Annotated in this window: 45 protein-coding genes (1 of these 45 running past the window's edge); 14 read left to right on the forward strand and 31 right to left on the reverse strand. The window is 71.6% G+C overall.

Annotation, left to right across the window (positions count from 1 at the left end):
- Positions 1 to 630 precede the first annotated feature (630 nt).
- Together K336_RS17555 and putP are read left to right on the forward strand one after the other, a co-directional pair.
- Positions 631 to 981 carry a MarR family winged helix-turn-helix transcriptional regulator gene (locus K336_RS17555; protein WP_081660603.1) on the forward strand — a complete coding sequence of 117 codons (351 nt, stop codon included), beginning with the start codon at positions 631 to 633 and terminating at the stop codon, positions 979 to 981.
- A gap of 163 nt (positions 982 to 1,144) precedes the next feature.
- Complete coding sequence (gene putP / locus K336_RS0104895) at positions 1,145 to 2,629, forward strand: sodium/proline symporter PutP (protein WP_028706437.1); 1,485 nt, start codon at positions 1,145 to 1,147, stop codon at positions 2,627 to 2,629.
- Between the two features lie 298 nt (positions 2,630 to 2,927).
- Here putP and K336_RS0104900 read toward each other — a convergent pair whose 3' ends face one another.
- The 6 genes from K336_RS0104900 to K336_RS0104925 all read right to left on the reverse strand — a co-directional run bounded on the left by K336_RS0104900 (position 2,928) and on the right by K336_RS0104925 (position 9,157).
- Entirely contained in the window at positions 2,928 to 3,758 is an 831-nt protein-coding gene (locus K336_RS0104900; protein ID WP_028706438.1) for a hypothetical protein, read from the reverse strand.
- Positions 3,758 to 4,507, reverse strand: a complete 750-nt coding sequence (locus K336_RS0104905) for an ATP-binding cassette domain-containing protein (RefSeq protein WP_028706439.1) — start codon at positions 4,505 to 4,507, stop codon at positions 3,758 to 3,760. The genes K336_RS0104900 and K336_RS0104905 overlap by 1 nt, the downstream gene beginning before the upstream one ends.
- A complete protein-coding gene (locus K336_RS14550) occupies positions 4,497 to 4,916 on the reverse strand; it encodes a GntR family transcriptional regulator (protein ID WP_021798051.1) in 420 nt (139 codons plus the stop codon). Before K336_RS14550 ends, K336_RS0104905 begins: the two co-directional genes overlap by 11 nt.
- Positions 4,917 to 5,045: 129 nt before the next feature.
- Complete coding sequence (locus K336_RS0104915) at positions 5,046 to 6,344, reverse strand: phosphotransferase (protein ID WP_155944991.1); 1,299 nt, start codon at positions 6,342 to 6,344, stop codon at positions 5,046 to 5,048.
- The gene (locus tag K336_RS0104920; protein WP_028706441.1) at positions 6,341 to 7,834 is read right to left on the reverse strand and encodes a hemolysin family protein; all 1,494 of its coding nucleotides are present in this window, start codon (positions 7,832 to 7,834) and stop codon (positions 6,341 to 6,343) included. Before K336_RS0104920 ends, K336_RS0104915 begins: the two co-directional genes overlap by 4 nt.
- Before the next feature lie 108 nt (positions 7,835 to 7,942).
- On the reverse strand, positions 7,943 to 9,157 hold the full coding sequence (locus tag K336_RS0104925) for an NADP-dependent isocitrate dehydrogenase (protein WP_028706442.1): 1,215 nt from the start codon (positions 9,155 to 9,157) through the stop codon (positions 7,943 to 7,945).
- 154 nt (positions 9,158 to 9,311) lie between these two features.
- On the opposite strand from K336_RS0104925, the gene K336_RS0104930 reads away from it, so the two are divergent.
- A complete protein-coding gene (locus tag K336_RS0104930; RefSeq protein WP_028706443.1) occupies positions 9,312 to 10,298 on the forward strand; it encodes a malate dehydrogenase in 987 nt (328 codons plus the stop codon).
- Between the two features lie 179 nt (positions 10,299 to 10,477).
- Here K336_RS0104930 and K336_RS14555 read toward each other — a convergent pair whose 3' ends face one another.
- The 12 genes from K336_RS14555 to K336_RS0104990 all read right to left on the reverse strand — a co-directional run bounded on the left by K336_RS14555 (position 10,478) and on the right by K336_RS0104990 (position 29,082).
- Positions 10,478 to 11,410, reverse strand: a complete 933-nt coding sequence (locus tag K336_RS14555) for an LCP family protein (RefSeq protein WP_081660604.1) — start codon at positions 11,408 to 11,410, stop codon at positions 10,478 to 10,480.
- Positions 11,411 to 11,436: 26 nt separating this feature from the next.
- On the reverse strand, positions 11,437 to 12,330 hold the full coding sequence (locus K336_RS16850) for an LPXTG cell wall anchor domain-containing protein (RefSeq protein WP_028706444.1): 894 nt from the start codon (positions 12,328 to 12,330) through the stop codon (positions 11,437 to 11,439).
- A 339-nt stretch (positions 12,331 to 12,669) separates the two neighbouring features.
- Positions 12,670 to 13,014 carry a DUF3017 domain-containing protein gene (locus K336_RS19680; protein WP_226906024.1) on the reverse strand — a complete coding sequence of 115 codons (345 nt, stop codon included), beginning with the start codon at positions 13,012 to 13,014 and terminating at the stop codon, positions 12,670 to 12,672.
- Positions 13,011 to 13,874, reverse strand: a complete 864-nt coding sequence (locus K336_RS0104950) for a bifunctional methylenetetrahydrofolate dehydrogenase/methenyltetrahydrofolate cyclohydrolase (RefSeq protein WP_028706446.1) — start codon at positions 13,872 to 13,874, stop codon at positions 13,011 to 13,013. The genes K336_RS19680 and K336_RS0104950 overlap by 4 nt, the downstream gene beginning before the upstream one ends.
- A 21-nt stretch (positions 13,875 to 13,895) precedes the next feature.
- Positions 13,896 to 15,452 (reverse strand): bifunctional phosphoribosylaminoimidazolecarboxamide formyltransferase/IMP cyclohydrolase, encoded by a 1,557-nt coding sequence (gene purH / locus K336_RS0104955; protein ID WP_028706447.1) that lies wholly within the window; start codon positions 15,450 to 15,452, stop codon positions 13,896 to 13,898.
- Positions 15,449 to 16,075, reverse strand: coding sequence for a phosphoribosylglycinamide formyltransferase (gene purN / locus K336_RS0104960; RefSeq protein ID WP_021798807.1), 627 nt, complete (start codon positions 16,073 to 16,075; stop codon positions 15,449 to 15,451). The genes purH and purN overlap by 4 nt, the downstream gene beginning before the upstream one ends.
- A 10-nt stretch (positions 16,076 to 16,085) precedes the next feature.
- The gene (locus tag K336_RS19280) at positions 16,086 to 17,363 is read right to left on the reverse strand and encodes a cell division protein PerM (protein ID WP_211223446.1); all 1,278 of its coding nucleotides are present in this window, start codon (positions 17,361 to 17,363) and stop codon (positions 16,086 to 16,088) included.
- 284 nt (positions 17,364 to 17,647) lie between these two features.
- Entirely contained in the window at positions 17,648 to 17,929 is a 282-nt protein-coding gene (locus K336_RS0104970; RefSeq protein WP_021798791.1) for a hypothetical protein, read from the reverse strand.
- A 247-nt stretch (positions 17,930 to 18,176) separates the two neighbouring features.
- Positions 18,177 to 22,496, reverse strand: coding sequence for an FtsK/SpoIIIE domain-containing protein (locus tag K336_RS0104975; protein ID WP_051245423.1), 4,320 nt, complete (start codon positions 22,494 to 22,496; stop codon positions 18,177 to 18,179).
- Between the two features lie 62 nt (positions 22,497 to 22,558).
- The gene (locus tag K336_RS0104980; protein ID WP_028706451.1) at positions 22,559 to 23,836 is read right to left on the reverse strand and encodes a type 1 periplasmic-binding domain-containing protein; all 1,278 of its coding nucleotides are present in this window, start codon (positions 23,834 to 23,836) and stop codon (positions 22,559 to 22,561) included.
- A complete protein-coding gene (locus tag K336_RS0104985) occupies positions 23,833 to 26,811 on the reverse strand; it encodes a hypothetical protein (RefSeq protein ID WP_028706452.1) in 2,979 nt (992 codons plus the stop codon). The genes K336_RS0104980 and K336_RS0104985 overlap by 4 nt, the downstream gene beginning before the upstream one ends.
- A gap of 285 nt (positions 26,812 to 27,096) precedes the next feature.
- Positions 27,097 to 29,082 (reverse strand): serine/threonine-protein kinase, encoded by a 1,986-nt coding sequence (locus tag K336_RS0104990; RefSeq protein ID WP_021798792.1) that lies wholly within the window; start codon positions 29,080 to 29,082, stop codon positions 27,097 to 27,099.
- A 391-nt stretch (positions 29,083 to 29,473) separates the two neighbouring features.
- On the opposite strand from K336_RS0104990, the gene K336_RS0104995 reads away from it, so the two are divergent.
- Positions 29,474 to 30,028: a hypothetical protein gene (locus K336_RS0104995; RefSeq protein ID WP_155944992.1), complete on the forward strand. Its 555-nt coding sequence runs from the start codon at positions 29,474 to 29,476 to the stop codon at positions 30,026 to 30,028.
- Between the two features lie 271 nt (positions 30,029 to 30,299).
- Here K336_RS0104995 and pcrA read toward each other — a convergent pair whose 3' ends face one another.
- The gene (gene pcrA / locus K336_RS0105000) at positions 30,300 to 32,792 is read right to left on the reverse strand and encodes a DNA helicase PcrA (protein WP_028706454.1); all 2,493 of its coding nucleotides are present in this window, start codon (positions 32,790 to 32,792) and stop codon (positions 30,300 to 30,302) included.
- Positions 32,793 to 32,947: 155 nt separating this feature from the next.
- On the opposite strand from pcrA, the gene K336_RS0105005 reads away from it, so the two are divergent.
- Complete coding sequence (locus K336_RS0105005) at positions 32,948 to 34,204, forward strand: phospholipase D-like domain-containing protein (RefSeq protein ID WP_028706455.1); 1,257 nt, start codon at positions 32,948 to 32,950, stop codon at positions 34,202 to 34,204.
- A 39-nt stretch (positions 34,205 to 34,243) separates the two neighbouring features.
- On the opposite strand, the gene K336_RS0105010 is transcribed toward K336_RS0105005, so the two are convergent.
- Positions 34,244 to 34,945: a response regulator gene (locus tag K336_RS0105010; RefSeq protein WP_028706456.1), complete on the reverse strand. Its 702-nt coding sequence runs from the start codon at positions 34,943 to 34,945 to the stop codon at positions 34,244 to 34,246.
- Positions 34,942 to 36,330, reverse strand: coding sequence for an ATP-binding protein (locus K336_RS0105015; RefSeq protein WP_123826279.1), 1,389 nt, complete (start codon positions 36,328 to 36,330; stop codon positions 34,942 to 34,944). The genes K336_RS0105010 and K336_RS0105015 overlap by 4 nt, the downstream gene beginning before the upstream one ends.
- 134 nt (positions 36,331 to 36,464) lie before the next feature.
- Between K336_RS0105015 and K336_RS16855 the strand changes: the two genes are divergently transcribed.
- Genes K336_RS16855 through K336_RS0105030 form a run of 3 tightly spaced genes read left to right on the forward strand, consistent with a single transcriptional unit; the run spans position 36,465 to position 38,190 of the window.
- Positions 36,465 to 37,628: a PspC domain-containing protein gene (locus K336_RS16855; protein ID WP_051245425.1), complete on the forward strand. Its 1,164-nt coding sequence runs from the start codon at positions 36,465 to 36,467 to the stop codon at positions 37,626 to 37,628.
- On the forward strand, positions 37,625 to 37,912 hold the full coding sequence (locus K336_RS0105025) for a hypothetical protein (protein ID WP_028706458.1): 288 nt from the start codon (positions 37,625 to 37,627) through the stop codon (positions 37,910 to 37,912). Before K336_RS16855 ends, K336_RS0105025 begins: the two co-directional genes overlap by 4 nt.
- On the forward strand, positions 37,912 to 38,190 hold the full coding sequence (locus tag K336_RS0105030; protein ID WP_021797027.1) for a PspC domain-containing protein: 279 nt from the start codon (positions 37,912 to 37,914) through the stop codon (positions 38,188 to 38,190). Before K336_RS0105025 ends, K336_RS0105030 begins: the two co-directional genes overlap by 1 nt.
- A 128-nt stretch (positions 38,191 to 38,318) precedes the next feature.
- Here K336_RS0105030 and K336_RS0105035 read toward each other — a convergent pair whose 3' ends face one another.
- From K336_RS0105035 to K336_RS0105070, 7 genes are all read right to left on the reverse strand, one after another.
- Positions 38,319 to 39,029, reverse strand: coding sequence for an LmeA family phospholipid-binding protein (locus K336_RS0105035; protein WP_021797026.1), 711 nt, complete (start codon positions 39,027 to 39,029; stop codon positions 38,319 to 38,321).
- Between the two features lie 7 nt (positions 39,030 to 39,036).
- Positions 39,037 to 39,774 carry a 4-hydroxy-tetrahydrodipicolinate reductase gene (dapB, locus tag K336_RS0105040; protein WP_028706459.1) on the reverse strand — a complete coding sequence of 246 codons (738 nt, stop codon included), beginning with the start codon at positions 39,772 to 39,774 and terminating at the stop codon, positions 39,037 to 39,039.
- Positions 39,775 to 39,926: 152 nt separating this feature from the next.
- Positions 39,927 to 42,137 carry a polyribonucleotide nucleotidyltransferase gene (locus K336_RS0105045; RefSeq protein ID WP_021796990.1) on the reverse strand — a complete coding sequence of 737 codons (2,211 nt, stop codon included), beginning with the start codon at positions 42,135 to 42,137 and terminating at the stop codon, positions 39,927 to 39,929.
- Between the two features lie 316 nt (positions 42,138 to 42,453).
- On the reverse strand, positions 42,454 to 42,717 hold the full coding sequence (rpsO, locus tag K336_RS0105055) for a 30S ribosomal protein S15 (RefSeq protein WP_021796991.1): 264 nt from the start codon (positions 42,715 to 42,717) through the stop codon (positions 42,454 to 42,456).
- A 140-nt stretch (positions 42,718 to 42,857) separates the two neighbouring features.
- Positions 42,858 to 43,793, reverse strand: a complete 936-nt coding sequence (locus K336_RS0105060) for a bifunctional riboflavin kinase/FAD synthetase (RefSeq protein WP_021796989.1) — start codon at positions 43,791 to 43,793, stop codon at positions 42,858 to 42,860.
- Positions 43,794 to 43,960: 167 nt separating this feature from the next.
- Positions 43,961 to 45,487 carry a glycerol kinase GlpK gene (glpK, locus tag K336_RS0105065; protein ID WP_021797488.1) on the reverse strand — a complete coding sequence of 509 codons (1,527 nt, stop codon included), beginning with the start codon at positions 45,485 to 45,487 and terminating at the stop codon, positions 43,961 to 43,963.
- A 120-nt stretch (positions 45,488 to 45,607) separates the two neighbouring features.
- A complete protein-coding gene (locus tag K336_RS0105070; RefSeq protein WP_021797493.1) occupies positions 45,608 to 46,390 on the reverse strand; it encodes an MIP/aquaporin family protein in 783 nt (260 codons plus the stop codon).
- A 569-nt stretch (positions 46,391 to 46,959) separates the two neighbouring features.
- Here K336_RS0105070 and K336_RS18440 point away from each other — a divergent pair.
- From K336_RS18440 to K336_RS14585, 6 genes are all read left to right on the forward strand, one after another.
- Positions 46,960 to 47,487, forward strand: a complete 528-nt coding sequence (locus K336_RS18440) for an NADH-quinone oxidoreductase subunit NuoE family protein (RefSeq protein ID WP_051245426.1) — start codon at positions 46,960 to 46,962, stop codon at positions 47,485 to 47,487.
- On the forward strand, positions 47,480 to 48,748 hold the full coding sequence (locus K336_RS0105080) for a complex I 51 kDa subunit family protein (protein ID WP_021797492.1): 1,269 nt from the start codon (positions 47,480 to 47,482) through the stop codon (positions 48,746 to 48,748). The genes K336_RS18440 and K336_RS0105080 overlap by 8 nt, the downstream gene beginning before the upstream one ends.
- Positions 48,741 to 51,569, forward strand: a complete 2,829-nt coding sequence (fdhF, locus tag K336_RS14575) for a formate dehydrogenase subunit alpha (RefSeq protein WP_211223447.1) — start codon at positions 48,741 to 48,743, stop codon at positions 51,567 to 51,569. The genes K336_RS0105080 and fdhF overlap by 8 nt, the downstream gene beginning before the upstream one ends.
- 20 nt (positions 51,570 to 51,589) lie before the next feature.
- Complete coding sequence (gene fdhD / locus K336_RS0105090; RefSeq protein ID WP_028706460.1) at positions 51,590 to 52,438, forward strand: formate dehydrogenase accessory sulfurtransferase FdhD; 849 nt, start codon at positions 51,590 to 51,592, stop codon at positions 52,436 to 52,438.
- 307 nt (positions 52,439 to 52,745) lie between these two features.
- Positions 52,746 to 55,160: a carbon starvation CstA family protein gene (locus K336_RS14580; RefSeq protein ID WP_051245431.1), complete on the forward strand. Its 2,415-nt coding sequence runs from the start codon at positions 52,746 to 52,748 to the stop codon at positions 55,158 to 55,160.
- Positions 55,157 to 55,399 (forward strand): CstA-like transporter-associated (seleno)protein, encoded by a 243-nt coding sequence (locus K336_RS14585; protein WP_021797490.1) that lies wholly within the window; start codon positions 55,157 to 55,159, stop codon positions 55,397 to 55,399. The genes K336_RS14580 and K336_RS14585 overlap by 4 nt, the downstream gene beginning before the upstream one ends.
- Positions 55,400 to 55,474: 75 nt before the next feature.
- Here K336_RS14585 and truB read toward each other — a convergent pair whose 3' ends face one another.
- The 3 genes in view from truB to infB are tightly spaced (at most 2 nt apart) and all read right to left on the reverse strand, a layout consistent with a single transcriptional unit that may run on beyond the window.
- Positions 55,475 to 56,392, reverse strand: coding sequence for a tRNA pseudouridine(55) synthase TruB (gene truB / locus K336_RS0105110; protein WP_028706461.1), 918 nt, complete (start codon positions 56,390 to 56,392; stop codon positions 55,475 to 55,477).
- Positions 56,389 to 56,811 (reverse strand): 30S ribosome-binding factor RbfA, encoded by a 423-nt coding sequence (rbfA, locus tag K336_RS0105115; protein WP_021797494.1) that lies wholly within the window; start codon positions 56,809 to 56,811, stop codon positions 56,389 to 56,391. Before rbfA ends, truB begins: the two co-directional genes overlap by 4 nt.
- Before the next feature lie 2 nt (positions 56,812 to 56,813).
- Positions 56,814 to 57,671: the 3' portion of a translation initiation factor IF-2 gene (gene infB / locus K336_RS0105120; protein WP_028706462.1), read on the reverse strand. The gene runs 1,968 nt beyond the window's last position; only the last 858 of its 2,826 coding nucleotides appear in the window; its start codon lies beyond the right edge, outside the window; the stop codon is at positions 56,814 to 56,816.

The raw sequence follows: 57,671 nt of genomic DNA on the forward strand, positions 1-57,671 counted from the left end.
CTCAACCATCTTCGCGATGATGCCGATTCCGACTCCTTCAGAGGCGTACAGGATCGCTTCTGCTTTCATCCGCACCAGCACATGATTGTCGGAACGCCTCCTCCACCCGACCAGGACGGCGGTTTCCTCCGGGGCGACCTCAACCTGCATGCTCCAATCATATCCGAAACGGCGCAGGAAATCCATGAAAAATACGGTTTCGTTTCATGTCAGCCATACAACACGATAGACTTTACCTCAAGCTTGGGTTCAACTTACATATGGTGTATATTTATTTTAGATCTTTTACCTCGGTAAGTAAAGGGGGATGCTGAAGTTCATCGGATTTCACAGAAGACTGACAGGTTTTCGTACTAAGAGTTGTCTCGTGCCCGCTGCATCCAAAGGTGGAAAGCCTACGGAGTCTATTAGTGATTGGCCGCCAGAACCACCTGCGTTTGCCTTCGAACTTGAACAGACCGGAAACGCGAGCCCACTCCTACGTTTCCTCTTGACCTCCGCCACTCGGATCGACGACTCCCAAGAGCTTCCGGATGAAGCATTACCCTTCATCGTCACAACGATGATCAGCGCCATCGGAGGACTTCTGCGCCGGCAACGGAAAACCGCCTGACCGAGGAGGCGTGGGGAATGTCTTCGTCACGCGTTGAGCTACTCATGACCGTTGCACGCCTGGGTCGCCCCACCATGAGCGAACTCGCAAGAACTCTCTCCGTCACCCCACGGGCCATCACTCGGCTCGTAGACGGACTCGAGGCAGATGGTCACGTCGTCCGCGAACGTCAGGCTGATGACGGGCGAATAACTCGAGTAAGACTCAGCGATGAGGCCCTCGAGCGTATCGCCACAATGGGCGACAACCACCTTGACCGCATCACCCATCTGAGCGACGGTATCAGCGTGGACGACCTTCGGACGACTCTTCGAGTACTCCACGCACTCAACACTGCCGTTCACGCCGATCTCGACTTGGAGACGTGAGAGCGTCTACATCCATCCTCCACAGCACGAGCGGCCAATCGACGGGCGGACCGCGATGCCACCCACCCCCGCGATGCGCTACTCTGTCCTGGGCTTAAGCAGGTATTCAGTTTTGCTTAACCCCCACCCGTTGAGAACGACCGGCGGAACGGAGCGCACCGGCATGAGCACCTTCGCATGGCAGGTCGTGGCGATGATCGTCTACCTGGGGGCCATGGTCGCCATCGGCTTCTGGGGCAACCACCAGACCGTCGACCTCGACGACTACATGCTCGGCGGGCGACGACTGCCCCCGCTCGTCTCGGCGCTCAGCGCCGGGGCCGCCGACTCGAGCGGCTGGCTGCTCATGGGCCTGCCCGGCGCCGTCTACGCGTCGGGCCTCGTCGAGGCGTGGATCGGCATCGGCCTCACGATCGGCGCCTGGTTCAACTGGCGGATCGTCGCCCCACGGCTGCGCAGCTACACCGAGACGGCGCGCAACGCGATCACGATCCCCAGCTTCTACGGCAACCGCCTCCACGACGAGCGCGGCATCCTGCGCATCATCACGGGCCTCATCATCCTCGTCTACTTCACCTTCTACATCTCCTCCGGCATGGTCTCCGGCGGCACCTTCTTCGAGTCGAGCTTCCACCTGCCCTATCTGTGGGGCATGCTCCTGGTGGCCGGCGTCACCGTGCTCTACACGCTCGTCGGCGGCTTCCTCGCCGTCTCGTGGACCGATGTCATCCAGGGTCTCATGATGGTCCTCGCCCTCGTCGTCCTGCCGATCGTCGGCATCATCCGCCTGGGGGGCCCGGGCGAGGCGCTGGCCGCGATCCGCGGCGTCGACCCCGACCTCACCTCGCTCGTCCACGGCGGCACCCTCATCGGCGTCGTCTCCGCCCTCGCCTGGGGCCTGGGCTACTTCGGCCAGCCGCACATCCTCGTGCGCCTCATGGCGCTGAGCTCGCCCACCGAGGCCCGACGGGCCCGCCGCATCGGCATCGACTGGATGGTCCTGTCGTACCTGGGGGCAGTCGCGACGGCCCTGGTCGGCGTGGCCGTCTACCAGCAAGACGCGGCCCGTCTGGCCAATCCCGAGACGGTCTTCATCACGCTGGCCCAGCTGCTCTTCCACCCGCTCATCGCCGGCTTCCTCCTGGCCGCCATCCTGGCCGCCATCATGTCGACGATCTCCAGCCAGCTCATCGTCACCTCGTCGGCCCTCGTCGAGGACCTCTACCGCGGCGTCACGCGCAGGCCCCTCACCCCCGCCAAGGGCGTCTGGGCCGGCCGCATCGGCGTGCTCGCCGTGGCCGTCGTCGCCATGGCCCTGGCGGTCGGCCGCAGCGACACGATCCTCGGTCTCGTGGCCTTCGCCTGGGCCGGTTTCGGCGCCGGCTTCGGACCGACCACCCTGCTGGCCCTGTGGTGGCGCCGGCTCACGACGGCGGGCGCGGCCTCCGGCATGATCGTCGGCGCGGCGCTCGTGTTCCTCTGGGACCACCTGGGCGACACCCTCGGCGGCGTCTTCACCCTGTACGAGCTGCTGCCCGGCTTCGTCGCGAACCTCGTCGTCGCGATCGTCGTCTCGCTCCTCACCCACCGGCCGAACCCCGCGATCGACGCGGAGTTCTCCCGGGCCATCGAGCTGACGAGGGGCTGAGCCCCCGGCGAACGGCCCGCGCGCCCGGCCGCCGAGGACAGCAGCAGCGCCTCCCCCGAGTCTGACGCCCCGGGACGAGGAGAGCACGACGAGCATCGGCTCGGCGCCCGCGGGCAGGATCGACGCACGCCTGTCCATCGAGGGCCGGGAGAAGTCGACGAAGGCCTCGTCATCCGCATCGTCGTCGAGGTGGACGGCGCCGTCGCCTTCCGTTCCGCGACGATCCCCGCCGAGCGCCAGGGACCTGCTGACCGACAGCGACCGGACGATCTCCGGGCCGCGCACCGCCGGGATCCGCTCAGCGCAGCGAGGTGTGGTGCTCGATCGAGTTCACCGCCCAGATGGCCAGCACGGTCGCCAGCAGCGGCCCCAGGAGGGCGGAGCCGAGCCCCACGGTCGTCGGATCGGTGCCGCCGCGGATCGCGTCGAGCAGGGGTGTCGCCATGTCGCCGACGACGAGCCGCATGCCACCGCCCTCCGGGCCGTCCAGGCGCAGGCCGACGGGGACGACGAGCATGAGCACGAGGGACAGCGCCTGGCTCACCACCTCGAGGAGCACGAGGCCGATGATCGGGGCGCCGATGCCCAGGTGGGCCCAGCGCGAGCGGGCCCCGACGCTCATGACCCCGGCGCACTCGATGACGATGCACAGCGCCGACACGAGCGCGAGGGCGACCATCGCCCACAGGAACCGGGCGTCGATCGCGTCGTAGTACCCGCGGAGGACGTCGACGAGGTCGCCGAGCCGCTTGCCCTCGGGGATCGACAGCAGCCAGACGTGCAGCGCCAGCGCGATGATCATGACCGCCGAGGACATGAGCAGCCAGCACGAGCCGCGGGTGACCTTGGCCCAGAAGACGACCCGCCCGCGCACCGGCAACGAGAAGGTGAAGTAGCCGCGCTGGCCGTACATCGTCTGCCAGTAGACGACGGCCAGGTAGACGAGGACGATGACGGGCAGCGCGCCGAGCACGAGCAGCCCGAGCCTGGCGCACAGTTCGCCGAGGACCGGCACGGGCAGCATCCCCAGCCCCGTGAGGAGGAGCCCGGTGAGCAGGTCGAGACCCGTGATGACGGCGCAGGCGCGTCCGTGGGAGCGGAACTCCTGACCGACGAGGGTTGCGTACATCAGCGGTACTCCTTCCGGAAGATGGCGTCCAGGCTCATGCCGCGGCGCTCGCGCAGGTCGTCCGCGTCGTCGGCGAGGAGGACGCGGCCGTCGCGCATGAGGACGACCGAGTCGACGATCGGTTCGACGTCGGCGATGAGATGGGTGGAGATGAGCATGAGGGCGTCGGGCTCGAAGTCGCGCAGGATGCCGTCGAGGATGACCTCGCGCGCCGCAGGGTCGACGCCCGAGATGGGCTCGTCGAGCAGGTAGACGCGCGCCCGGCGGCTCATGACGAGGGCGATCTGGAGCTTCTCGCCCATGCCCCGCGACATCTCCTTGAGCGGGCGGTCGACGGGCAGCCCGAAGAAGCGCACCGCCTCGCGGGCCCGGTCGGTGTCGAAGTCGGGGAAGAAGCGGGCGTAGAGCTCGATGGCCTGCCCGACCCGCAGCGCGGGGTCGAGGAAGTCCGCGTCGCCGAGGTAGGAGATGATCGCCTTCGTGCCCGGTCCGGGCACCATGCCCGCGATGGCGACCTCACCGGTCCAGTCGGCGAGCAGGCCGGCCAGGACCTTGAGGAGGGTGGTCTTGCCGCAGCCGTTGGCCCCCATGAGGCCGACGATGCGCCCCGCGGGCAGGTCGAGGTCGAGGTCGTCCAGCGCCACGATGCGGCGGTATCGCTTGGTCAGGCCGGCGATGCGGACCAGCGGCGCGGAGCCGTCGGGGGACGGGGGGACGGCCTGCGGCCGTGGTGTCGTGTCAGTGCTCATGGGAATCGTCCTGGTCGTGGTCGTCGTGGGGTCGGTCGGCCGCGGCGGCCCCGGCGCCGTGCCAGCACTCGGTGAGCAGGTCGACGGCCCGACCGAGGTCGAGGCCGACGGCCCTCGCGTCGTCGCGGTAGACCCTGGCGGCCCCCGCGGCGAGCTCCCGGCGGATCGTGTCGATCACCGCGTCATCGGCGGCGACGAAGCGCCCCGAGGTGCGCTCCGTCGCGGTCAGCCCGCTGCGGTCGAGTTCGGCGAGGGCGCGCTGCACGGTGTTCGGGTTGACCCCGGCCCGCTGGGCGAGCTCGCGGACGCTGGGCACGCGCGATCCCGAGGGCCACCGGCCGGTGACGATGCACCGCCGGAACTCCTCGACGAGCTGGACCCAGATCGGCCGGGTGTCATCCACCGTCACTCGTCCCCTCCTGCTCTCGACCGGGAGGAGGACGGACGCCCCGTCCGCCTCGCTGTGTTAATACAGTAACACAGCGAGGCGGACGGCATCATCGCCGGGCTCGGGCCCGGAGGGCGGGGAAGGTCCCGCTCAGAGGGCCCCTGCGGCGTGGATGAGTCCCTGAGCGGCGTCGAGGATGTACCGAGTCTGGCCCTGCCAGTCGACCTCCTGCCCGCGGTAGGGGCCGGTGGCCAGCGAGATGGCGACCCCGGCCGCCCGCAGCCGCAACTGGACCGGGTCGACGCGGCGGTCGAAGACCTCGACGAGACCGTTGCGCAGCACCCCGACCCGGGCGGTCTGCACCGGGTCCATGCGCTGGACGGTCGACAGGTGCGCGACGAGGCAGGCCAGGTCGTCGACCCTGCGCCCCGGCCCGCAGGCGTCGACGTCGAGCAGTCCGACGATCCGTCCGTCGGCGAGGTGGATCTGCCCCTCGTGGAAGTCGCCGTGCGTCGGCTCGGAGCCCGGCGCGGCGCCAGCGGTGCCGGCGCAGATGGCCTCGACCATCGCGTCGAGCCGGTTCCCCTCGCCGGGCAGCTGGTTCGCGACGATGCCGGCGTAGTGGATGGCGGCATCGGCCCAGGCGGCGCGGCGCGGCAGGGCCGCGAGCTCCCCGGGCAGGGCGTCGAGCAGCTCGACCATCCGCTCACCGGCCACCTGCGGCACGGACTCGAAGAGCAGGCCCGCCATGGGCCTGCCGGGCAGGGCCCCGGTGATGAGCAGGTGGTCGGCGGTGACGCCCAGGATGCGCGGCACGGGCAGCCCTGCGCGGGCGAGGATCTCCAGCCTCGAGACGGTCCGGGCCAGCTGCTCGGAGCCCTGTGCCTTGACGTAGAGGCTCGGCCCGCCGAGCACGTCGACACGCACGACGGCCCGGCGCCGGGGCCGGTAACTCACGACGCGGATGGTCAGCCGGGCCGGGTCGGGCTCGCCGGGGACGAGGCCGCGGCGCGCCAGCAGGCCGACGGCCGGGCCGGTCCGGGTGATGCGCGCCAGACCGGGCAGATCGGGGTCGTCCGGGTACAGCCAGGCGGCGACGCGCCGCCCTCCCCTCTCGAAGATCTGCGCTCCGGCGTCCTCCGCGGTGGGACCCCCGGGGCGGGCAGTGAGACCGACGAGCTCGGTGCGTCCCGCTGCTCCGGAGGTCCGGGCCTGATACGTGACGGTGAGCGCGCGGCCCGGCTCGTGGTCGACGTGGTCGAGCCGGGCGCCGGCCATCTCGTGGCCCCGCACGGCGAGCACCGCTGCGACGAGCTCGACGGCCCCGGGCCCGGTGAGTTCGGCCGCCAGCCGGGCGTCCTCGCGCGAGGACCGGGCCGGACCGTCGCGCGGGGCGCGGGCCGACGGCGCGGACGCGCCGGGACCCGGGCCGAGTCCGCCGAGGATCACGGCAGCACGCCCGGGGTCCGCTCGTCGGCGCGCTGGAGCCCGGCGGCGAGGTTCGTGCGCGCCTGGCTGTCGGCGGCCATGACGGCGGCGTTGGAGTCGACGGGGCGCTCGCCCTGCTGCCCGGCCTCGGACCCCGCGGGCCGCCCGGCGCCGGGGGCCCCCGCGTCGAGGGCCTGGACGCTGAGCCAGGCGATGCGGCGCCCGTCCATCTGGGTGACGCCGATGAGGAAGGGGTCCTCCGGCGGGACCTCGTCCTCGCCCTCGTCGGCCTCGGGATCGAGGGGGGCGAGTGCGACGGTGATCGACTCGCCGACCCGCGGGATGGCCCCGTACCGGGCCATGAAGAAGCCCGCCAGGGTGTCGTAGGGGCCCTCGGGCAGCACGTGGCCGGTGAGATCGGCGAAGTCCTCGAGGGTGGTCAGCCCGTCGATGTCGCGCTGGAGGCGGTGACGACGGGTCTCGGGGTCGACGACGTCGTACTCGTCGGTGATGTCGCCGATGAGCTCCTCGACGAGATCCTCGAGCGTGACGATCCCGGCGGTGCCGCCGTACTCGTCGAGGACGACGGCCAGGTGCGAATGGGCGCGTCGCATGTCGGACAGGGCCCTCGGCACGCGCACCGTCTCGGGCAGGCGCAGCACGGGGCGGACGAGACGGCGCAGCCGGATGCCGGCGCCCGCGGCCCGGCCCATGAGGTCGCGCACATGGAGGAAGCCGAGCACCTTGTCGGGCGAGCCGTCGATGACCGGGTAGCGGCTGTGCGGGGAGCTCTGGACGTGGGCGATGGCCTCGTCGACGGTCATCTCCCCGGGCAGGAACTCCACCTCCGTGCGGGGCACCATGACCTCGCGCATCGAGCGCTCCCCGGCGCTGAAGACCTCGTCGACGATGTGCTTCTGGTCGGCGCCCAGCGAGTCGGCGTTCGTGACCATGGTGCGCAGCTCGTCATCGCTGACCGCCTCGCGGTTCGCGTCGGGGTCCATGCCGACCAGGCGCACGAGCAGGTTGGTGCAGAAGCCGAGCGCCCAGATGAGCGGGCGGAAGAGGCGCGCGATGGAGTTGACGACGGGGGCCAGGGCCAGGGCGATCGCCTCGGGCTGCTGCATGGCCAGACGCTTGCTGAACAGCTCGCTGATGACGATCGAGCCGAACGAGATGACCGCCGTGACGACGATGACGGCCAGCACCCTCGCGAGGGACTCCCCCAGACCCCGGCCCATGAGCAGCGGGGCGACCCACCGGCCGGCCAGCGAGTCCGAGCCGAAGGCCGAGGAGAGGAAGCCCGCCAGCGTCACGCCGATCTGCACGGCCGACAGGAAGCGGTTCGGGTTGCTCGTGAGCTGCTCGATCGCCCGACCGCGGCTGCCCCGCCGGGCGAGCGCGGCGATCTGGGACTCGCGCAGCGAGACGAGGGCCATCTCGGCGGCGGAGAAGACGCCCGCGATGAAGAAGAGCAGGAGGATGAGGAGGAGCGAGGCCCACAGCGGCATGTCAGCGGCCCCCCGCACCGGTCGCGACCCCATCCGGGCGGGCGTCGGGGACGTGCACGTGTCTCACGCCTGCCAGGATATCGAGTCGGAGTCCGGTCCGCCCGCCGCTCATCCCAACGCCCGCGCGAGGCCCTCGTCCAGGGCCGCCAGGAACTGCTCGGTGGTCAACCAGGGCTGGTCGCCGCCGACGAGCAGCGCCAGGTCCTTCGTCATCCGGCCCGACTCGACGGTCTCGACGCAGACCCGTTCGAGGGTCCGGGCGAACCCGGTGACCTCGGGGGTGCCGTCGAGCTCGCCGCGGTGCTTCAGGCCGCCGGTCCACGCGAAGATCGAGGCGATCGGGTTCGTGCTCGTGGCCTCGCCGCGCTGGTGGGCGCGGAAGTGGCGGGTGACGGTGCCGTGGGCGGCCTCGGCCTCGACGGTGCGCCCGTCCGGGGTCATGAGGACGGAGGTCATGAGGCCGAGCGAGCCGAAGCCCTGGGCGACGGTGTCGGACTGGACGTCGCCGTCGTAGTTCTTGCAGGCCCACACGTAGCCGCCCTCCCACTTGAGGGCGCTGGCGACCATGTCGTCGATGAGGCGGTGCTCGTAGCCCAGGCCGGCGGCGGCGAAGCGGTCCCTGTACTCCTCGTCGAAGACGCGGGCGAAGACGTCCTTGAACCGGCCGTCGTAGGCCTTGAGGATCGTGTTCTTCGTCGACAGGTACACCGGGTAACCGCGCCGGAGGGCGTAGGCGAAGCAGGCGCGGGCGAAGCCCTCGATGGACTCGTCGAGGTTGTACTGCACCTGGGCGACGCCGGGGCCCGGGTAGCCGTACACGACGTGCTCGATGGGCTCGGAGCCGTCGGCGGGGGTGAAGGCGACGGTGAGCCGGCCGGCGCCGGGCACCCGGAAGTCGGTGGCCTTGTACTGGTCGCCGAAGGCGTGGCGGGCGACGACGATCGGCTTCGTCCAGCCGGGCACCAGGCGCGGGATGTTCGAGATGACGATGGGCTCGCGGAAGATCGTGCCGCCCAGGATGTTGCGGATCGTGCCGTTGGGCGAGGACCACATGCGCTTGAGGCCGAACTCGGCGACGCGGGCCTCGTCGGGGGTGATGGTCGCGCACTTGACGCCGACGCCGTGCCGCTCGATCGCATGGGCGGCGTCGACGGTGACCTGGTCGTCGGTGGCGTCGCGGTTCGTGATGCCCAGGTCGTAGTACTCGAGGTCGACGTCCAGGTACGGCAGGATGAGGCGGTCCTTGATGAACTGCCAGATGACCCGGGTCATCTCGTCGCCGTCGAGCTCCACGACCGTGCCCACGACCTTGATCCTGCTCATTGCTGCACCTTCCGCCTCGACTGAACTCTCGATGTCAAGATATCGGACGGGGCCGCTCCCCGCACCCGGCCCGGAACGGGCGCCCCGACGTCGAGGATGAGCCTCTCACGCGGTAATGTCAGCGGCAACCCACTCAATGGATGAGGAGAAGCTCTTGAGCACTACACCAGTCAAGGTGGCTGTCACCGGTGCCGCCGGTCAGATCTGCTACAGCCTGTTGTTCCGCATCGCCTCCGGTTCGCTCCTCGGCGACACGCCGGTCGAGCTCCGCCTGCTCGAGATCACCCCGGCCCTGCCGCGCCTGGAGGGCGTGGTCATGGAGCTGGACGACTGCGCGTTCCCGAACCTCGCGGGCGTCGAGATCGGCGACGACCCCGAGAAGGTCTTCGACGGCGTCGACCTGGCCATGCTCGTCGGCGCCATGCCCCGCAAGGAGGGCATGGACCGCAGCGATCTGCTGAGCGCCAACGGCAAGATCTTCACCGCCCAGGGCGCAGCCCTCAACAAGGTCGCGGCCTCGGACGTGAAGGTGCTCGTCACCGGCAACCCGGCCAACACCAACGCGCTGATCGCCATGGACAACGCCCCGGACATCCCCAACGAGCGCTTCAGCGCCCTGACCCGCCTCGACCACAACCGCGCCAAGACGCAGCTCGCCAAGAAGCTCGGCGTCAACGTGGGCGAGGTCACCAACATGACCATCTGGGGCAACCACTCCAACACCCAGTACCCCGATCTGTTCAACGCCAAGGTCGGCGGCACGTGCGCCTACGACCTCGTGAACGACCAGGCCTGGTACGAGAACGAGTACATCCCCACCGTCGCCAAGCGCGGCGGCGCCGTGATCAAGGCCCGTGGCGCCTCCTCGGCCGCCTCCGCCGCCAATGCGACCGTCGAGGCCATGCACGACTGGGTGCTCGGCACCCCCGAGGACGACTGGGTCTCCATGTCCGTCGTCTCCGACGGCTCCTACGGCGTCCCCGAGGGCCTCATCTCGTCGTTCCCCGTCACCGTGCGGAACGGCACGTACGAGATCGTCCAGGGCCTGGAGATCAACGACTTCGGCAAGAAGAAGATCGCCGAGACCGTCGCCGAACTGCAGACCGAGCAGGGCGCCGTGCGCGAGCTCGGCCTCATCTGACCGACAGCAACCGCTGGAACGGCGGGTCGTCCCTCGTGGACGGCCCGCCGTTGCGCGTCCCGGGCGAGGGGCCCCGACGGGCGGTGGGGGCGTGCGGTCGGGGCGTCGAGGGCCGTGGGCGGGCCGGAGGGAGGGCGGAGGCGCCCGAGGGGGAGGACGACGAACGACCCTCGGCCGCGTCACAGGCGGCAGGTCCGCGTGTACCCGATCCCCTCGGTGTACGCGCGGGTCCGCTCGTCAACCTCGGAGTAGAAGCCGTCGGGGCTCTGCGTGAGGGGCAGCTCCTGCACGTCGGCGCCGGACGCGCCGGCCAGGAGAGCCAGCTCCCACAGATGGGTCCGCGTGTCGAGCCGGATGTCGGGCGCGATCCGCCAGGCGGCGCCGAACCAGTCGCCGGGGCGGGACCTGAGCCGTGCGACGACGGCGCCGAAGACCTCGCCGGCGCGGCGGGCGCGACCGTCCTGGCCCTCGGGATCGTCCACCCAGGCGCCGTCGATGAGCACCCGGCCCTGACGGCTGCGCACGTACGCGAGGGCGGTGCGGCCGTCGACGTGGTGGGGACCGGCCGTGATGTCGAGGGCGGCCCGCTCGTCGCGCATGTCGTGCTGGACGGTGATGTCGATGCCGCCGAGGGCGTCCACGAGGTCGACGAAGGCCCGCAGGGTGACCGCCACGACGTGGTCCGCCGGGATGTTGAGCGTGAGGCAGGTCTGGTCGACGAGGGTCTGGGGATCGTCGCGCCAGGCCAGGCCGAGCCTGCCGGACAGGCCCATGCCGATCGAGTAGTGCACGTCGCGGCGCACGCTCGTGAGGTGCCACTGGTCCTCGGTGCGCGTGGCGACGAGGATGACGTCGGCATTGGCCGCCGCGTCGCGGTGACCGTCCTGGTCGCCGATGTCGTTGCCCTCGGCCTGCTGGGTCCGGTCGTCGAGGCCGAGGATCAGCCAGGTGCTCGGACCGTCACCGGTGGGCATGCGCAGGGCGACGTCGCCGGAACGATGGTCGAGCACGCCGAGGACGATGACGGGCACGAGCACGGCGAGGACGAGGACCCCGATGAGACAGGACAGCACCCGGTGGCGCCGGATGGGGCCACCGGGTGCTGCCGTCATGTGAGGAGGAGGAAGGCGCGAGGGCGTCAGTGCTTGCGGCGCAGGGCCACAGCGCCGGCACCGGCCGCGATCACCGCACCGACGAGGCCGGAGCCGGCCAGGTCAGCGGTCTCGGAACCGGTCTTCGGCAGGGCCTGGGGGCGGGACGTCCCGTCCATCGGGGTGCCCTGCTGGGGAGCGGCCTCCTTGCTCTCGGCCGGGCCGGCGGTCGCCTCCTCCTGGTTCTGGTCGCCGGCGCTCTCGGGAGCGTCCCAGTAGTAGCCGGCGCTGGCCACGAGCTGGTTGCCGGCGGCATCGGTGCCGACGGCCTCGAGGCGGAAGTTGCCGGTCTTGTCGTAGGGCAGGACGACGTCGAGGGAGACGTTGCCGCTGTCATCGGCGGTGGCGGTCCAGGTGTGCAGGACCTCGTCGGAGGCGCGGTTGTAGTCGGCATCGGCGTCGTACAGGTTGAACGTCACGGCCGAGCCCGGGGCGAAACCGGAGCCGGTGACCTTGACGGTGTCACCGGAGGTCCAATTGCTGGGGGTGATGTCGAGGACACCCTCCTGGGTCGCCTCGGCGGTGGCGGAGACCGCATCCGCGGCGGAGGACATCTTCGTGTTCGCGTCGTAGGTGTTGCAGTGCAGACTGGCCGTCACGGTGCCGGCGCCCACGTAGCCGATCTGCACGGTGTCGGACTGGGCGGTGCCGGAGTGACTGGGCACCTCGACCTGGCCCTGCTCGACCCCGTTGAGAGCGACGACGACGGCACCGCCCCAGCCGTCGGCGCAGGTGGCGTTGGCGCTGAGGTCATGGGGGGACGCGTTGAGGGTCAGCGCGTCGGCGGGGTTCGCCATGGCGCTGCCAGCGCTCAGGATGATGCCCGTGCTGGCGAGGGCGGCGGTCGAAAGACCGACCGTGAGCTTCTTCAGAATCGACATGGTCAGGGGTTCTCCTAGTGGTTCCGGTGACTCCGGGCGCACCGGCATCGGCGCACCCGGAAGTGGTCTCACCGTATGACAATTCACTGAACACCCTCAAGAATCTCGAAGAATGAACTTTATTGAAAATGAATTCATCGAGACGAAACCCCTTGCGAGCATGGGAACGAAGAAGATGATTTAATTCTTTATCATCTCGCAGGAAGTGAAACCCTCTCAGTCGAACGCCCTCCGGGGCCTCGGGGGATCGTCCGGGCGAGCACCCGTCGGACCCCCTGGACGCCGTCCCGCCCTCCTGCGGCGGGGCCCCAGGGAGCACCGGGGCCCCTCGGGGTCGCTTCACTGGGGCGGGACGACGAGTGCCACGAGCCAGATGACGGCGCCGGCGCCGAGCATGAGCAGCACGTCGAACCAGCGGCGGCGCACGGCGAGCATGCCCGCCCACTGCTGGGGCAGCACCCAGCGGATGACGCCGCCGGCGAGAGCCGCGGCCCCCATGACGAAGGCGCCGCGGCGCCAGTGCCCCGTCCCGGCGATGGCCATCCCCGCGGCGAACAGGAGCAGCACGGCGCAGGAGGGCGCCTGGAACCGGCGCGCGCCCACAGCCGGGTCCTCGGGCGGTGCGGCCGGCTCGGCGGGCCGGGAGGGCCCGGACGGGGCGGGGCCCGTGTCGACAGGGCTCACGGCTGTCGGGAACCGGCGAGCCTCTCGGCCCGGTCGACCACATTGGCCAACAGCATGGCCCGGGTCATCGGGCCGACGCCGCCGGGATTGGGCGTGGCGTAACCGGCGACGTCCCAGACCTCGGGCGCGAAGTCGCCGACCGGCGTGCCGTTCACACGGGTGATACCCACGTCGACGACGACGACCCCGGGCCTGATCATGTCGGCGGTGACGAGGCCGGGATGCCCCGCGGCGCCCACGACGATGTCGGCCCGTCGGGTGTGCTCGGCGAGGTCCTTCGTCCCGGTGTGGCACAGGGTGACCGTCGCATTGTTCTCGCGGGTGGTCAGCAGCAGGCCCAGCGGACGGCCGACCGTCGTGCCGCGGCCGATGATGCACACGTCCGCCCCGTCGAGCGGGATCTCGTAACGGCGCAGGAGTTCGACGATGCCGCGCGGTGTGCACGGCAGCGGCCCCTGCTGGCCGAGGACGAGCTTGCCGAGGCTGTCGGCGGTCAGGCCGTCGGCGTCCTTGTCGGGGTCGATGAGCTCGAGCACCCAGGTGAGGTCGATGTGCTGCGGCAGCGGCAGCTGGACGATGTAGCCGGTGCACAGGGCCGAGTCGTTGAGCACCCGGATGGAGCGCTCGACCTGCTCGGGGGTGGCGTCGGCGGCGAGGTCGACGCGGAACGACTCGATGCCCACCTGCTCGCAGTCGCGATGCTTGCCGTTGACGTAGATCTGGCTCGCGGGGTCGTCACCGACCAGGACGGTGCCCAGGCCCACGGCCGCGCCCTGGGCGTGCAGGGCGGCGACGCGGTCCTTGAGCTCGGCCTTGATCTGGGCCGCGACGGCCTTGCCGTCCATCCGGATTGCTGTCATGCGACATGCACCTTCTCTCGTTCAGTGGAAGAAGTGTCGGTTGCCGGTGAGGTACATCGTGACGCCGGCCTTCTGCGCCGCCTCGATGGTCTGGTCGTCGCGGATCGAGCCGCCGGGCTGGACGATGGCGCGCACGCCGGCGTCGAGCAGGATCTGCGGGCCGTCGCTGAACGGGAAGAAGGCGTCCGACGCGGCGACGGAGCCCTTGGCCCGCTCGCCGGCGCGCTCGACCGCGAGCCGGCAGGAGTCGACGCGGTTGACCTGGCCCATGCCGACGCCGACGGAGGCGCCGTCGTGGGCGAGCAGGATGGCGTTCGACTTGACCGAGCGGCAGGCCCGCCAGGCGAAGAGGAGATCGGCGAGGGTGGCCTCGTCGGCCGGCTCGCCGGACACGAGCCGCCAGCCGGCGGCCTCGTCGCCGGGGGCGTCGAGGCGGTCGGGGTCGCTCACGAGCAGGCCGCCGGAGACCTCGCGCCACATGAACCGGTCCGGGCGGTGGTCCTCGGCCCTCAGGATGCGCAGGTTCTTCTTCGTCTCCAGCAGCTCGAGAGCCGCGGGCTCGTAGTCGGGGGCGACGATGACCTCGGTGAAGATCTTCTTCACGGTCTGCGCCATCTCCAGGCTGACGGGACGGTTCGCGGCGATGACCCCTCCGTAGGCCGACACCGGGTCGCAGGCGTGGGCCTTGCGGTGGGCCTCGGCGATGTCGGCGCCGACGGCGATGCCGCACGGGTTGGCGTGCTTGATGATCGCCACGGCGGGCTCGTCGAAGTCGTAGGCGGCGCGGCGGGCGGCGTCGGTGTCGGTGTAGTTGTTGTAGCTCATGGCCTTGCCGCCGAGCAGTTCGGCGCCGACGAGACCGGCGCTGGCGCCGTCGACCGCGTAGACGGCCGCGTTCTGGTGGGAGTTCTCGCCGTAGCGCAGGTCGCGGATCTTGGTGGCGGCGATGCCGGTGAAGGAGGGCAGGCCCTCGTCGGTGGTCCGCTCGGCCATCCAGGAGGCCACGGCCGCATCGTAGGCGGCGGTGTGGGCGAAGGCGCGCGCGGCGAGGACGCGGCGCCGCGCGAGCGTGAAGCCGCCGTCTGCGAGTGCCGCGGTGAGCTCGTCGTACTGGTCGGGGTCGGTGATGATGGCCACCGACGGATGGTTCTTGGCGGCGGCGCGGACCATCGAGGGCCCGCCGATGTCGATCTGCTCGATGCAGGCGTCGAAGTCGGCGCCCGAGGCGACGGTCAGGGTGAACGGGTAGAGGTTCGACACGACGAGGTCGAAGGGCTTCACGCCGAGCCGGGCGAGCTGGTCGCGGTGCGAGGCGAGGCGGCGGTCGGCGAGAATGCCGGCGTGGACCATCGGGTGCAGCGTCTTGACCCGACCGTCGAGGCACTCGGGGAAGCCGGTGAGCTCCTCGACCGGGGTCACCTCGATCCCCGCCTCGGAGAGCCTCGCGGCGGTGGAACCGGTCGAGACGATCTCGACGCCGGCCGCGGCCAGGGCCCTGCCGAGCTCGACGAGGCCGGTCTTGTCGTAGACGCTGACCAAGGCGCGCCGGATCGGGTTTCGGGTGGAGTCCTCGCTCATGGCATGACCTTTCTCGCGGCGGGCCGCGGGCCCGTCGCGTGCTGAGCCGCCAGCTCGTTGACGGTCTTGACCAACAAGGTGCGTTCGGACACCTTGATGCGCTCGTGCAGTGTCGGTTCGTCGTCGCCGGGAAGGATCTCCACGGGGACCTGGGCGATCATCCGGCCGGTGTCGACGCCCTCGTCGACCCAGAAGATGGAGCATCCGGTGCCCGTCGCGCCCGCCGCGAGGGCGTCACGGACGGCGTGGGCGCCGGGGAAGGCCGGGAGCAACGCCGGGTGGGAGTTGATGATGCGGTCGCCGAAGCGGTCCGTGAAGGGGGCGCCGAGGAGCTTCATGAAGCCGGCCAGGACGATGAGGTCGGGCTCGTGGCGGGCCACCTCGTCGGCGAACCGCCGGTCCCAGTCCTCCCGCTCGGCCGAGCCCCGCGCCAGCAGTCGGGGCATGGGCACCACGAAGGTCGTCACGCCCGCCCGGCGGGCGCGCTCGAGACCGGTGCACCTGCTGTTCTCCGAGCCCACCGCGACGACTCGGGCATCGAGACGGCCCTGCGCCTGGGCGTCGAGGAGGGCCTGCAGGAGCGTGCCGGACCCGGAGACGAGGACGACTACGCGATAGGCCACGGGCGCCAGTTTAGCCGTTGCCCCCGCGACTGAGCCGCAGGGCGGTGGCGAAGCCCCCGAGCATGCCTCCCGCGCCGAGCACCGTGGGCGCCAGGACGAGCAGCCGTCCGAGCAGCGGCCCCAGCTCGGTGAGACGACGGGTGCCGAGCGCGCCGTGAGAGAGCAGGGCGAGCAGGCACAGCAACAGGGCCGCGAGGACGCCGACGATGAGTCCGTACAGGGCGCCCTCGTCGGGGAGGAACTCCCGTTCGGGCAGGGCGCGGCGGGCATCGTCGTGACGGGCGCGGACGCAGACGTGGGCGCCGACGGCGCCGGCCAGGGCGCCGGCAAGGAGCCAGACGGCGATCATCGCCGGATGGGCGTCGCCGGTCGACACGGCGGCGAGGAGCGGGATGGTGGGCAGGTCCCCGGTCGAGGAGCCGATCGGCGCGACGAGCGCGCCCTGCCCGAGCGAGAAGCCCGCGCCGAGCGTCCACGAGCAGGCCCAGAGGACCATCGAGGGGATCCAGGGCATCTGGGCCAGGGCGAGCAGCACCGATCCCGGCCCCCCGGCGCCGAGCGCGGCGTGCGCCCCGGTGACGGTCGTGTGGTTGACGACGAGGACGACCGCCAGGCGTGCGCAGCCGACGAGGACGGCGCCGGCCAGCGCAGCGCCGACGCCGGCGAGGACGCCGGTCGACCAGCCCCCCTGGCTGAGGCCGACGGGCGCCCATCCGAGGACCCGGCCGGAGGCGAGCAGCGAGCAAAGGCCCCCGATGAGCGCCCCGCAGACGAGGGCCCGGCCGAGCTCGGCGGACTGGCCGGCGAGGACCGTCGCGATGCCGAGGAGCAGGGCGTAGGAGCCGCCGAACCACAGGGCCAGGCGGCAGGACAGGGCGCGCAGGTCGGACTGCCGGCGGGCACGGACCGGGCCCTCGATGAACTCGTCGGCGGCACGCCGGGCGATGGCGCGCGACAGGCGCCAGACCATGAGGACGATGAGCGCCGTGAGCCCCAGCGGGACGAGCGTGAGCAGCCCCCTGCCGAGGTGCGCCGGCACGCCGTTGGCCAGCAGCCAGAAGCGCGTCGAGACCGTCAGCACCGAGCCGAACCCGATCCGCGGATCGGCGGCCCAGCCCAGGGCGCAGATGACGAGAAGGGGCAGCCAGCCGGCGAGAGCGATGCCGAGCGAGCCGACGAGGACGGCGCTGCGCCACGACAGCCCTGCGAGGGCGGCGCGGAGACCGCGTCGGCGGTTCTCGACCGCCACTTCCTCGTCCTCGTCGGGACCCGGGTCAACAGACGGCATCGCACCTCCAGTGATCGGCCCCGACGATACCCAACGGCGGGGGCCCGGGGAACGATGGTCCTCCCGTCCGCCGGGGCCGCTCCGGGGCGCCGGCCCTCGGGGTCCCGCTCCGGTCGTCCGCAGGCCGGGGCCCGCCTGCACGAACGGTCCGAGGCGGGGCCCGGGGAACCGGACTCGGCGCGCCCACGGCCGCGGGCCGCCCCACGGAAGACGGGAAGGAAGAAGGGCGTCGCCCCAGAGCCACCACGGCTCGGGGCGACGCCCCCTCGCACCGATCGATCGGCTCAGGCGCCGCCTGCGCTGAAGATGTCGCTGGAGATCTGCTGGGTCTGCTGCTGGAGCTCGTTGATCTGCTCGACCATCTGCTTCAGGGCGCTCGACAGCGACGGCCACGTCTCGTTGCTGAACTTGTCGGCCAGCGGGCCGTCCCAGTTGCTCTTGTCGCACAGGACCTGGCCCTGGGTCTCCAGGCCGTTCAGCTGATCCGTCAGACCGCCATCGGTGATGCTCTTGATCTGCGTGATCGCGTTCTGCGCAGCCTCAGTCGAAAGTACTCGACCGCTCATCGTGCCTCCATCTGTCAAGGGGTGGTGTTGAGACGCCCCGGCCGGAACGCCCGTTCTCACGACCATAGGGCAGATCACCGCGTCGACGCCACCTCGGCGGCCACGTTGCGAACCGGGGAGCCGACCGCCCCGACCGCTGTCAAGAGCAACGAAATGCCTAGTCAAAGGCATATCATGTAGGCTCAGGGAAAACACGGCGACAACCCCCATCCTCCCCTGACAATGATCGCGGGCGCCATGGCCGGACTCACCGGGCCGTCGGTCCGGCGGTCTGGACGAGTTCGACGGTGCCGCTCATGCACATGTACCCCCGCCCGATGGTCACTGGCACGGTCGCCCGACGCGGCAGCCGGGCACCCAACAGGTCGCCGTCGTAGTCGACATTGGGCTGGAGCAGAATGCCGCAACGCGACTTGCGCAGGGTCTTCGTCCAGTGCGAGTAGAGACTGCGCAGGTCATCGGAACGACCGGCGGCGACGATGTGCAGGGTGGGCATGCCCGACTCGATGAGCGAGTTGATGGACTTGTCGCTGTCGTCGAACTGCTCGGCGTCATCGATGAGCAGCAGCACCTGCTCCGTGGCGAGCCGCAGCTGGGCGGTGACGGCCGACACGCCGTCCCTTCCGACGGACACCTGGTCGAGCAGGGGCGAGTCGACGAGCGGGGAGCGGCGCATGCACAGGCCCCACACGCTCAGCTCGACGCCATCGCGGGCCGCGGCGGCCCTGGCGACCTCTGCCACGGCGAGCAGCACGGTGGACTTCCCGCTGCGGGCCGGCCCCGCGACGAGCATGTGCTCGCCCTCGTAGGTCTCCAGCGCGCCGACCGTCAGGTCGGAGCCGCGCAGGCCGATCGGAAGGCGCCACGGCTCGCCGGTCAGCTGCGCCGCGTCGAGGCAGTCGATGACGGCGACCTCAGTGGGCAGGGTCGCCACGACGCTGCGCTTCGGCTCCGGGCTCCCCCAGCGGCCGCGGACGAGCCCGACCGCCGCCTCGACGCCGCCGTGCGGGGTGGCGACGTGGGTCTGGAGCTTCGTCTCGGCGCCGACGCAGCGGCCCGGCACCGGGGGCGGGGCCTCGATGGCCTTGATGCCGCTCAGCGCGTAGTCGTAGCGGTCGGCGAGGTGGAACAGCCAGCGCTGGGTGGTGACCTCGTCGACGGCGGAGGGGATCGACTTGGCGCGGCTGGTGGCCACGGCCGTCCAGATGCCCAGTTCGGGGCCGTCGGCATAGACGCGGTACAGGCTGTCGAGCAGGGCCATGCCGTCGATGTCCTGGTACTCGTCGCGCAGAGTCGCCAGGCCGTCCAGCAGGAAGACGATGCGCCGGTGGTCGCCGGTCGGATCGGCCTTGCGCCGGTCGAGTTCGTTCTTGAGGTGGCGCAGCAGCCGCGTCTGCTGCTCGCGGGAGCCCGAGCCGGACCCGGCGTAGCCGATGGTGTGCGGCAGCGCCTGGAGCGGCGCCAGGTCGCCGGCGCCCATGTCGAGGATGATGAGGTCCATCTCGTCGGGCGGCAGCTCGTCGGCGAGGGCGAGCGCCACCGTCATGAGGGTGGTGCTCGTGCCGCTGCCCGGGATGCCGAGGAACATGGCGTTGCCGCGGCTCATGTCCCAGTGGGCGAGGACCTGGCGCTGGTGGTCGGGGTCGTCGGACAGTCCCAGGGCGACACGCGTGCCGTCGGTGCCGCCCACGACCGGCTGCTGGGCCTCCTCGACCTGTCCGCCGGGCGCGTCGGCCGCATCGAGCCCATCGTCGGCGGTGAAGCCGGCCAGGTCGACGCGGGCGCCGAGCGGGGTCGGCCAGACCGGCCTGGGCGATGCGATGCCCAGATGGTCGGAGGCCTCGACGATGGCCTCGATCATGAGGTCCATGTCGGCTTCGGTGACCTCGGCGCCCTTCGTCCCCCCGAAGGAGACGCTCCCGCCGGGGGCGCCGAAGACGACGTCGCGGTACTCGATCTGGACGGCGTCGACGGCCTCCGCGCGGCCGGTGACCAGCGCGGTCTGCACCGGCGTGATGTCCTCCTGGCCGAGCTTGACCCAGGAGCGGCCCTTCTGGGATCGGCTGATCGCGGCGGCGTGCGGCACGCCGATGACGTTGTTGGAGTCCTCCTTGCTCTGCACCCGCAGGGCCACGCGCAGGTTCGTATTGGCGAGGATGTCGTCGTTGACGACGCCGGCCGGACGCTGGGTCGCCAGGATCATGTGGACGCCGAGGGTGCGGCCGACGGCGCCGATCGAGACGAGCGAGGTGAGCACGTCGGGGAAGTCCTTGGCGAGCATGGCGAACTCGTCGACGACGAGCAGCAGTCGCGGCATCGGCTCGGAGGGATTGGTGGCCAGATAGGCGTCGAGGTTGTCGACGCCCTCCCCCGCCGCGGCGAACATGCGCTGGCGGTAGTCCATCTCGGCCTCCAGGGCGCGCAGCGCGCGGTCGGCCAGCTGCTCGTCCAGGTTCGAGATGGTGCCGATGGTGTGCGGCAGCGCCTCGAGGGGCTTGAAGGCCGCACCGCCCTTGAAGTCGATGAGGATGAAGGTGAGCTTCGTCGGGTCGTTGCGGGCGGCGAGGCCCGAGATGAGCGACCGCAGGAACTCCGACTTGCCCGAACCGGTCGTGCCGCCGACCAGGCCGTGCGGGCCGTCCCGCACCAGATCGAGCTCGAACGGGCCGTTCTCGCCGATGCCGATCGGGGTGGAGGTGCCCCGCGAGTGGGCCCACAGCTCCTCGATCCCCCCGGGGGTGATCTCGTCGATGCCCAGCAGCGGCGGCAGACGCACCAGCGAGGGCAGGGCGGCGCCGGGCACGACGAGCTCGGGGTCCTCGAAGCGCGACAGGGCCACAGCGGCCTCGCGCGCGGTCCGCAGGTCGATGCCGGCCAGCACCGCGTCGTCAATGGTCGTGCGGGTGCTGGGGTAGGTGACGACGCCGGCGCCGTCCTCGCGCACCTCGACGATCGTCGTGCAGGCCGCGGGCAGCTGCTCGACGGCCGAGGCGATGACGATGCCGGGCACGTGGTTGACGCGCTTGCCATCCCGGTCGGCGGTCGCGCCCCGGGCGTGGCCGAGCAGCTCGCGGGCGGGCGCCTCGCGGCCCTCCAGGAGCACGTCGGAGTCGATGACGAGGAGCACCTCGGGCACCGGATGGCCGTCGATCTCGTCGCGCAGGGAGCGCAGCTGGGTCTCCGAGCGGGACCGCTCGCACGACAGCCAGCGGTCCTCGACGCCGCCGAGGCAGCGGGTGTGGGGCAGCCATGTCGCCCACTCCCAGGCCTGCTGGCGGCCGGGGTCGCAGTAGACGCCGATGGACAGGTCGGCCGGACCGGACTGCACGGCGGCTTGGACGACGAGCGAGCGGGCCACCGCCAGGACGTCCTCGCGTTCGCCGACGACGCCGACGACCCCCGAGTCGGCCAGGTCGGCCCGGATCGGTGCCGCGGTGACTCGGCTCGCGTCGATCAGCGCCTTCACGTCGTCATCGAGATGGCGCGAGGCGTTGCGGTCGACGGGCACGGTCCAGTCGCTCGTCCCGGTCCCGGCGTGCAGGCTCAGGAAGTCGGGGTGCTCGGGACGGCGCTGCCACAGCGTCGTCGCCGGCAGCTCGGCGATCCGGACGAGGGTGGCCGGGTCGGGCGAGGCGCCGCGGAGCCGTTCGCGCTCCTCGCGCACGGCGTCGGCGAGGTCGGTGGTGAACTGCTCGCAGGCCTTCGCGAAGCGCTCGTCCTCCTCCTTCCTCTCCTTCTTGGAGCGGCGCTTCTGCTCGATCCACTGGAAGACCGCCATGAACGGGCTGAGCATCGAGATCATCGCGTAGCGGGGGTTGCCCATGACGACGACCATGCCCACGGCGAGGACGATCGGACCCAGGACGGTGGCGACCGAGAACTTGCTGGAGCTCGTGACCTTCTTGCGCTCGGGGGGCACGAGCTGCTCGGGCGGGGCGGGCTGGCCCGGGCGCGGCGGGCGGTTGAACGGGACCGTGCCGGCGCGGGTCTGGTTGTGGAGCGATCCGGGACGCGGGGCGAGGGGCTCGGAGCCCTCCTTGCGCAGCAGCACGGTGGCGCCGCCGACGGTGATCAGCGCGTCGCGCTCCACGAGGACTCCCTCGTCCTCCTCGACGCGGATGCCGTCGCCGAAGGTGCCGTTCGTGGAGCGGCAGTCGGTGACGCGCAGCCCCTCATCCTCGCGGACAATGCGGGTGTGCTCCCACGAGGCGCTGGGCGAGTCGATGACGATGTCGGCCTGCGGGGCACGACCGATGACGAGGCGGCGGCGCAGCGGCACCGGGACGGCGGCCCCGGCGTGCATGCCGCCGGTGAGGGTCGCCGTCCAGCCCTCGAGGTTGGCCGGCGGGCGCACCGGCTCGGAGCCGATCGTGCAGCCCTCGAGCAGGGTGACGTCGTCGATCCTGTCGGACGCGCCGCAGCGCACGTCGTCGACCCAAACGCTCTCGTCGTCGCCGGGGCGCTGCTGGCCGGCCGCCTCGACGAGATCGGCCAGGCAGGCGTCCGGCGCGAACTTCGTGAGGTCGATCTCGTGCGCGGTCGGGCCCGCCGAGACGATCAGTCGCACAGTGCTTCACTCCCCTTCGCCGACGCGGCCGCCGCGCCGTCGGGCCGCCCGAGGGCGACCCCTCAGCCGTTCGTCGTCGTCCTGAACCAGACGAGATTGCGGGTGGCGCTGTCCGGGCGCAGGCCCAAATCCTGCGAGGTCGCGCTGAGCGCGTGCACGGAGGCGTCGGGCAGGCCGGCGTGGTTGCCCAGGTCGAGCGCCGCTCCGGCCAGGCCGGCGCCGTGGTCGGGCCTGAGCCCGTTCATGGCCTCGGCGACCTTGCCGGGTTTCGTGCTGCCGGCCGCGGCGGCGGCGTCGGCGAGGACGACGACGGCGTCGTGCGAGGCGACGTCGGCGGCCTGGGAGACCTCGTTGAAGCTCCGCTCGCCGGACAGGTCCTTGGTGTCGGGCTGGGACGCCACGACACGCACGCCGGACAGATAGGCCGAGACGGCATCGCCGTCGGCGTCGCTCGTGAGGGCGGCGGCATCGCCCGTGTCGGCGCCCGCACTGAGCAGCGGCGCCGACAGCGAGGCGCCGCTGTCGACGAGCGACTGGGAGAACCGGGAGCTCAGGGCGTCGGGGGTGCAGATGATCGGCACCGTGACACCGGCGTTCTGCAGGCCCGCGACGGCCGAGCCCAGGCGCGACGCCTGCCCGGAGACGACCACCGAGTCGGCGCCGGACGACTCGATCCTGCCCTCGACGGTGGACGCGAAGTCCTCGGCCGAGGCGTCGACGCTGTCGACGTAGGCGATGCCGTCGACGCCTCCCCCGCCGGCGTCGACGAGCAGCGGGCTCGTGGCGCTCTGGGAGGCGAGGGCGTCGCCGAGTCCGCGGCGCGTCTGGCCCGCGCTCGGCCCGGTGATCCAGGCGTCGGCCCCGAGCGAGTCGGTGGACTGCTCGTACGGGGCGATGACGGGCATGTCGAGCTCATCGGCCTTGGCCAGGGCGGCGTCGATGTGGTCGCCACTGGTGGCCATGACGATGCCCATGACTCCGGCGTCCGACAGGGCCTGCACGGCGTCCGCCGCCTCGGCCGAGTCCCCCCGGTCGTCGACGGTCGTGAACTCGACCTCCGTGCCGCCGAGCCCGAGGCGGTAGGCGGCGACCTCGGCGCCGTTGGCGTTGTCGGCCCACTGCGATCCCTCGAGCTCGCCGGAGCCGAGACTCACGATGACGCCGATGTTCAGGTGCGAGGGGACGCCGCTGATGCGCAGTGCCAGCTCGGTGGGGTGGGCCGGCGTCCCGCCGGACCCGTCGTCCTGGCCGCCCCGGTCGCCGCTGCAGCCGCTCACGCCGAGCGCCACGGCGAGGACGAGGGCGGCGGCCCGACGGCCGCCGGGGGGGCGGGCCCTCATCGGGAGCTCTCGATCGAGAAGGTGTAGACCGAGCCGGTCGTCCCGCCGCTGGGCTTGCGCATCTGGAACAGCGGCAGCGCGTCGAGCCGCTCCAGCGCGGCGCTCATCTGCGCCTGGCGCAGCAGCAGACCGCCCAGATCGGCGCTGCGCACGTTCGCGTAGCCGGTCATGGTGCCGCTGGCGACGGCCAGCTGGGTGTCGGCGGCCTGGGCCAAGGCGGCATTCTTGCCGAGCGAGCCGAGCAGACCCGAACCGGCCGCCTCGGGATCGCCGATGTCGGCCAGCAGCTTGGCCATGTCGTCGCCGAGCAGCGCGTTCGCACCGGCGAGGTCGGCCGCCGATTGGTCGACGGAGTCGGCCACGGACTGCTGGGCCTGCTGGGTGGCGCTGTCCATGGACTGCTGGGCCTGCGTGTAACCGTTGGCCAGTTGCTGGTTCTGGGCGTCGATGGTCGACTTGGCCTGGTCGGTCATCTGCTGGGCCTGCTGGTCAAGGGCCGACCGGTCGAAGACGTCCTGGTCGGCGGACTGGCCGCTGCCGTCCTTGGCGGAGCCGATCCGGCGGATCTGCTCGTCGAGGGCGCCATCGCCATTCTTCTGGGCCAGCTCGGCGGCGGAGATCGCCTGCTCCAGTGCACTGGGCTGCCCGTCGAAGGCGTTGACGCTGTGGTTGAGCTTCTCGGCGGTCGAGCTGAGCTCGGCGGCCATGTCGTCGAGGCTGCTGGACTGCCGCTGCATCTCCCCGGCGCTGTCGGTCAGCCTGGCCATCGCGGCGTCCAGCTCGCCGTCACCGGCCTGTCCACCGGCGTTCCCGGTGGCCGTGGAGGAGGGCGAGGGGGACGCTGAGCCCGTCGAGGGCGAGGGGGACGTCGGGGAGGCGGAGGCCGCTCCCCCGGCCTGTCCGCCCGCGGTCAGCGCGTCGTAGTCGGACCTGAGCTGCTGGTAGGTCGCGGTGGCGTCACTGAGCGCCTTGCCGGCGCCGCCGGTCGTGTCGTTCCGGTCGAGGGTCCTGCTGAGATCGCCCCACGTCGCGCCCTCGTCGGCGAGCAGCGCCTCCACGGACGTGGTCTGCGCGTCGCCGGTCTGCGCGTCGCCGTTGCAGTCCTTGGTGCTGAGCAGCGGCATGAGCTTCGCTCGGTCGGCGGCGCTCATCTGGCAGACCTGCTTCGTCACGTCCCCGAGTCTTGCCGAGGCCGAGTCGTTCGAGGCCTTGCCCGCATCGGCCTTCGCCTTGGCGGCGTCGATCGCAGTGCCCAGCGCGGTGATCCGGGTGTTCAGGGCGTCGATGTTCGCGCCCAGCGCGGCGACCTGCGGGGTCGCGGGGTCGACCCGGGCGGAGTCGTCGGGCAGGGCGTTCTTCACGGCCTGGACGTCGCCGACGACGGTGTTGGCCTGCGCGAGCGCGCCTCCGGCGGCCGTGGCGAGGCTCGAGGCCTGCTGCGCCGTGTCCTGGGCCGATCCCTTCAGCCCGTCGACGGCGCTCCTGGCGGCCGTGGTGAAGTCGGAGATCGCGGCGTTCAGCGACTGCTGGCCCTGGTAGAGGGCGCACGTCGCGGGCAGGGCCTCGGAGGAGGCCGAGCCGGTGGCGCTCGCCTCGGAGGGCCTGCTCGACTGCCCGTCGCCGGCCTCCTGGCCGACGGCCGCGCCCGAGGACGGCGCCTTCGAGGACGGCGTTCCCTGAGGGGTCTCGTCCCCGGTCGGCCCGGACGCCCCACTCGTGGGTTGGGGGGCGGCTGGCGTGGCGGCCGCCGGGCAGTTCTCCTCGTTCGGCTCCGACGGTCCGATGGCGGCCTCGAGGGCCGCCCGGACGCTCTCGCGCTGGTCGTCGCCGGCATCGGCGTAGGCCTGGAGCTGGGCGGCGATGTTCTGCACCGTCGCGTAGACGCTGGTCGACCGGCCGTCGGGCGCCGCGCCGCTCGTGTCGCCGAGCATCGCGCTCATGGCCTCGACACTGCTGGTCAGCTGGGCGAGGGTCTGCGACGAGCTCTGCGCCGAGGCGCTCTGCAGCTCGCCTTTGAGGCCGTCGAGCTGGCTGCCGACCGAAGTCATCGCGCCGCTCAGGTTCTGCGCATTGGACTGCATGTCCGACAGGGTCTGGGCGCCGATCGTCTCGGCCGAGGTGTCGAGGCTGGAGCGCACGTCCTGGATCGTCGAGGAGGTCTGCGCGAGCACCTGGTTGACCTGGGCGGCGAGCTCGATGGTGCGCTCCTCGAGGTCCATCTGGGCCCTCATCTGCGACGAGGCGTCCAGCAGGGAGTTCGACGAGGAGTCGGTGGCCAGTCCCGGCTGCACCGAGATGGAGAAGTCGGGGCTCGAGAAGTTCTTGGCGTCGACGACAAGGCGCAGATCGGCGCTGGCCGGCATCATCGGCGGGGCCAGCAGGTCGGCCCACTGCACCTGGGTCCTGCCGTCGGAGTCCATGCTCACCAGGCCGTTCGTCGTGTCGCCATCACCCTCGACGATGACGTCGCCGGCGCCCGTGCCCTCGAGCGAGGCCGAGGCGACGACGGTCAGCGGCGCCCCGACGAGCGCGCTGGTGCTGTAGGAGTTGCCGTCCATGTCGTAGCTGACCTGCTGGGCGACGAGCGTGAGGTTCTCGATCGAGACGTCGATGACGACCTTGCCGCTGTAGCCGTTGAGCTCGGACAGGTCGCTGCCGGACGAGTCCGCGGTCCGGTAGCTCGTGGTGACGCGCGCGGGGAGGTCGTCGGCGGTCTCGGACGGGGAGAACTCGTCGGACGAGGAGCTGCTCGACCGGTTCGACCTCGTCGTGATGCTCGTGGCCCTGACCGCCGTCATCGTGCCGTCGCCCGACATGGTGACGTCGACGGCGCGCAGCAGGGAGTCGCCCTGGCCCAGCGCCGTGCCGGGCCTGATCGCCATGCCCGCCACCAGGGCGGCGATGGCCGCCGCGGCGAGACCGGCGCGCGTCCGCCGTGACGAATGGATCAGACGGCTGCCACGATGAGTGCCCATTGCGTTCCTTCCAGGGGGTGGGAGGCCTCGGCGCGGCCGCATCCCGCGCACCTCGACCGGGAAAACACCCATCGAGTCTACGGGATCATCATGGCCCGTCCACAGCGTTCTCCCAGTGAGACGGAGACGGCCCGTCCGGTCGGACCACGGACGAGGAGCAGCCGGGCGGCGCTCCCAGAGAGACGGGGACGCCCGCCGCAGCCCTGCCCCGATCAGGGGGAGGCACCGGGGCCCTCCCGCGAGGAGGGGACGGTCCCGATCCGATCACCTCCGGAGGGGTGCGGCTCAGCTCCCGTGCGCCGCGATCTGGAAGCTGCTGCTCGTGAGGTCCGTGAAGTTGCCCACCTGGGCGTCGACCGTGCACGAATCGGCCACCTGCTGGGCCGCCACGTTGAGGCCGTCGCTCGTGACGGTGAGCGCGCCGGCGCATCCGTCCGAGAAGCGCACTCCGGACTCCCCTCCCGCGACGGCCTCGAGCATGGAGCTGGGTTTGCCGGTGGACGGGCTCTTGTACAGGGGGTTCAGGTCGTCCTGCCCGCTGGGCCACACCGGCAGCAGCGAGATCTCCAGGCCGGACTGGTTGACGACCTTGTCGGGGGTCTTGACGGTGATGTCCTGCAGGCGCTGGACCGGGTAGTGGGTCGACTCGACGCTCGAGTCCGTGACGGCCGCCGTCGTCGCGGCGGCGGCCCGGTCGAGCCAGGCCTGCACCGCCGACTCCTCGTCGCCGTCGTCGAACGTCACGGGCACCTGGGCCTGCACCTGGAGGTTCTGCCCCGCCGGCACCTGCCCCGGGTCGACGGACCAGCCGCAGTCGACGCTCAGACCGCTCGTGGTCGTCAGGTTGTGGCCGGCCCGGGCCCCGCCGAGCCAGGTGACGTCCGGGCAGGCCGCGCCGTCGGCGGCACCGGGGACGACTTCGAGGAACGGCCCTTCCAGGGGGGCCTTCTGCGCCGTGTAGGTGATGGTCAGGTTCACCGACCCGGACGAGGCGTCGTAGCCGGCCTCGCGCCGGATGCCCAGCCCCGTCGGGAGGGCCTGGTCCTGCTGGCTCGCCTTGACCGGACCGGAGTTCCTGCGGTGGGGCGGGAAGAGGTGCCCGCCGCCGCGGAGGATCGCGAAGGCGCTCACCCCGACGAGCACCATGGCGGCGCCGATGATCAGGGACACCATCCGCTTGCCGGGACGCCTCGGGCCGGGCGCGGATTCGGCCCCCGTCGTCCCCAACTGCACCTGTTCCGGCTGGTGCGGCGTGACGGGCCGCAGCCGAGTGGCACCGGAGGGGGCGTCGAGCTCGGGCTCGGGGCTGATGTCGACGACGGCGGTGGGACGCGACTCCGCCGCGGCGGATTCGACCCCGGGGCTCCTCACCACCGTCATGGGGTGGGCGCCCTCGAACTCCTCGGGCGCCTCCACCGGCTCGAGCGCAGGCAGCTGCGCGACGAGGAGCACCAGCTCCCGGCAGGAGGCCGCGGCCTCCTGCGCGCCGGGTCTGCGCCCGGGGTCCTTCTCGAGCATCCCCGACAGCAGCTCCCACAGCGGCTCCGGCACGTCGAGAACGGGCACGCGGGACTGCACGTGTCGGTGGGCGACGGCGTAGTCCGTACCGGGCCCGGCGAACGGCGTACGCCCGGCGAGCAGCTCGTAGGCCATGATGCCGGCCGAGTAGACGTCCGACGCGAAGCCGGCCCGGCCCGAGTAGATGAGCTCCGGACTCATGTACTCGGGTGTGCCGATGAGTCCCGTCGTGGACTTCGCATCGCCCATCATCACCGAGGCGATGCCGAAGTCGCTCACCCTGAGGGCGCCCGGATCCTGCGGACCCCACTCGGGGTCGAGCAGCACGTTGTCGGGCTTGACGTCGCGGTGCACCACGTCGTGCTCGTGCGAGGCGGCCAGCGCGTCGAGGACGGCGGCCATCGCGGCCAGCGCCGTGCCCGGCGGCAGGGTCCGGCTCGTGTCGAGCCGGTCGCGCAGCGATCCCCCGGCGACGAAGTCCATGACGATCGCCAGCTGCTCGCCCTCGACGACGAGGTCGCGGAAGCCGACGATGTTGGGATGCCTCAGGGACTCCAGGACGGCACGCTCCTGGATGAACCGCCCCACCAGGTCGCGGTCGGCGGCGTGCTGCGGGTAGAGGAGCTTGGCGGCCACGCGTTCGCCCGTGCGCAGGTCGGTGGCGGCCCAGACCGCACCCGTGGCGCCCTGCCCGACCTTCTCGACCAGACGGTACGAGGCACCCAGGGCGTCGTCGAACTTCTTACCGACCATCTTCCTCCGCCTGCTCCGACCCGCCGGTCCGCGGGCACGCAGCCCATTATCCATGCCCGGCGCACCGCCCCACGGTCGGCGCCCCCATGGCCTGACGGCCCGGCGTCCGTTCCGAGGGTTCGATGAGGCGGGCGCGAGGGTGACTGGCGGCTCATCCAACTCGTCCGCCTCACCCCGTCCAACGTGGCTTCGCGGGCACCGGGGCGGCCAGCGGATCCGACCCGAGGTGCACGCCTCAGCGTTGGTTTGAGCTGTTCGGGGTGCGTCGGGGCTTGTCGGCGTGATTTGCGTGGGCGGTTGGGAGGCACTATATGGTCTCGATGGGATGGTGGCTCATGCGCCCGTTCGCGCGGAAGGTGAGGACCGCTTCGGGGCGCCTGCAGTGCAGATCGTGGAGAAGAAGCACGGGCGGCGTCGTGTCGTGGAGCATCCGGGCCCGGCTCGTACGGAGGCCGGCACTGCCGCGTTGATGCCGGTGGGACGGGAGGAACCGGCTGTCAGGGATCAGCCTGACCTCGGTTCCGATGACCCCTTGGACGACCGGTCTCGATCACGCGGCGGCGCGGCCGTGCAGGGGCAGGCCTCCCGGTTGTTCGTCGAGACGATTCGCGGGGCCTGGGACCGGCTCGGGTCCCGAGCGGTCGAGGACGAGGCGTTCTTCCAGCTCGTGCCGGCGCGTCCGGTGGAACCGGCCCCGAACTCGGACGGCCTCCGTGCGATCGACGGACGCGGGCTGCCCGCGCCGCACCGCAACGCATTCACCAGAGCGCTCCGCCGCTGCGCGGGCGACGACCACCGCAGCACGATCACCGGGGTGTGCTCCCAGCATGCCCGGCATGAGCGCGGCGGGGACGTCTCGTTGCTGCTCCATGACATGACCACTTCGTGTTTCGAGGCCGAGAAGGAAGACAGTCCGCGGAAGACCGGCTACTCGAAGGTAGAGTGAAGTGGGTTTTTCGGACAGTGGTGAATGTTCGTCTCGGGCCGCTTGGGTCCGGTGCCGGCTTCGCCCGGTGCGCGGTGGTCGATCGCCGGGTGGGGCCTGCTGCGACCGCATGCCGACCCGGTCCCGGGGGTCCACCCCGGCGGCGCTCGGATCGTGCATGTGCTTCCGGGGGATCGGGGCGGCCGTCCACCGCCGGGACGACGGCCGGGTTCCCGACTCGGGGCCGCGGCTCCCGGCCGCGGGCCATGCCTCGGGCTCCGCGACCGCCGGCTCAGAGTTTCTCGAGCGGCGCGAAGCGCAGGGCGAGGCGTTTGACGCCACCCGAGCCGAAGTCGACGTCGGCCTTGGCGTTGTCGCCACTGCCGCTTGTCGCGACGACCGTGCCCAGCCCGAAGCTGGGGTGCAGCACGCGATCGCCCGCCTCGAGCGAGACGATCCGAGAGTCACGGCCGGCCCCCGAGGCGGGCATGTGCCCCCGCCCCGAGCCGAACGCCGGGGCGTCGTCCCGCGGCCCGGAGGCGCCCGCGGCCCGCCGCGAGGCGCCCGTACGGGCGCCGGCGCTCAGGGTCCAGCCGTCCAGCTCGACGGCGGTGCGCTGCCAGTCGATGAGCTCGGCGGGGATCTCCTCGAGGAAGCGGCTGGCCGGGTTGTACTGCGGGGCGCCCCACGCCGACCGGACGGCAGCGCGCGAGACGTAGAGCCGCCGTCGGGCCCGGGTGATGCCCACATAGCTCAGCCGGCGCTCCTCGGCGAGCTCGTCCTTGCTCGCCAGGGCCCTCATGTGGGGGAAGACGCCATCCTCCATCCCGGTGAGGAAGACGTTGTCGAACTCCAGTCCCTTGGCCGTGTGCAGGGTCATGAGGGTGACGACGCCCGGCGAGTCCGGGTCGGCGTCGGGGATCTGGTCGGAGTCGGCCACCAGGGCGATGCGCTCCAGGAAGACGCCGAGCGAGTCGTCGCCCTCGAGGGCGCGGGCGTCCAGCTCCTCGTCGTCGACGGCGACCTGGTCGGCCTCCAGGTCGACGACGTGGGCCTGGGCGACGAACTCCTGGGCGACCGCCACGAGCTCGACGAGGTTCTCGACGCGAGTCTGGTCCTGCGGGTCCTTCGAGGCCTTCAGCTCGTCCAGCAGGCCGGAGTCCTTGAGCACCGCCGCCAGGACCTGGTCGGCGGGGGCCCCCTGCTCGACGAGCCCGCGGAGGCCGCGCATCAGTTCGCCGAACGCCCGCACCTGCCTGGTCGAGCGGGTGGCCATGCCGGGCACCTCGTCGACGCGGTCGACGGCCTCGGTGAAGGCGATCCCCTCGTCGGCGGCGAAGACCTCGAGCGCCGCCTCGGCACGGGCACCGATGCCCCTCTTGGGCACGTTGAGGATGCGGCGCACCGAGACGTCGTCCACGGGATTGGCGATGGCCCGCAGGTAGCTCAGGGCGTCGCGCACCTCGCGGCGCTCGTAGAAGCGCACTCCCCCGACCACCCGGTACGGCAGGCCGAGACGGATGAAGACCTCCTCGAACGGGCGCGACTGGGCGTTGGTGCGGTAGAAGACGGCCGTGTCGGAGTACTTGCAGCCCTCCTCGTCGTGCAGCCGGTCGATCTCGTCGGCCACCCAGCGGGCCTCGTCGTGCTCGGTGTCGGAGACGTAGCCGATGATGCGCTCGCCGCCGGACACGCTGCTCCACAGCTTCTTGGCGGGCCGGTCCGGGTTGTTGCCGATGACGGCGTTGGCGGCCGACAGGATCGTCTGGGTGCTGCGGTAGTTCTGCTCCAGCAGGATCGTGCGGGCGCCGGGGAAGTCCTTCTCGAAGTCGAGGATGTTGCGCACGTCGGCGCCCCTGAAGGAGTAGATCGACTGGTCGGAGTCGCCCACGACCATGAGCTCGGGCGGCGGCACCGCCGGCGCGCCGGGAACCGGGTCGAGCGGCGAGCAGAGCTCGCGGATGAGCATGTACTGGGCGTGGTTCGTGTCCTGGTACTCGTCGACGAGCACCTGGCGGAAGCGGCGGCGGTACTTCTCGCGGACGTCCGGGTGCGTCCGGAGGAGCCGGACCGTCAGCATGATGAGGTCGTCGAAGTCCACGGCGTTGGCGGCGCGCAGTCTGCGGTCGTACTCGGCGTAGGCGCGCGCATGGAGCTCGTCGTTGCCGCTGGCGGCATCGGCGAGCGCCTCGGCCGGGCCTGTCAGCTCGTTCTTGGCGTTCGAGACCCGGGCGAGCACCGAGCGCGGCGGGAACTTCTTCGCGTCGACGTCCTCGTCGCGCAGCACGAGGGCCATGAGTCGGCGGGCGTCGGCGTCGTCGTAGATCGAGAAGTTGCGCCGCAGCCCGAACTCGGGCGCCTCGCCCAGTTCGGCGCGCAGGATGCGCACGCAGGCCGAGTGGAAGGTGGAGACCCACATCGCCCGGGCGCGCCGGCCGACCAACGCTGTGACGCGGGCCCGCATCTCCGCCGCCGCCTTGTTGGTGAAGGTGATCGCCAGCACCGAGCCCGGGTGCACGCCGCACCGGGAGATGAGGTGGGCGATGCGGCGCGTCAGTACGCGCGTCTTGCCCGAGCCGGCACCGGCCACGACGAGCACGGGCCCCCCGGTGTGGACGACGGCCTCGCGCTGGGGCCCGTTGAGGCCCTCGAGCAGGCGAGCCTCGTCCTCGTCGGGCCCGGACGGGCCGTCGACGCCGGGCGCAGGCACCGCCCCGGCCCCGTGAAGGGCATCGAGACGAGCGCCGAAGGCGGCGAACGGGTTGGGCGAGGCGGCATCAGTCATGACCCAGCAATCGTACCGGCGCACCTGCTCCTCGGCACGCGCCCGCCGGGCGCGCCGCACGACGGGCGCCAATCCCCCGGCACGCGCCCGCCGGGCGCGCCGCACGACGGGCGCCAATCCCCCGCATCATGGCCCGGCGACCCTAGAATCGGCCCATGTCCTCGATTCCCCACCGTGTCAGGCGCGCGATCGGCGTGGCACTCCTGGCGGTCGCCGCAGCACAGACGACCGCGGCAGCGGCGGTCATGACGATGGATCATCTGCGCAAACGCCGCCAGGGCCCGCCCACCTTCCCGCGCAGTCCGGTGGCCGAGGCCAGCGCCCACCACGACGAGGTGACGGTCTACTCGTTCGGCGAGGACCTCTACGCGGACATGCTGGCCGCCATCGACGCCGCCACCGACCGCATCTACTTCGAGACCTTCATCTGGAAGGGCGACGAGATGGGCCGGCGCTTCAAGCGGGCGCTCATCGACGCCGCCGACCGCGGCGTCGAGGTCTACGTCGTTTACGACGCCTTCGCGAACATCGTCGTCGACCCCCGTTTCTTCAGCCTCCCCGGGTCGATCCACGTCAAGACGCACCCGCTGGTCCAGTCGGCCGCCTTCTGGAACCTGCGCTACTCGGGCCGGGACCACCGCAAACTGCTCGTCATCGACGGCGAGGTCGCCTTCATGGGCGGGTACAACATCGGCTCGCTGTACGCCGACTCCTGGCGCGACACCCACGGCCGTTTCACCGGCCCGTGCGTGGCGGAGTTCGAGAACGCCTTCATCGACTACTGGAACATGCGCCCGGTGCACCTGTTCTGGTGGCGCCCGTCCTCGCGCCCCGAGCTGCCCGACGTGGTCGAGCGAGACTGGGGCGGGCCCGTCACCCTGCAGCGCAACGTGCCGCGCCGGCGGGTCTACCCGATCCGCAACATGTACCTCGAGGCGATCGACCGGGCCCAGCGGAACATCTGGCTCACGACGGCCTATCTCATCCCCGACGATGACCTCCGCACCGCCCTGGGGCGCGCCGCCAAACGCGGGGTCGACGTGCGGATCATCGTGCCGGCCGAGTCGAACCACATCCTCACCGACTGGTTGAGCCGGGGCTTCTACTCGGGCATGCTCCGCGACGGCATCCGGCTGTTCCTCTACCAGAACGCCATGGTCCACGCGAAGACGGCGACGATCGACGGCCAGTGGTCGACGATCGGCACCGCCAACCTCGACCGCCTCTCGCTCGTGGGCAACTACGAGATCAATGCCGAGATCGTCTCGCCGACCGTCGCCGACGCCCTCGAGGGGATCTTCCTCACCGACCTCACGAACTGCCGCGAGGTCGACCTGGCGCACTGGGAGCAGCGCAGCCCGGTCGCGAAGTTCACCGAGGGCCTGCTGGCGCCCTGGCGCCCGATCTTCTGAGCCGACGGGACCCGGCGCGCTCGTCCCGGGTCGGCGCGCTCAGACCAGCTTGCGGTCGGTGGCCCACTTCGTCAGCTCGTGGCGGTTCGACAGCTGGAGCTTGCGCAGTACGCTCGACACGTGCGTCTCGACCGTCTTGATCGAGATGAACAACTCCTTGGCGACCTCCTTGTAGGTGTAGCCGCGGGCGATGAGCTTCATGACCTCGCGCTCGCGCTGGCTGAGCCGGTCGAGGTCCTCGTCGACGCTGGCGACCGAGATGGAGCCGGAGAAGGCGTCGAGGACGAAGCCGGCGAGCCGGGGGCTGAACACGGCGTCACCGGTGGCGACGCGGCTGATGGCGTCGACCAGGTCGTCGGTGCTGATGGACTTGGTGACGTAGCCGCGGGCACCGGCGCGGATGACGCCGATGACGTCCTCGGCCGCGTCGGAGACCGACAGGGCCAGGAAGGTGATCTCGGGCGCGTTCCGGTGCACCTGCTTGGCGACCTCGGCCCCGCCCCCGCCGGGCAGGTGGACGTCGAGCAGGACGACGTCGGGCCGCGTGTCGAGGATGGTCCGGACGGCGCTCGTCACGTCCTCGCCCTCGCCGACGACGTCGACGTGCTCGGGCGCGGAGCTGGTGAGCTCGTGGCGCACACCCGCGCGGAAGATCGCGTGGTCGTCCACGAGGACGACCCGCCAGGGCCCCTCGTGCGTGGGCTGCTCGGGGCTCACGAGAGCCTGCGGGGCGTTGGTCATCGCGTCATCTCCAGTCTCACCTCAGTGCCTTCGCCCGGTGCCGTGCGGATGACCGCCCGGCCCCCGTAGCGTTCCATGCGTTCGACAATCGATCTTTTCACACCCATGCGGTCCTCCCCGATCTGTTCCGGATCGAATCCCCTGCCACGGTCGCGGACGAAGACCTCGACCGTCTCCGGCCCCACCTCCGCGTAGACGTCGATCTTGTCGGCGCCGGAGTGCTTGGAGGCGTTCATCATCGCCTCGCGCGCCGCGCGGAGCGTGGCCTCCAGGCCCGGCGTGTTCTCGGCGTCGCCGACGCAGACCACCTCGATGGGCACGCCCCGCTCGTCCTCGATCTCGGCGCCCGCCTCGACGAGGGCCGCCCGGAAGGTCTCCGGGCCGGGCTGCTCCCCGTAGAGCCAGGCGCGCAGCTCACGCTCCTGGCGGCGGGCGAGCGAGGCGACGGCCTTGGGGTCGCCCGCCTGGCGCTGGATGAGGGCGAGGGTCTGCAGGACGGAGTCGTGCAGGTGGGCGGCCATGTCGGCGCGGGCGTCCGAGACGATCCGCGCCTCGCGCGCAGCGGCGAGGTTGTTGCGCATGCGGTTCATGGCGGGCGCGGCGACGACGCCGATGCCGATGAGGGTGAGGGCCGCGACGGCGAGCATCGACGGCAGATAGGGCTGCCCGGCCTGGCTGTAGGCCAGCAGCGAGATGGCCGCACCGATGAGGATGAGCGCCAGACCCATGCGCACGAGCAGTGCCCAGTGGTCCTGGCTCACGAGGGGGGCCAGCCAGCGCGGGGTGCCGTGCTCCGAACCGTCCCCCTCGGGGGCCTCGGCCTGCCGCCAGACGAGGGCGACGCCCAGACAGGCGAGGATGATCGGCCAGAAGAAGACGCCGCCCGGATTGACGTCCATCATGCGCACGAGCATGAGCACGCCGACGCACAGGACGATGACCGCCAGCGCGCTCCCGGTGCCGGCCGGGCTCGTGTCCCTGGTCGTGCGGCGCATGTCGGCGCGGTTGGCCATCTCCAGGCCCGGCGCCTCGTGGTCGGGCACCTTGGCGGGGATGAGCAGCCAGGCCAGGGCGTAGAAGATGATGCCGATGTAATCGGCGCCCACGAGCACGATGAAGCACACGCGCACGACCCACACCGGCCAGCCGAGGTGGTCGGCCACACCGGTGCACACCCCGCCGAGCCAGCGTCGGTCCAGGGGCCGGCGCAGCTTGGGGCGGGGTGCGCGGCGCGCCGGGGCGGGGGGCCCGTCGGGCGCGGGGGACGGGTCGTCGGCGGCGCGCGCCGGGCCGGGGCCGGGACGAGGAGCGGAACCGGCGGCCTGCGCGGGCGCGCCGGCCCCCATCGCCCGCTGCCCCGCGGAGGGCTCGTCCTGGTACCTCACCCCTCAATCTTTGCGCATCCCCGGACCCGGGGGAACGGCGAGGACGCCGATGGGAGGGGGACGATCCGGGCACGAGGGGCATTTCAGGGGTGTCTCGTGTGGGGAGGAGGGGTGACGTGGACGAGACTGGGCCCATGGCGAATGGGGACGAGCAGGGCACCGGCCCGGCGGTCGACGACGTCCCCGGACGATCGGCCCGACCCGTCACCAGGCGCCGGGGGCCGGGCTCGCTCATCGTCCGCGACCCCGATGCCGGCGTCATCGGCGGCGTCTGCCAGGGCATCGCAGACCGCACCGGCATCGATCCCCTGCTGCTGCGCCTCGTCGCCGCGCTGGCCGGACTCAGCGCCGGCCTCGGCGTCGCCCTCTACCTCACCCTGTGGGTCACCACACCCACCCGTCAGGACGACCGCAGCCCCGTCGAGCGGGTCCTGCCCTGCCTGCGCCGCACCGGCTGGTTCGGCTTCGCGGTCCTGCTGCTGGCGGTCGGCGCAGCCACGGTCCTGGCCGTGCACGACCTCGTCCCCCTCACGTGGTGGCCGATCGCCCTCATCGCGCTCCTCGTCATCATCATGTGGGCGGTCGGGCCGCTGCGCGCCGCCCGGGCCCGACGGCGCCGCGCCGACGCGGCCGCCCCCGACGCGCGACGCCCCGGGCCGGTCACCGCCATCGCGGCGGTCACGCTGCCCCTGGCGGCCGGGGCCGGCGCGGCAGTGTTCCTCCTCGTCGACGCCCGGCCCCTCGCCCGGCTGGTCTGCGGCGTCGCCGCCGCCCTCGGCACGATCGGCGCCGGCCTGGTGCTCTCGAGCCCCTGGGGCCTTTCGCGCCCGCTGCGCGACGTCGGCGCCTGCCTCGGCGTCCTCATCCTCGTGCTCGACGCGCCCTTCATGACCACCCTCGGTCAGCAGGCGCACCCCGGGGACCGCCTCGGCCCGGACGAGTACGCCGCCGGCCCGCTCGACATCGAGAGCCGCAGCGTCCTCCTCGACCTGAGCTCCCTGCCCGCCCAGCGCGACGAGCTGACGATCCAGGCGCACGACGCGATCGTGCGCATCATCGTCCCGGCCGACCGCACGGTGACGATCGAGTACAGCTGCTTCTTCTCGGAGCTCGCCCTGCCCTCGGCGGGCGGCTGCGCGAGCGTCGGCTCGGGCACGTGGACGAGCACCGTCGGGCCCGGCGCGCCGGTCCCCGACGACGGGACCGACGGGACCGACGGGGCGCAGGCCCGCCCGGCCCCCGGAGCCCTGCGCGTCGAGGTGCGACTCGTGCGCTCGCAGATGGAGGTCGTCCGATGAGCCCCGAGAGCCGGCGCCCGGACGGGCGCTCCCAGCGGTCCGCCTCCCTCGTGTGGGGGCTTCTGTTCCTCATCATCGCCGCGGTGGCGGTGCTCACCTCGAACCACCTGGTCGGCCATGCCGCCGTGCGACTCGGAGTACCGCTGGCCCTCATCGTCACCGGGCTCCTGGGGCTGGCCGCGGGTAACATGAGGACACACGGCGGAATCGGGGGCGCGGGGCCGTCCGGCGCCCCGACGCCCACGACGACGCGACACAACGCGACGGGACAAGGAGAACCCTGATGGCCTCGAAGAAGCTCACGCGAAGCCGTGACCACCGGATGCTCAGCGGCGTGGCCGGAGGCATCGCCGACTACTTCGGCATCGACTCGAACCTCGTCCGCCTCGTCTTCTGCGTCCTCGCCCTCGTGACGAGCGGCGGCGGGGTCATCGCCTATCTCATCGGCTGGCTGCTGCTGCCCGACGAGTACGACGACGTGCGCGGCTTCGACCAGGTCAAGAAGAAGCTCGACGAGTTCGGTGGCAAGAAGTCCGACGGCTACGACGGCGGCTCCTGGTGACCGGCCGGGCGCCGGGGCGACGACGCTCGCCCGCGCGTCTCGTCCTGCCCGGCCGGATCCGCGACTGAGGATCCGGCGCAGTCCGCCCCGCGGGGGAGACCGGGGGATCGGCCCCGCCGGCCGGTCCATCATCCCCCGAGCCGCGAGATCGTGACGTCCTGACCGCTCAGGGCGACCCTCATGCCGTCCTGGACGATTTCCAGCCCCGAGTAGCCGAGGCCCTCGGGCGGCTCCGGCAGGCGGAGCCGGTCCTGGACCTCGGCCAGGACCGGCTGGGCGAGCGCATCGGGCAGGTCGGAGTCGGCGACCCGGACCCCGGCGCCGGTCAACGTGACGGTCCCGTCGGCGGCCACGGCCGGCGACGCCGAGGTGATCGTCACCGGGAGCTGCGCCCCGACGGCAGACACCGTGGTGGTGGCCTCGACCGTCCCGTCGCCGGAGCGGCTCACCGTCAGGCCCGTGGCCGAGGCGATCGCGTCCCAGCCCATGACGGCCGAGGCCCTGAGACTCCCGGCCGTCAGCGCGTCGGGCTCGCGCACATGGGTGAGATCGGTGAGCTCGGCGCGGGCCGAGCGCAGCGTGACGTCCTGGCCCCGAACGGTCAGCCCGAACTCGTCGACGTCGACGCTGAGGTCGTCGAGCGTGCCGGAGGTGAGCACCGGCAGCAGGATCCGCTGGGAGCTCGCGACGTGGACCCGGGAGGGGTCCTCGCCGAGCCGAGCGGCGACGCGCGACTGCACGGAGCGCATCGCCACATGGTAGGACACCCCGACCGCCGCGCCGGCGAGCAGCAGGACGAGGACCAGGAGGCCGCACAGGACCTTCAGACCGCGGGGCACGGCAGGCTCACAGACCGAGGATCTCGTCCATGCCGACGGTGAGACCGGGCCGGTCGACGACCGCGCGCACCCCGGCCAGGACACCGGGCATGAAGGAGACGCGGTCGTAGGAGTCGTCGCGGAGCGTGAGGGTCTCCCCCGCCGTGCCGAGCAGCACCTCCTGGTGGGCGACCAGGCCCTGCAGCCGGACGGAGTGGATCGGCACCTCGTCGACGCGCGCGCCGCGGGCGCCGTCGAGGGCCGTCCGCGTGGCGTCGGGCATCGGGGCGCAGCCGGCGGCGCGGCGGGCCGCCGCGATGCGCCGGGCGGTGCTGGCGGCGGTGCCGGAGGGGGCGTCGAGTTTGCGGGGATGGTGCAGCTCGACGATCTCGGCGGAGTCGAAGAAGGGGGCGGCCTTCTCGGCGAAGGCCATCATGAGGACGGCGCCGATGGAGAAGTTCGAGGCGATGAGGACGCCGACCCGCGGGGCGTCGCCGAGCCAGGAGCGCACCCGGTCGAGCCGCTCGTCGTCGAAGCCGGTGGTGCCGACGACGGCGTTGACGCCGTGGTCGATGCACCACTCGATGTCGTCCATGACGGCATCGGGCCGGGTGAAGTCGACCATGACGCGGGCCGCCCCGGCGGGGGCGCGGTCATCGCCGGCATCGATGCGGGCCACCAGCTCCATGTCGGGAGCCCCCTCGACCGCCTCGCACACGGTGGAGCCCATGCGGCCCTTCGCGCCGAACACACCGACCTCGATCATCGCTACCTCGCAGTTCCCTCGCCCGACGGATCGCTGACCAGCCTACCCGCGCCACGGGACCGACGGCCCCCGCGGCGCAGCCGCCGTGGGACCGGACGGAGGGCCGGCCCCGCTCGAGCGGGGCCGGCCCTCCGTCGGTCGAGCGATCCTGATCAGTCCTCGTCCTCGTCATCCTCGAGGACCGGGCTCAGCGAGAGCTTGCCCCGGTCGTCGACATCGGTGATCTCGACCTGCAGCTTCTGGCCGACCGAGAGCACGTCGTCGACCTCCTCGACGCGCTTGCCGCCGTTGAGGGCGCGCAGCCTCGAGATGTGGAGCAGGCCGTCCTTGCCCGGCAGCAGCGAGACGAAGGCTCCGAAGCTCGTGAGCTTCACGACGGTGCCCAGATAGCGCTCGCCCTCCTCCGGCATGGTCGGATTGGCGATGGCATTGATCATCGTACGCGCAGACTCGGCGGACTCGCCGTTGTCGGCGCCGATGTAGATCGTGCCGTCCTCCTCGATGGAGATGCTGGCGCCGGTGTCGTCCTGGATCTGGTTGATGACCTTGCCCTTGGGCCCGATGACCTCGCCGATCTTGTCGGTGGGGATGTGCACGGTGATGATGCGCGGGGCGAACTCGCTCATCTCGTCGGGCTCGTCGATCGCGTCGTGGATGACGCCGAGGATCGTCGTGCGGGCCTCGCGGGCCTGCAGCAGGGCCTGGGCGAGCACGTCGGCGGGGATGCCGTCGAGCTTCGTGTCGAGCTGCAGGGCGGTGACGAACTCGCTGGTGCCGGCCACCTTGAAGTCCATGTCGCCGAGGGCGTCCTCGGCGCCGAGGATGTCGGTGAGGGCCAGGTAGGTGGTCTCACCGCTCTTCTCGTCCGTCTCGCTCATGAGACCCATGGCGATGCCGGCCACGGGCGCCCTCAACGGCACGCCGGCGTTGAGCAGGGAGAGCGTCGAGGCGCAGACCGAGCCCATCGAGGTGGAGCCGTTGGAGCCGATGGCCTCGGAGACCTGACGGATGGCGTAGGGGAACTCGTCGCGGGTGGGCAGCACCGGGACGATGGCGCGCTCGGCCAAGTGGCCGTGGCCGACCTCGCGGCGCTTCGGCGAACCGATGCGGCCGGTCTCGCCGGTGGAGTACGGCGGCATCTCGTACTGGTGCATGTAGCGCTTGGTCCTGGCCGAGCTGAGGGTGTCGAGCTTCTGCTCCATGTCGAGCATGTTGAGCGTCGTGATGCCCAGCACCTGGGTCTCACCGCGCTGGAACAGGCCGGAGCCGTGGACGCGCGGGATGACGCCGACCTCGCTGGACAGCGTGCGGATGTCCTTGGGGCCGCGGCCGTCGATGCGGACGCCCTCGGACAGGACGCGCCCGCGGACGATCTGCTTCGTCATGGCCTTGAAGGCGCCCGAGATCTCGCCCTCTCGGCCGGCGAAGACCTCCTCGGCGCCCATGACGTCCTTGATCTCGTGCTTGAGATCGGACTCGGCCTCCTGGCGCTCCAGCTTGGCGGCGATCTGCTCGATCGCGTCGAGCCGGTCGCGGCCGAGCTCGTTCACGCGCGTCCAGACGTCGTCCTCGTAGTCCTTGAAGACCGGGAAGTCGTAGGTCTCCTTGTTGACCTGGGCGGCCAACTCGGCCTGGGCGTCGCACAGGACCTTGATGAACGGCTTGGCGGCCTCGAGACCGGCGCCGACGACCTCCTCGGTCGGGGCGGTGCGGCCCGCCTTCACGAGATCCCAGGTGGCCTCGGTCGAACCGGCCTCGACCATCATGATCGCGACGTCGCCGCCGGCCAGGACACGGCCGGCGACGACCATCGAGAAGGTGGCCTCCTTCTCCTGGTCGACGGTGGGGAAGCACACCCACTGGTCGCCGATGAGGCTGATGCGCACGCCGCCGATCGGGCCGCTGAAGGGCAGGCCGGAGATCTGGGTGGACATCGACGCGGCGTTGATGGCCACGACGTCGTACTCGACCTGCGGGTTGAGGGCGAGGACGGTGATGACGACCTGGACCTCGTTGCGCAGTCCCTTCTTGAACGCGGGGCGCAGCGGACGGTCGATGAGGCGGCAGGCCAGGATGGCGCCCTCGGACGGGCGGCCCTCGCGACGGAAGAACGAGCCGGGGATGCGGCCCACGGCGTACATCTTCTCGTCGACGTCGACGGTCAGCGGGAAGAAGTCGATGGACTCGCGCGGGGTCTTCTGGGCGGTGGTGGCGCTCAGCAGCATGGTGTCGCCGTCGAGGTAGACGGCCGCCGAGCCGTCCGCCTGCTTGGCGAGTTTGCCCGTCTCGAAACGGACTACGTGCCTGCCGAACGAGCCGTTGTCGATGACGGCCTCGGCGAACTTGACGTCAGGTCCCTCCATGGGATTCCTTTCACTGGGGAATCGCCACTGGCATGGACGCCCGTCAGAACCGGTCTTCGATCGAGGACGCCGGGACGGGCCCGGGATCCACCACCGAGGACCGAGGGCTGATCGTGGCGGCCATGACGGCGGCGTCATAGGGGTGCGCGTCGGGCGCACCGGGTCAAGGCTAGCCGACGCACCCGGATTCCACCTATTCGGGCACCGCTCCGCGCGCCGCGGGGCCCGTTCCGACCCGGACGGACGCGGGCCCGGACGGACGGAACCGCCCGGGGACGATCCCCGGGCGGTTCCCGTGGCTGCGACGCGCCGGACCTCAGCGGCGGATGCCGAGGCGCTTGACGAGCGCGCGGTAGTGGTTGATGTCCTCCTTGGCCACGTAGTTGAGCAGGCGGCGGCGCTGGCCGACCATGAGCATGAGCCCGCGGCGGCTGTGGTGGTCGCCCTTGTGCTCCTTGAGGTGCTCGGTCAGGTGCGAGATGCGCCTGGTCAGCAGGGCGATCTGGACATCGGGGGAACCGGTGTCGCCCGGGTGCGTCGCGTACTCTTCGATGATCCTCTTCTTCTCGGCGGCATCCATGATGGCCTCCCCTTCCCGTTCCCGCTGCGCGGCGCCGCCCCACCCTGTCCGTGGGCGGCTCTTGGTGCTCCGCGGCCGATCGACGGCAACTCGCGAAGCCTAGCAGGCCCCGGCCCGGACGACCGAATCGGCGACCGCCGTCACAGGGGCAGCGACCGGTTCGCCGGGTCGGCGAGCAGCCGCCGCGTCTCGGCGACGTCGCGGCGCATCTGGACGACGAGCCCCTCGGCCCCGGCGAAGCGCAGCTGCCCGCGCAGCGACCTCACGAATTCGACGCGCACCTTCGCGCCGTACAGCTCCAGGTCGGTGCGGTCGAGCACGTAGGACTCGACGCGGCGCTCGATGCCGTCGAAGGTCGGGTTCGTGCCGACGCTCACAGCGGCGGGCATGGCCTCGGCGCCGGGCTCGTCGAGGCGGCGCAGCCAGCCGGCGTAGACGCCGTCGCCGGGCGTCGCGAGCTCGGCGGGGATCGGCAGATTGGCCGTCGGGAAGCCGAGCATGCGGCCGCGCTGGTCGCCGACGACCACGACGCCCGACAGGGAGAACCAGCGGCCGAGGTGCTCGGCGGCGCCGGTGACCTCGCCTGCGGCCAGGGCCTTGCGGATGCGGCTCGAGGAGGTGTCGACGCCCCCGACCCCGACCAGGTCGAGGGCGGTGGTCTCGAAACGGCCGGCGCCGAGCTCGGCGAGGGTCCGGGCGGTCCCGGCGGCGCCCCTGCCGAAGGTGAAGTTCGTGCCGACGATGACGAGCCGGGGGTCGAGCGGGTCGATGATGCGCTCGACGAAACGGGCGGGGGGCCAGGCGGCGACCTCCCCGTTGAACTGGACGACCCGCACCTGCGAGGCGCCGCAGCGCTTCAGCAGCTCGATGCGGTCGTCGAGACTGGTGAGCAGGCGTGGCACCCGGTCCGGCGCGAAGACGGTCATCGGGTGGGGCCACAGGGTCACCGCGACGACCGGCAGCGGGACGCCGTCGACGCCGAGGGCGGCGGCCCGGGCGCGCGCGCGGTCCAGCAGCGCCCGATGACCGCGGTGAACGCCGTCGAAGTTGCCGATGACGACAACCGATCCAGCCATGACCCACCTCTCCGGTCCGCGCGGGGCGGTGCGCGCCGCGCCGGGCCGAGTGTAGTACGGGCCGCCGGCGCGGGCCGGGCGCCGACCCCGGGCCCGGGCGTCACCCGCCGGACGCGCAGCGAGGGGCCCCGGTGACGGGGCCCCTCGCACGGTCGGCGATCAGCGGGTCACTCGACGACGTCCTCGTCGACCCAGTTGAGGGTGCGCTGGACGGCCTTCTTCCAGTTGCGGTAGAGGCGGTCCCGCTCGGCGGGAACGGCCGCCGGCTCCCAGCGGGTGTCCTCGGCCCAGTTGTCGATGACGTCCTGCTCGCCGCTCCAGAAGCCCACCGCGATACCGGCCGCGTAGGCGGCGCCGAGGGCGGTGGTCTCGGCAACGACCGGGCGGATGACCGGCACGTCGAGCTGGTCGGCCTGGAACTGCATGAGCAGCTGGTTCGCGGTCATGCCGCCGTCGACCTTGAGCTCGGTCAGCGGCACGCCGGAGTCGGCGTTCATGGCGTCCAGGACCTCCCGGGTCTGGTAGGCGGTCGACTCGAGCACAGCGCGGGCGATGTGGCCCCGGTTGACGTAGCGGGTCAGGCCGACGAGGGCCCCGCGGGCGTCCGGGCGCCAGTACGGCGCGAAGAGACCCGAGAAGGCCGGCACGAAGTAGGCGCCGCCGTTGTCGTCCACCGAGGCGGCCAGGGCCTCGGACTCGGGGGCGCTCGCGACCATCTTCAGGCTGTCGCGCAGCCACTGCACGAGCGAGCCCGCCACGGCGATCGAGCCCTCGAGGGCGTACACCGCGGGCCGGTCGCCGAGCTTGTAGCAGACGGTGGTGAGCAGGCCGTTCTTGCTGAAGACGGGCTCGGTGCCCGTGTTCTGGAGCATGAAGCAGCCCGTACCGTAGGTGTTCTTCGCCATGCCGGGCTCGAAGCAGGCCTGGCCGAAGGTGGCCGCCTGCTGGTCACCGAGGATGCCGGCGATCGGGGTGTCGATGAGCAGGCCGTTCTTGCGGCCGAGGCCGTAGACCTCGGAGCTGGACCTGATCTGCGGCAGCATCGAGGCCGGGATGCCGAGGGCCTCGATCATGCGCTCGTCCCACTGGAGGGTCTCGATGTTCATGAGCATGGTCCGCGAGGCGTTCGTCACGTCGGTGACGTGGACGCCGCCGTCGAGACCGCCGGTGAGGTTCCACAGCACCCAGGTGTCCATGGTGCCCATGAGGAGCCCGCCCTCCTCGGCCCGCTGCCGGGCGCCCTCGACGTTCTCGAGGATCCAGCGCACCTTGGGCCCCGCGAAGTAGGTGTTGAGGGGCAGGCCGCAGATGCTCTTGAAACGGTCGGGGCCCTCGTCCCCGGCCAGCTCCTCGCAGATCCGCTGGGTGCGGGTGTCCTGCCAGACGATGGCGTTGTAGACGGGCTCGCCGGTCTCGCGGTCCCACACGACGGTGGTCTCGCGCTGGTTCGTGATGCCCACCGCGGCGAGCTGGTGCCGGTTGATCTCGGCGTTCGACAGGGCCTGGCCGACGACGGCCCGGACGGCCTCCCAGATCTCGACCGGGTTGTGCTCGACCCAGCCGGCCCGTGGAAAGATCTGCTCGAACTCCTGCTGACCGGTGGCGACGATGCGGCCGGCATGGTTGAAGATGATGGCCCGTGCGGAGGTGGTGCCCTCGTCGATGGCCAGGATGTACTGCTCTTCTTCTGCCATGTGAGTGTTCCTTTCAGCTGTGGTGCGCTCGCCTTCGAACGCACTCTGAGCGGCCCGCGACGGCCGGGGACGGGAGCCCGCGGTCCGGGCGCGTGACCCTCGCCGCGGGCGCCCGGGGGATCACCAGAAGATCTGGTAGGTGAGGCCGGCGAGGACGCCGCCGAGCAGCGGGCCGACGACCGGGACCCAGGAGTAGGCCCAGTCGGAGTCGCCCTTGCCCTTGATGGGCAGGACGGCGTGGGCCAGGCGCGGCATGAGGTCACGAGCCGGGTTCAGGGCGTACCCGGTGGGCCCGCCGAGGCTGTTGCCGATGCCGACGATGACGAGCATGACGCCCAGGGGGCCGATGAGGGAGCCGGCGAGCTGCTCGACCCCGTCGGCGGTCGTGACGGTGGCGATGTTGGTGTAGCCGGACAGGATGACCCAGATCACCAGGACGTAGGTCGCGACGGTCTCGACGAGGCAGTTCCAGCCGTAGGCGCGGATCTGCGGGGCGGTGCAGAAGGAGCCCCGCTTGAGGGCCGGCTCGCAGTCCTCGTCGTACTGCTTCTTGTAGACGAGCCAGGCGAAGACGGCGCCGACGAAGCCGCCGCACAGCTGGGCGATGATGTAGATCGCGATGTTGCTCGCGGTGGCCGGGATGCCGGTGGCGAGGTCCTTGCCGGAGGCCGCCAGGCCGACGGTGACGGCGGGGTTGAGGTGGCCACCGGTCCGGTAGGCGCCGTAGACGCCCACCATGACCGCGATGCCCCATCCCCAGTTGATGAACTGCGGGCCTCCGCCGTGGCCGCCGGTCTTCGGGAGATTGTGGTTCGCGACGACGCCCACGCCGAGCAGCATGAGCAGTGCGGTGCCGAGGAACTCGGAGCCGAAGATGGCCGCCGAGGAGACAAGAGGAATCATGTGGCACTTCCTTGTGTCTTGTGGACGAGTACCCGCCGGCGCCGTGCCGACGGGCCGCCGGACCGCTCGCCACGCGCGAGCCCGAATTCCCACGAGCCCGTGCGCAGAGGATGCGACCCGACCCAACCCCCTAGGGGGAAGCCGCAGAACAAGTTTTCACCTCTCGGCGCCGAATGCCAGTTCGAGAGGGGTTCTCGCAGGAAAAATGCAAGATGTGCACCGGATTATGCCGAGCGGCGCACTTCCTCCCAGGCGCCCGCCGCCCGCGCGGAGCGCCGGCGCCGAGGACGGGACGAGGCGAGCCTCCACTCACCGCGCTGCGCTCCGCCGGATCCGCCCCCCCGCCGCCGCAAGCGACGACGCCGATCGGGGGTCGGACGCCCGCCGCGACGGCCGACACGCGAACCGTCACCGGTCCCCGGGCGGTTCCGGCCGTGAGAAGCGACTATCGTGGGCCTGAGCCGGTGGGACGGGCCGATCCGGACCGTGTCCGCCGAGCGGAGCGCCCCGGCGCCCGGCGGGAGCCGGCGGCGGGCCATGATCCCAAGCTGTTCGGAGGAGAACGAACGATGACCGATCCGACCCGCGACGAGGTCGCCGGGATCCTCGAGCGCTGGGGCCACTCGCGCGAGCACATCCTGTCGATCCTCCAGGACGTCCAGCACGCCTGCCCCGAGCACTACGTCGGCCGGGAGGCCGCCGCGCAGGTGGCGGCCGACCTGGGGATGACGACCACCGGGATCTACGAGATCGTCACCTTCTACCACATGCTCCACCCCGAGCCCCACGGGCGGCACCACGTGGAGATCTGCGAGAGCACCCCCTGCTTCTTCCAGGGCGGACGGGCCCTCCAGGACGTCGCCGCCGAGCGGCTGGGCGTCGCCGTGGACGAGGTGAGCCCGGACGGCGCCGTCTGCCTCGAGACCGTCCCGTGCTTCGGCCGCTGCGCCAGCGCGCCGAACGTCAAGATCGACGGCAGGGTGCACCACCGGGTCTCCCCCGCCGCGCTCCGCGGGCTCGTCGACCGCCTCGTCGCCGACGGGGCCGCCGAGCGGGGCCGCGCCGACGAACAGGAGCGGGTGGGCCGCCATGTATGACCGCCTGCTCGAGCACGTCGGCGACGACGAGGACCAGAAGCAGCTGTCCGTCTACCTCGGCCAGGGCGGCTACGAGGGGCTGCGCAGGGCCGTGACGATGGCCCCGGACGCGGTCATCGAGGAGATCTCCACCGCCTACGTGCGCGGCCGCGGCGGCGCCGCCTACCCCACCGGCCGCAAGTGGGGTCAGCTGGCCCGCATCGACGGCTCGCCCAAGTACATCGTCTGCAACGCCGACGAGGGCGAGCCGGGCACCTTCAAGGACCAGATCCTCCTCGAGAAGAACCCCTACTCGGTCATCGAGGGGATGACGATCGCGGGTCGCGTCTTCGGCTCGCCCAAGGGCATCATCTACGTGCGCGGCGAGTACCCCGAGGAGTTCGGCATCCTGCGCGCCTGCCTCGAGCAGGCCCGCGAGGCCGGCCTGCTCGGGCGCGGCGTCCTGGGCATCGAGGGCTTCGACTACGACATCGACACCGTCGCGGGGGGAGGCGCCTACGTCTGCGGCGAGAACTCGGCCATGCTCAACTCGATCGAGGGCAAACCGGGCCGCCCGCGCATCAAGCCCCCGCACCTGGCCGAAGTCGGCCTCCACGGCAAGCCGACCCTCGTCAACAACGTCGAGAGCTACGCCGACGTCACGCTCGTCCTGGCCAACGGCGGCGAGCACTACAGGGACCAGGGTTCGGAGCACGGCGGCGGCATGAAGCTCATCTCCCTCTGCGGCCACGTCGCCCACCCGGGCGTCTACGAGGTGCCCTTCGGGCGGTACACGCTGCGCGAGCTCATCTGGGCCCCCGAGTTCGGCGGCGGCGTCGTCGGGGGCGGCTTCGGCTTCGTCCACTGCGGCGGGCACTCGGGGCCGATCGGCTTCGAGGGCTGCCTGGACGCCCCCTACGACTACGACGACGAGTGGTCCGGCGGCAAGGCGATCGGCTCGGGCGCGATCGTCGTGATGAACGAGACGGTCGACGTCGTCGACTACCTGCGCCAGGTGATGGTCTTCTTCCGCAAGGAGTCGTGCGGCAAGTGCACGCCCTGCCGCCTCGGCACGACCCGCGTCTGGGAGGTCCTCGAGCGGCTGGTCGCCGGCCGGGGCGAGCCCGACGACCTCGAGCGGCTGCGCACCACCACCGAGCAGGTCCACAAGCTGTCGGCCTGCGGCCTCGGGGAGTCCATCGACGTCCCCGTCCTCAGCGCCCTCGACGGCGCACCCGCCGCCTTCGAGGCGGCCCTCGCGAAGGAGCCCAGCCATGTCTGACACCCCGGCACCGAATCCGGTCCGCCCCGACGGCGGGCGGACCGCCCCGGCCGGCGCCGCCGCGACCCCGACCGTCCGCATGACGATCGACGGCGGCGAGTACGACGTGCCCGAGGACCGCACCGTCCTGGAGGCCTGCCGGGAGCTGGGGATCGAGATCCCCACGCTGTGCGAGATGAGGGAGCTCGCCCCCGACGGCTCCTGTCGCATGTGCACGGTGCGGGTCACCCACCGGGGCCGCACGGGGCTGAAGGTCTCGTGCGCCGAGCCGGTGGCCGAGGGCATGGAGGTCGTCACGACGGACGACGAGATCGTCGAATCCCGCCGCTTCCTCCTCGACCTCCTCTGCTCCAACCACGAGTTCGACTGCTTCCGGTGCGCCGCCAACGGCGACTGCCGGCTGCAGGACTACTCGCTGCAGTACGGCATCGACCGCACGGACTTCCCCTCCGGCCGCTTCATCGGGCACCGGGTCGACTCGTCCAACCCCTTCCTCGCCTTCCACGCCGACCGCTGCATCATGTGCCGGCGCTGCGTGCGCGCCTGCGGCGAGCTGCAGGGCCGCAACGTCATCGCCCTCACCCAGCGCGGCTTCGACACCCGGATGTCGACGAGCTGGGAGATGCCCTGGGATCTCACCAACTGCGAGTCCTGCGGCAACTGCGTCTCGGTGTGCCCCGTCGGCGCGCTCGAGGCCAAGGACCACCAGCGCGGCTACCGCGACTGGCAGGTCGAGGACAGGGTCGTCACCACCTGCCCGCACTGCGGCGTCGGTTGCCAGCTCGAGCTCCAGGTCGCCGGCGGGCGGGTCGTGGGCGTCGAACCGGCCTGGGGCCCGGCCAACCGGGGCATCCTGTGCGTCAAGGGCAAGTTCGGCTCCTACAAGTTCGCCGCCTCGACCGACCGCCTCACCGATCCCCTCGTCAAGGAGGACGGGCGCTTCCGCACGGCGAGCTGGGACGAGGCCCTCGACCTCATCGCCGACCGGATGAGGACCATCATCGCCGAGGACGGCCCGGACGCCATCGCCGGCTTCTCGTGCTCGCGTGCGCCCAACGAGGACAACTACATGTTCCAGAAGTTGATGCGCGCCGGCATCGGCACCAACAACGTCGACAACTGCGCGCGCGTCTGCCACTCGGCCTCGGTCACCGGCCTGGCCACGACGCTCGGCTCGGGCGCCATGACGAACACGATCCGCGACGTCACCCACGACGTCGACGCGATCCTGCTCGTCGGCTCCAACACCACCGAGGCGCACCCGGTCATGGGGGCGCAGATCCGCGCCGCGGTGCGGGCCGGCGCCCGGCTCGTCGTCGTCGACCCGCGCCGGACCGACCTCGCCTCGATGGCCGAGCTCCACCTGCCCATCAGGCCCGGCACCGACATCGCCTTCGCCAACGCACTGGTGAACATCATCATCTCCCGGGGCTGGGCCGACGAGCGGTTCATCGCCGAGCGCACCGAGGGCTTCGAGGCCCTGCGCGGGATCGTCGCGGGCTACGAGCCGGAGAAGGTGGCGCGACTGTGCCACATCCCGGTGGCCGACCTGTACCGGACCGCCGAGATCTACGCCCGGGCCGAGCGGGCCCCGATCATCTACTGCCTGGGCGTCACCGAGCACACGAGCGGCACCCAGAACGTCATGGCGCTGTCGAACCTGGCGATGGTCGTCGGCAAGTACGGCCGGCCGGGCTGCGGCATCAACCCGCTGCGCGGCCAGAACAACGTGCAGGGCGCCTGCGACATGGGCTGCGAGCCCCACAATCTGCCCGGCTACCAGCGCTACGACGCGCCGGGGGTCATGGAGAAGTTCGAGCGCGTCTGGGGCCGGGCGCTGCCCCGCGAGACCGGCCTGCGCGCCACCCAGGTGTTCGGCGCCGCGGCCGAGGGCCGCGTCAGGGGCCTGTTCATCTTCGGCGAGGACCCGATCGTCACCGACCCGAACACCGCCCACGTGAGGACCGGGCTGGAGGCGCTCGACCTGCTCGTCGTCGACGAGCTCTTCATGACGCCGACGGCCGAGCTCGCCGACGTCGTCCTGCCCGGCTCGGCGTACGTCGAGAAGGAGGGCACCTTCTCCAACACCGAGCGCCGCGTCCAGCGCGTGCGCAAGGCCGTCGACGCCCCCGGCGACGCCCGCCTCGACACGTGGATCTTCGCCGAGCTCATGCGGCGCATGGGCTACCCCGAGACGCTCGACACGGCGGCCGACATCATGGACGAGATCGCCCTCGTCGACCCCGACTTCGGCGGCATCTCGCACGCCCGGCTGGACGCCGGCGAGTCGCTGCAGTGGCCCTGCCCCTCGAAGGACCACCCGGGCACGCCGATCCTCCACGTCGGCGCGTTCAAGCGCGGCCGCGGCTACTTCTACCCCACCGAGTACCAAGAGCCGGACGAGGCGCCCGACGAGGACTACCCGATCCTCATGAGCACCGGCCGCATGCTCTACCACTACAACAACGGCGCGATGACCCACCGCACCGAGGGGTTGGAGCGGCTGGCCTCCCAGTCCTACATCCAGCTCAACGAGACCGACGCGCACGCCCTCGGCATCGCCCAGGGCGACCGGGTGCGGGTCAGCTCGCGGCGCGGCGCCATCGAGACGCAGGCCTGGGTCGGCGACCGGGTCGGCGAGGGCGAGGCCTTCATGACCTTCCACTTCGCCGAGGGCAACCCGAACGTGGTGGCGAACGACGCGACCGACCCGCTGTGCTTCATCCCCGAGTTCAAGGTCTGCGCCGTCAGGGTCGCCAAGACCGCCGACGCGCCCGTCCCCGGGCACCTGAGCGGACTCCACGAACCCGCGCTGCTCTGAGGGCGCGGGGAGGACGAGCCATGGGCCGGGTCACCACGCGGCACCGCGTCGTGCGCCTCGACGGGCGCCACCCCGAGGGCACGACCGCCGTCGACACGCTCGCCGTCGAGGAGCCCCTCGAGATCCGTCTCGGCGCGACGAGCTACGCCACGACGATGCGCACCCCCGGCCACGACCTGGAGCTGGCGCACGGCTTCCTCTCCGCCGAGGGCGTCATCGCCGGTCCGGAGGACGTCGTGAGCGCCCGCTACTGCACGGGCACCGTCGAGGACGAGGAGACCGGGCTGGCGCGCAACACCTACAACGTCCTGCAGATCGCCCTCGCCGACTCCGTCCCGCCGCCGAGGGCCGGCCGCACGACGGTGACCTCGTCCGCCTGCGGCATCTGCGGGACCGACGCGATCGAGGCCCTGCGGCGCGACTCCCGCTTCGACCTGCGCGCCGACCGCACCTCCGTGGCGGCGGGCACGGTCCTCGGGCTGCCCGACGAGCTCCGCCGCGCCCAACGGGCCTTCTCCAGCACCGGCGCCACGCACGCCGCAGCGCTGTTCGGCTCCGACGGCGAGCTGCTCGTGGCCCGCGAGGACATCGGACGGCACAACGCCGTCGACAAGGTGGTCGGCTGGGCGATGCTCTCCGGGCGCCGCCCGGCGACCGGCTGCGTGCTCATGGTCTCGGGGCGCATCGGCTTCGAACTCGCGCAGAAGTCCGTCCTGGCGGGGATCCCCGTCCTGGCGGGCATCTCGGCGCCCACCGCCCTGGCCGTGCGCACCGCCGACGAGACCGGGCTGACACTGGCCGGCTTCGTGCGAGGCGACCGGATGAGCATCTACGCGAACTCCGAGCGGATCCTCCGGAGCAGGCACTGAGGGCATCCTCAGTCCGGCACGCCCGCCCCGTCGTCGTGACCCGGCGTCCCCGCTTGTCATCGGCTCGCTCACGGCGGACGCCGAGTTGTCCGAACCCGGCTCCGACCACTGGTCAGGGAACGGGCCGGGGCCCTAGCATGAGCACCGGGTGCCCGGACCCCGGCGCCGACGACCGCACCGATGCGGCCCGCGGCGCCGGATCCGCCCCCGGTCGGATCGTGGTCGGGATCCGGAGCGCAGGCTCCGTCCCGGCCGACCCGGTCGACCTTCCCTGCAAGCATCCGGACAGATCCAGGTGATCAGTTTCATGGCCGAACAGACATCAGCATCCGCGTTGCCCACCTACACGCCCGAGGAGGAGCGGCGCGTCATCCGCAACTCGAAGGGCGTACCGGTCGGCATCAGACCCGACAGCAGATGGACGCCCCGACGGATCGTCCTGTGGGTCGCCATCACCGCGCTGGGCGTGCTCGGCTGGACGATGCTCGCCGCCGTACGGGGCGAACGGGTCGACACGATCTGGTTCGTCATCACCGCGGTGTGCACCTACGTCATCGCCTACCGCTTCTACGCGCTGTACGTCCAGCGCACGATCATGCGCCCCGACGACACGAACGCGACGCCGTCCGAGCGCATCAACAACGGCAAGGACTTCGACCCGACGAACCGGATCGTCCTCTACGGCCACCACTTCGCCGCCATCGCCGGCGCCGGCCCGCTCGTCGGCCCCGTGCTCGCCGCGCAGATGGGCTACCTCCCGGGCACGCTGTGGATCATCGTCGGCGTCTGCCTGGCAGGGGCCATCCAGGACATGCTCGTCCTGTTCTTCTCGATGCGCCGCGGCGGCCGCTCGCTCGGCCAGATGGCCACCGACGAGATCGGCAAGGTCGGCGGCATCGTCGCAACCGTCATCGTCTTCGTCATGCTCATGATCGTCCTGGCCGTGCTCGCCATGATCTGCGTCAACGCACTGGCCGCCTCCCCATGGGGCGTCTTCTCGGTCGGCTGCACCATCCCGATCGCCATCGCGATGGGCCTGTGGCTGCGCTTCGTCCAGCCCGGCAGGATCACCCAGGTGTCGATCGTCGGCTTCGCCATCCTCATCGGCGTCATCGTCGCGGGGCGTTGGGTCGCCGACTCGGCCTTCGGCCGGGCGCACCTGCACCTGTCCCCCACCGCCCTCGTGTGGGCGATGATCGTCTACGGCTTCTTCGCCGCGGTCCTGCCCGTGTGGATGCTGCTCACCCCGCGCGACTACCTGTCCACCTTCATGAAGGTCGGCACGATCGTCGTCCTGGCCCTCGGCATCCTCATCGTGCGCCCCATCGTCGAGATGCCCGCCGTCACCGAGTTCGCGACGAACACGGCCGGCCCGGTCTTCGCCGGGTCGATCTTCCCGTTCCTGTTCATCACGATCGCCTGCGGCGCCCTGTCCGGCATGCACGCCATGGTCTCCTCGGGCACGAGCCCCAAGATGATCCAGAAGGAGTCGCAGACCCGCATGATCGGCTACGGCGGCATGCTCATGGAGTCCTTCGTGGCCGTCATGGCCATGGCCGCCGCGGTGAGCCTCAACCAGGGCATCTACTTCGGCATGAACACCTCGACGGCCACCGTCGACAAGCTGGCCGGCAGCGCCGTCGTCCAGTCGGCCGGCAACCGCGAGGACATCACCGCCGAGGCCGTGCAGAACCTCGGGGTCACCGACGTCCACGGCGACCGGATCCGCGCGACCTGGGAGACCTGGGACGAGAACGGCAACACGATCACCGTCCACGACGGCGACGCCTACCGGGCCGTCGCCGAGGACGTCGGCGAGACCTCGATCGTCTCGCGCACCGGCGGCGCACCGACCCTGGCCGTGGGCATGGCGCACATCCTCCACCAGGTCGGCGGCGGGCGCACGATGATGGGCTTCTGGTACCACTTCGCGATCATGTTCGAGGCCCTGTTCATCCTCTCGGCGGTCGACGCGGTCACGAGGGTCGCGCGCTTCCAGCTCTCCGATGCCCTGGGCAATGCGATCCCGCGGTTCGCCGATCCCTCCTGGCGGGTCGGCGCATGGATCACCACCGCCATCGTTGTGGCGGCCTGGGGCTCCCTGCTGCTCATGGGCGTCACGGACCCGCGCGGCGGCATCCAGACGCTCTACCCGCTGTTCGGCATCGCCAACCAGCTCATCGCCGCCGTGGCGCTGCTCGTCGTCACCGTCATGGTGGTGCGCAAGGGCTACGCCCGGTACGTGTGGATCCCGATCATCCCGCTCGTCTTCGACACGGTGGTGACCTTCGTCGCGAGCTGGCAGAAGATCTTCTCGCACGACTCGGCGCTGGGCTACTGGCAGCAGTGGCGCGATGCCCGGGCCAAGCTGGCCTCGCTCACCGACGCCGACCAGATCGCCGTCCAGCGGGCCATCGAGCGCAACACCTTCATCCAGGGCACGCTGTCGATCGTCTTCCTCGTGACGGTGGCGTTCGTCATGGCCTGCGGCATCGTCCGCGTCGTCCGGACACTGCGCACCGGCGACCCGAGCACCTCGGAGGACCCGCGCCAGGAGTCGAACTTCTTCGCCCCCTGCACGTTCGTCCCCTCAGCGCTCGACCGCAAGTGCGCCGCCGAGTACGAGGTCGTCGGCGACCCGGCGCTCATCCCGGGCCTCAAGCAGGCCGAACGGGCCGCCCGGCTCCAGACGGCAGGGACCGGGACGGGGGACGGGACATGAGCCGATCCCCCGGCGCGGCCCGTCCACCACTGCCCGGGCCCGCGGGACCCGGGCGCGTCCGGAGGCTGCTGGACCCGGCGCGGGCGCTGTGGCGCGACTTCACCGGCGAGTCGGCGTACGACAGGTACGTGCTACGGCACCGCCTGGAGCATCCCGGGCACGAGCCGATGAGCGAGCGCCGGTTCTGGCGGGCGCGCATCGCCGTCGACGAGGGGAACGTCCAGTCGGGCTGCTGCTGAGCGACCGCGGGGCGGTCCGGGCATGCGGCGGGGCCGCCCCGTTCGCGCGTCCGGCCCCGCCGCCCCGGGCGTCTGTCAGGGGCCGTCCCCGCCGATGAGCACCGCCACCGGGCGGGCCCGACCCGGCCCGTCCGGGCGGTAGAGGGCGACGAGCCGCCCCTGCGGGTCGATGAGGCCGGTGGGCCCGGCGGGCACGTCGATGGGCAGCGCGGCGCCGTGGCCGACGGCGACGCACTGGTCGGCATCGATGTCGAGCACCGGAAGGCTGATCCTGGCCGCATCGGCCATGCTCATGAGCGGCGGCGCGACGGCCTCGGGGTCGTCGGGGTCCGGCAGGGCCCAGGCGTCCTCGATGCGGTGACCGCCGATGCGGGTGCGGCGCAGGGCGGTGAGGTGGCCGCCGACCCCCAGGGCGGAGCCGAGGTCCCGGGCCAGGGCCCGCACGTAGGTGCCCGAGGAGCAGGTGACGACGACGTCGAGATCGGTCAGGCCGTCGTGGCTGCGCCGCCCGAGCACGGTGAACTCGTCGACGGTGACCGGGCGGGCGGCGAGCTCGACCCGCTCGCCGGCGCGCACCCGGGCGTGGGAGCGCCGCCCGTTCACCTTGATGGCCGAGACGGCGCTCGGAACCTGCATGATCGGCCCGCGCAGCGCGGCGACGGCGGCCTCGACGGCCGCGTCGGCCAGGCCGGAGGCGTCGGCGCTCGTGAGGACCTCCCCGGAGGCGTCATCCGTGACGGTCGAGCGCCCCAACCGGATGGTGGCCGTGTAGGACTTGTCGTGCAGGGCCAAGCGGCCGAGCAGACGGGTGGCCCGGTTGACGCCGATGATGAGCACCCCGGTGGCCATCGGGTCGAGCGTGCCGGCATGCCCGACGCGCCGGGTCGCGTAGAGCCGCCGGCAGCGCCCCACCACCTGGTGGGAAGTGAGACCCGCCGGCTTGTCGATGACGATCAGGCCGCTGGGGCCGGTCGACGCCGCCCGGCCGCTCACTCGGCCCCTCCGTCGGCCCGGTAGGGGTCGGCCTCACCGGCGAAGCTGGTGCCCCTGCGGGCCTCGAGCTCGGCGTCGGCCCGACGGACCCGGGCGAGCAGCGCCTCCATGTCGGCGGCGGTCGCGGTGGTCGCGTCGGGCACGAAGGCCAGCGTCGGGACGAAGCGCAGCCCGAGCCGCCTGCCCACGGCCGAGCGCAGCAGGCCCTTCGCCGACTCGAGCGCCGCAGCGGTGGCGGCCAGATCCGCCTCGGCCCCCATCACCGTGTAGAAGACGGTGGCCTCGCGGGCGTCGCCCGTGAGCCGCACGTCGGTGACGGTGACGAAGCCGAGGCGCGGGTCCTTGACGCGCGTCTGGAGCAGCTGCGCGACGATGACCTGAATCCGGTCCTCGAGCCTGGCGATGCGAGGGCTGGGCATCCCTACTTGTCCCTCTCCTTCTCGACCATCTCGTGGGTCTCGATCTGGTCGCCGACGCGGATGTCGGAGTAGCCCAGCGTGAGGCCGCACTCGAAGCCCTCGCGGACCTCGGTGACGTCGTCCTTCTCCCGACGCAGCGAGTTGATCGAGGTCTCGGCGACGACGACGCCGTCGCGCACCAGGCGCGCCGTGGCGTTGCGCCGGATGATGCCGTCGAGCACCATGCAGCCGGCGATGTTGCCCACCTTGGAGGAGTGGAAGATCTCGCGGATCTCGGCCGTGCCGAGCGTCCTCTCCTCGTAGACCGGCTTGAGCATGCCCTTGAGGGCGGCCTCGATCTCGTCGATCGCGTCGTAGATGACCGTGTAGTAGCGCACGTCGACGTTGTCCTGGTCGGCCATGCGGGCGGCCTGGACGGTCGGACGTACGTTGAAGCCGATGATGACGGCGTGCGGCTCGGACGCGGCCGCCAGCGTGACATTGGTCTCGGTGATGGCGCCGACGCCGCGGTCGATGACGCGCAGGTCGACCTCGTTGCCCACGTCGATCTGGCTGAGCGAGTCCTCCAGCGCCTCGACCGAGCCGGCCGAATCGCCCTTGAGGATGAGCAGCAGCTCGTTGGTCTCGCCCTTCTCCATCTGCTCGAACAGCTCGTCGAGCGTGCGACGGCGGCTCGACGCGGCCTGCTGGGCGGCGCGGATGCGGGCCTCGCGCTTCTCGGCGATCTGGCGGGCCATGCGGTCGTCCTCGACGACCAGGAAGTTGTCGCCGGCGCCGGGGACGCTGGTCAGGCCGAGCACCTGGACCGGCATCGATGGCGTGGCCTCGTCGACCTGCTCGCCGTGGTCGTTGACGAGGGC

This window comes from Propionibacterium acidifaciens DSM 21887, from assembly GCF_000426605.1.
In the GTDB taxonomy this organism is placed as follows: domain Bacteria; phylum Actinomycetota; class Actinomycetes; order Propionibacteriales; family Propionibacteriaceae; genus Propionibacterium; species Propionibacterium acidifaciens.

Bases quoted from the DNA above. Each gene is read 5' to 3' on its own strand.
- K336_RS17555 (WP_081660603.1), top strand. From the start codon at position 631: ATGTCTTCGTCACGCGTTGAGCTACTCATGACCGTTGCACGCCTGGGT.
- putP (WP_028706437.1), top strand. From the start codon at position 1,145: ATGAGCACCTTCGCATGGCAGGTCGTGGCGATGATCGTCTACCTGGGG.
- K336_RS0104900 (WP_028706438.1), bottom strand. From the start codon at position 3,758: ATGTACGCAACCCTCGTCGGTCAGGAGTTCCGCTCCCACGGACGCGCC.
- K336_RS0104905 (WP_028706439.1), bottom strand. From the start codon at position 4,507: ATGAGCACTGACACGACACCACGGCCGCAGGCCGTCCCCCCGTCCCCC.
- K336_RS0104920 (WP_028706441.1), bottom strand. From the start codon at position 7,834: ATGCCGCTGTGGGCCTCGCTCCTCCTCATCCTCCTGCTCTTCTTCATC.
- K336_RS0104925 (WP_028706442.1), bottom strand. From the start codon at position 9,157: ATGAGCAGGATCAAGGTCGTGGGCACGGTCGTGGAGCTCGACGGCGAC.
- K336_RS14555 (WP_081660604.1), bottom strand. From the start codon at position 11,410: ATGACGGCAGCACCCGGTGGCCCCATCCGGCGCCACCGGGTGCTGTCC.
- K336_RS16850 (WP_028706444.1), bottom strand. From the start codon at position 12,330: ATGTCGATTCTGAAGAAGCTCACGGTCGGTCTTTCGACCGCCGCCCTC.
- K336_RS0104950 (WP_028706446.1), bottom strand. From the start codon at position 13,874: ATGACAGCAATCCGGATGGACGGCAAGGCCGTCGCGGCCCAGATCAAG.
- purH (WP_028706447.1), bottom strand. From the start codon at position 15,452: ATGAGCGAGGACTCCACCCGAAACCCGATCCGGCGCGCCTTGGTCAGC.
- K336_RS19280 (WP_211223446.1), bottom strand. From the start codon at position 17,363: ATGCCGTCTGTTGACCCGGGTCCCGACGAGGACGAGGAAGTGGCGGTC.
- K336_RS0104970 (WP_021798791.1), bottom strand. From the start codon at position 17,929: ATGAGCGGTCGAGTACTTTCGACTGAGGCTGCGCAGAACGCGATCACG.
- K336_RS0104980 (WP_028706451.1), bottom strand. From the start codon at position 23,836: ATGAGGGCCCGCCCCCCCGGCGGCCGTCGGGCCGCCGCCCTCGTCCTC.
- K336_RS0104985 (WP_028706452.1), bottom strand. From the start codon at position 26,811: ATGGGCACTCATCGTGGCAGCCGTCTGATCCATTCGTCACGGCGGACG.
- K336_RS0104990 (WP_021798792.1), bottom strand. From the start codon at position 29,082: ATGGTCGGTAAGAAGTTCGACGACGCCCTGGGTGCCTCGTACCGTCTG.
- pcrA (WP_028706454.1), bottom strand. From the start codon at position 32,792: ATGACTGATGCCGCCTCGCCCAACCCGTTCGCCGCCTTCGGCGCTCGT.
- K336_RS0105005 (WP_028706455.1), top strand. From the start codon at position 32,948: ATGTCCTCGATTCCCCACCGTGTCAGGCGCGCGATCGGCGTGGCACTC.
- K336_RS0105010 (WP_028706456.1), bottom strand. From the start codon at position 34,945: ATGACCAACGCCCCGCAGGCTCTCGTGAGCCCCGAGCAGCCCACGCAC.
- K336_RS16855 (WP_051245425.1), top strand. From the start codon at position 36,465: ATGGCGAATGGGGACGAGCAGGGCACCGGCCCGGCGGTCGACGACGTC.
- K336_RS0105025 (WP_028706458.1), top strand. From the start codon at position 37,625: ATGAGCCCCGAGAGCCGGCGCCCGGACGGGCGCTCCCAGCGGTCCGCC.
- K336_RS0105030 (WP_021797027.1), top strand. From the start codon at position 37,912: ATGGCCTCGAAGAAGCTCACGCGAAGCCGTGACCACCGGATGCTCAGC.
- dapB (WP_028706459.1), bottom strand. From the start codon at position 39,774: ATGATCGAGGTCGGTGTGTTCGGCGCGAAGGGCCGCATGGGCTCCACC.
- K336_RS0105045 (WP_021796990.1), bottom strand. From the start codon at position 42,137: ATGGAGGGACCTGACGTCAAGTTCGCCGAGGCCGTCATCGACAACGGC.
- rpsO (WP_021796991.1), bottom strand. From the start codon at position 42,717: ATGGATGCCGCCGAGAAGAAGAGGATCATCGAAGAGTACGCGACGCAC.
- K336_RS0105060 (WP_021796989.1), bottom strand. From the start codon at position 43,793: ATGGCTGGATCGGTTGTCGTCATCGGCAACTTCGACGGCGTTCACCGC.
- glpK (WP_021797488.1), bottom strand. From the start codon at position 45,487: ATGGCAGAAGAAGAGCAGTACATCCTGGCCATCGACGAGGGCACCACC.
- K336_RS0105070 (WP_021797493.1), bottom strand. From the start codon at position 46,390: ATGATTCCTCTTGTCTCCTCGGCGGCCATCTTCGGCTCCGAGTTCCTC.
- K336_RS18440 (WP_051245426.1), top strand. From the start codon at position 46,960: ATGACCGATCCGACCCGCGACGAGGTCGCCGGGATCCTCGAGCGCTGG.
- K336_RS0105080 (WP_021797492.1), top strand. From the start codon at position 47,480: ATGTATGACCGCCTGCTCGAGCACGTCGGCGACGACGAGGACCAGAAG.
- fdhF (WP_211223447.1), top strand. From the start codon at position 48,741: ATGTCTGACACCCCGGCACCGAATCCGGTCCGCCCCGACGGCGGGCGG.
- fdhD (WP_028706460.1), top strand. From the start codon at position 51,590: ATGGGCCGGGTCACCACGCGGCACCGCGTCGTGCGCCTCGACGGGCGC.
- K336_RS14580 (WP_051245431.1), top strand. From the start codon at position 52,746: ATGGCCGAACAGACATCAGCATCCGCGTTGCCCACCTACACGCCCGAG.
- K336_RS14585 (WP_021797490.1), top strand. From the start codon at position 55,157: ATGAGCCGATCCCCCGGCGCGGCCCGTCCACCACTGCCCGGGCCCGCG.
- rbfA (WP_021797494.1), bottom strand. From the start codon at position 56,811: ATGCCCAGCCCTCGCATCGCCAGGCTCGAGGACCGGATTCAGGTCATC.